Annotated in this window: 51 protein-coding genes, 1 tRNA gene, 1 pseudogene and 4 riboswitches (1 of these 57 running past the window's edge); of the genes and pseudogenes, 36 read left to right on the top strand and 17 right to left on the bottom strand. The window is 67.7% G+C overall.

The features are described 5' to 3' along the window. The first annotated feature begins 211 nt into the window (after positions 1–211). The gene (locus J2W14_RS13810; protein ID WP_307463445.1) at positions 212–712 is read left to right on the top strand and encodes an SRPBCC domain-containing protein; all 501 of its coding nucleotides are present in this window, start codon (positions 212–214) and stop codon (positions 710–712) included. Between the two features lie 423 nt (positions 713–1,135). Here the strand turns inward: J2W14_RS13810 and J2W14_RS13815 are convergent, their stop codons facing one another. Beyond that, entirely contained in the window at positions 1,136–2,167 is a 1,032-nt protein-coding gene (locus J2W14_RS13815; protein WP_307463447.1) for a LacI family DNA-binding transcriptional regulator, read from the bottom strand. Between the two features lie 2 nt (positions 2,168–2,169). Then, on the bottom strand, positions 2,170–3,951 hold the full coding sequence (locus tag J2W14_RS13820; protein ID WP_307463450.1) for a glycoside hydrolase family 13 protein: 1,782 nt from the start codon (positions 3,949–3,951) through the stop codon (positions 2,170–2,172). Positions 3,952–4,548: 597 nt separating this feature from the next. Between J2W14_RS13820 and J2W14_RS13825 the strand changes: the two genes are divergently transcribed. Next, on the top strand, positions 4,549–5,916 hold the full coding sequence (locus J2W14_RS13825; RefSeq protein ID WP_307463452.1) for an FAD-binding oxidoreductase: 1,368 nt from the start codon (positions 4,549–4,551) through the stop codon (positions 5,914–5,916). 95 nt (positions 5,917–6,011) lie between these two features. Here the strand turns inward: J2W14_RS13825 and J2W14_RS13830 are convergent, their stop codons facing one another. From J2W14_RS13830 to J2W14_RS13845, 4 genes are all read right to left on the bottom strand, one after another. Further along, positions 6,012–7,430: a DUF4032 domain-containing protein gene (locus J2W14_RS13830; protein ID WP_307463947.1), complete on the bottom strand. Its 1,419-nt coding sequence runs from the start codon at positions 7,428–7,430 to the stop codon at positions 6,012–6,014. 131 nt (positions 7,431–7,561) lie between these two features. After that, positions 7,562–8,644 carry an ABC transporter ATP-binding protein gene (locus J2W14_RS13835; protein WP_307463453.1) on the bottom strand — a complete coding sequence of 361 codons (1,083 nt, stop codon included), beginning with the start codon at positions 8,642–8,644 and terminating at the stop codon, positions 7,562–7,564. Positions 8,645–8,887: 243 nt separating this feature from the next. After that, the gene (gene otsB, locus J2W14_RS13840) at positions 8,888–9,715 is read right to left on the bottom strand and encodes a trehalose-phosphatase (RefSeq protein WP_307463456.1); all 828 of its coding nucleotides are present in this window, start codon (positions 9,713–9,715) and stop codon (positions 8,888–8,890) included. Beyond that, positions 9,705–11,240, bottom strand: a complete 1,536-nt coding sequence (locus J2W14_RS13845) for an alpha,alpha-trehalose-phosphate synthase (UDP-forming) (RefSeq protein WP_370871299.1) — start codon at positions 11,238–11,240, stop codon at positions 9,705–9,707. Before J2W14_RS13845 ends, otsB begins: the two co-directional genes overlap by 11 nt. A gap of 178 nt (positions 11,241–11,418) precedes the next feature. Here J2W14_RS13845 and J2W14_RS13850 point away from each other — a divergent pair, with 178 nt between their 5' ends. The 6 genes from J2W14_RS13850 (at position 11,419) to J2W14_RS13875 (ending at position 15,263) form a co-directional block, all read left to right on the top strand. Next, positions 11,419–12,309 (top strand): DsbA family protein, encoded by an 891-nt coding sequence (locus J2W14_RS13850; protein ID WP_307463459.1) that lies wholly within the window; start codon positions 11,419–11,421, stop codon positions 12,307–12,309. 151 nt (positions 12,310–12,460) lie between these two features. After that, positions 12,461–12,534 (top strand) — tRNA-Thr (locus tag J2W14_RS13855). Positions 12,535–12,809: 275 nt separating this feature from the next. Continuing rightward, positions 12,810–13,298 carry a GyrI-like domain-containing protein gene (locus J2W14_RS13860; RefSeq protein WP_307463463.1) on the top strand — a complete coding sequence of 163 codons (489 nt, stop codon included), beginning with the start codon at positions 12,810–12,812 and terminating at the stop codon, positions 13,296–13,298. 208 nt (positions 13,299–13,506) lie between these two features. Beyond that, the gene (locus tag J2W14_RS13865) at positions 13,507–13,809 is read left to right on the top strand and encodes a DUF4193 domain-containing protein (RefSeq protein ID WP_307463465.1); all 303 of its coding nucleotides are present in this window, start codon (positions 13,507–13,509) and stop codon (positions 13,807–13,809) included. Positions 13,810–14,057: 248 nt separating this feature from the next. Continuing rightward, positions 14,058–14,603 (top strand): AMIN-like domain-containing (lipo)protein, encoded by a 546-nt coding sequence (locus J2W14_RS13870; RefSeq protein ID WP_307463467.1) that lies wholly within the window; start codon positions 14,058–14,060, stop codon positions 14,601–14,603. 180 nt (positions 14,604–14,783) lie between these two features. Then, positions 14,784–15,263 (top strand): Dps family protein, encoded by a 480-nt coding sequence (locus J2W14_RS13875; protein WP_307463470.1) that lies wholly within the window; start codon positions 14,784–14,786, stop codon positions 15,261–15,263. A 105-nt stretch (positions 15,264–15,368) separates the two neighbouring features. Here the strand turns inward: J2W14_RS13875 and J2W14_RS13880 are convergent, their stop codons facing one another. Further along, positions 15,369–16,922: an MFS transporter gene (locus tag J2W14_RS13880; RefSeq protein ID WP_370871311.1), complete on the bottom strand. Its 1,554-nt coding sequence runs from the start codon at positions 16,920–16,922 to the stop codon at positions 15,369–15,371. 199 nt (positions 16,923–17,121) lie between these two features. Between J2W14_RS13880 and J2W14_RS13885 the strand changes: the two genes are divergently transcribed. From J2W14_RS13885 to J2W14_RS13910, 6 genes are all read left to right on the top strand, one after another. Then, positions 17,122–17,661 (top strand): TetR/AcrR family transcriptional regulator, encoded by a 540-nt coding sequence (locus tag J2W14_RS13885; protein WP_307463474.1) that lies wholly within the window; start codon positions 17,122–17,124, stop codon positions 17,659–17,661. Between the two features lie 109 nt (positions 17,662–17,770). After that, a riboswitch (glycine riboswitch) is annotated at positions 17,771–17,869 on the top strand. Position 17,870: 1 nt separating this feature from the next. After that, positions 17,871–17,987, top strand: a riboswitch (glycine riboswitch). 39 nt (positions 17,988–18,026) lie between these two features. Beyond that, complete coding sequence (gene gcvP / locus J2W14_RS13890; protein WP_370871300.1) at positions 18,027–20,936, top strand: aminomethyl-transferring glycine dehydrogenase; 2,910 nt, start codon at positions 18,027–18,029, stop codon at positions 20,934–20,936. A 12-nt stretch (positions 20,937–20,948) separates the two neighbouring features. After that, the gene (gene gcvT / locus J2W14_RS13895; RefSeq protein ID WP_307463478.1) at positions 20,949–22,097 is read left to right on the top strand and encodes a glycine cleavage system aminomethyltransferase GcvT; all 1,149 of its coding nucleotides are present in this window, start codon (positions 20,949–20,951) and stop codon (positions 22,095–22,097) included. 49 nt (positions 22,098–22,146) lie between these two features. Continuing rightward, positions 22,147–22,542, top strand: a complete 396-nt coding sequence (gcvH, locus tag J2W14_RS13900; RefSeq protein ID WP_307463479.1) for a glycine cleavage system protein GcvH — start codon at positions 22,147–22,149, stop codon at positions 22,540–22,542. Then, complete coding sequence (gene glyA / locus J2W14_RS13905; protein ID WP_307463480.1) at positions 22,539–23,861, top strand: serine hydroxymethyltransferase; 1,323 nt, start codon at positions 22,539–22,541, stop codon at positions 23,859–23,861. The genes gcvH and glyA overlap by 4 nt, the downstream gene beginning before the upstream one ends. Before the next feature lie 165 nt (positions 23,862–24,026). Further along, entirely contained in the window at positions 24,027–25,439 is a 1,413-nt protein-coding gene (locus tag J2W14_RS13910; protein ID WP_307463482.1) for an L-serine ammonia-lyase, read from the top strand. Between the two features lies 1 nt (position 25,440). On the opposite strand, the gene J2W14_RS13915 is transcribed toward J2W14_RS13910, so the two are convergent. Then, complete coding sequence (locus J2W14_RS13915) at positions 25,441–25,995, bottom strand: TspO/MBR family protein (RefSeq protein WP_307463485.1); 555 nt, start codon at positions 25,993–25,995, stop codon at positions 25,441–25,443. 100 nt (positions 25,996–26,095) lie between these two features. Here J2W14_RS13915 and J2W14_RS13920 point away from each other — a divergent pair, with 100 nt between their 5' ends. Next, entirely contained in the window at positions 26,096–27,184 is a 1,089-nt protein-coding gene (locus J2W14_RS13920) for a lipid II:glycine glycyltransferase FemX (protein ID WP_307463489.1), read from the top strand. Positions 27,185–27,215: 31 nt separating this feature from the next. Next, complete coding sequence (locus J2W14_RS13925; protein WP_307463490.1) at positions 27,216–28,712, top strand: threonine/serine ThrE exporter family protein; 1,497 nt, start codon at positions 27,216–27,218, stop codon at positions 28,710–28,712. A gap of 139 nt (positions 28,713–28,851) precedes the next feature. On the opposite strand, the gene J2W14_RS13930 is transcribed toward J2W14_RS13925, so the two are convergent. Both J2W14_RS13930 and J2W14_RS13935 read right to left on the bottom strand, forming a co-directional pair. After that, positions 28,852–29,691, bottom strand: coding sequence for a siderophore-interacting protein (locus J2W14_RS13930; protein WP_307463493.1), 840 nt, complete (start codon positions 29,689–29,691; stop codon positions 28,852–28,854). Between the two features lie 107 nt (positions 29,692–29,798). Continuing rightward, a complete protein-coding gene (locus tag J2W14_RS13935; protein ID WP_307463495.1) occupies positions 29,799–30,584 on the bottom strand; it encodes a uracil-DNA glycosylase in 786 nt (261 codons plus the stop codon). Between the two features lie 104 nt (positions 30,585–30,688). Here J2W14_RS13935 and J2W14_RS13940 point away from each other — a divergent pair, with 104 nt between their 5' ends. The 6 genes from J2W14_RS13940 to J2W14_RS13965 all read left to right on the top strand — a co-directional run bounded on the left by J2W14_RS13940 (position 30,689) and on the right by J2W14_RS13965 (position 36,536). Continuing rightward, complete coding sequence (locus tag J2W14_RS13940) at positions 30,689–31,006, top strand: DUF3263 domain-containing protein (RefSeq protein WP_307463950.1); 318 nt, start codon at positions 30,689–30,691, stop codon at positions 31,004–31,006. A gap of 81 nt (positions 31,007–31,087) precedes the next feature. Beyond that, positions 31,088–31,726 carry a LytR C-terminal domain-containing protein gene (locus tag J2W14_RS13945; RefSeq protein ID WP_307463497.1) on the top strand — a complete coding sequence of 213 codons (639 nt, stop codon included), beginning with the start codon at positions 31,088–31,090 and terminating at the stop codon, positions 31,724–31,726. Between the two features lie 192 nt (positions 31,727–31,918). Further along, positions 31,919–32,125 carry a cold-shock protein gene (locus tag J2W14_RS13950; RefSeq protein ID WP_282382031.1) on the top strand — a complete coding sequence of 69 codons (207 nt, stop codon included), beginning with the start codon at positions 31,919–31,921 and terminating at the stop codon, positions 32,123–32,125. Positions 32,126–32,220: 95 nt separating this feature from the next. Beyond that, a complete protein-coding gene (locus J2W14_RS13955; protein WP_307463952.1) occupies positions 32,221–33,483 on the top strand; it encodes an ABC transporter substrate-binding protein in 1,263 nt (420 codons plus the stop codon). A 319-nt stretch (positions 33,484–33,802) separates the two neighbouring features. Continuing rightward, positions 33,803–35,440: a chaperonin GroEL gene (groL, locus tag J2W14_RS13960; RefSeq protein ID WP_160667642.1), complete on the top strand. Its 1,638-nt coding sequence runs from the start codon at positions 33,803–33,805 to the stop codon at positions 35,438–35,440. A 121-nt stretch (positions 35,441–35,561) separates the two neighbouring features. Next, positions 35,562–36,536, top strand: a complete 975-nt coding sequence (locus J2W14_RS13965; RefSeq protein ID WP_307463500.1) for a ribonuclease HI family protein — start codon at positions 35,562–35,564, stop codon at positions 36,534–36,536. 27 nt (positions 36,537–36,563) lie between these two features. Here the strand turns inward: J2W14_RS13965 and J2W14_RS13970 are convergent, their stop codons facing one another. The 3 genes from J2W14_RS13970 to J2W14_RS13980 all read right to left on the bottom strand — a co-directional run bounded on the left by J2W14_RS13970 (position 36,564) and on the right by J2W14_RS13980 (position 39,175). Continuing rightward, positions 36,564–36,851, bottom strand: coding sequence for a WXG100 family type VII secretion target (locus J2W14_RS13970; protein WP_307463504.1), 288 nt, complete (start codon positions 36,849–36,851; stop codon positions 36,564–36,566). Between the two features lie 123 nt (positions 36,852–36,974). Further along, entirely contained in the window at positions 36,975–38,459 is a 1,485-nt protein-coding gene (locus J2W14_RS13975) for a sensor histidine kinase (RefSeq protein WP_307463954.1), read from the bottom strand. Between the two features lie 5 nt (positions 38,460–38,464). Then, positions 38,465–39,175 (bottom strand): response regulator transcription factor, encoded by a 711-nt coding sequence (locus J2W14_RS13980; protein WP_307463506.1) that lies wholly within the window; start codon positions 39,173–39,175, stop codon positions 38,465–38,467. A gap of 220 nt (positions 39,176–39,395) precedes the next feature. On the opposite strand from J2W14_RS13980, the gene J2W14_RS13985 reads away from it, so the two are divergent. Further along, positions 39,396–39,656: a hypothetical protein gene (locus tag J2W14_RS13985; RefSeq protein WP_307463511.1), complete on the top strand. Its 261-nt coding sequence runs from the start codon at positions 39,396–39,398 to the stop codon at positions 39,654–39,656. Between the two features lie 2 nt (positions 39,657–39,658). After that, a complete protein-coding gene (locus J2W14_RS13990) occupies positions 39,659–40,534 on the top strand; it encodes an FHA domain-containing protein (protein ID WP_307463513.1) in 876 nt (291 codons plus the stop codon). An 89-nt stretch (positions 40,535–40,623) separates the two neighbouring features. Here J2W14_RS13990 and J2W14_RS13995 read toward each other — a convergent pair whose 3' ends face one another. From J2W14_RS13995 to J2W14_RS14005, 3 genes are read right to left on the bottom strand one after another with little or no spacing between them, the layout of a single operon-like run. Next, entirely contained in the window at positions 40,624–42,279 is a 1,656-nt protein-coding gene (locus tag J2W14_RS13995; RefSeq protein WP_307463514.1) for a DNA repair helicase XPB, read from the bottom strand. Further along, positions 42,276–44,771, bottom strand: a complete 2,496-nt coding sequence (locus J2W14_RS14000) for a helicase-associated domain-containing protein (protein WP_307463515.1) — start codon at positions 44,769–44,771, stop codon at positions 42,276–42,278. The genes J2W14_RS13995 and J2W14_RS14000 overlap by 4 nt, the downstream gene beginning before the upstream one ends. A 10-nt stretch (positions 44,772–44,781) precedes the next feature. Next, entirely contained in the window at positions 44,782–45,015 is a 234-nt protein-coding gene (locus J2W14_RS14005; protein ID WP_307463517.1) for a hypothetical protein, read from the bottom strand. 178 nt (positions 45,016–45,193) lie between these two features. Between J2W14_RS14005 and J2W14_RS14010 the strand changes: the two genes are divergently transcribed. The 3 genes and pseudogenes from J2W14_RS14010 to J2W14_RS14020 all read left to right on the top strand — a co-directional run bounded on the left by J2W14_RS14010 (position 45,194) and on the right by J2W14_RS14020 (position 47,699). After that, the gene (locus tag J2W14_RS14010) at positions 45,194–45,577 is read left to right on the top strand and encodes a cold-shock protein (RefSeq protein ID WP_024366560.1); all 384 of its coding nucleotides are present in this window, start codon (positions 45,194–45,196) and stop codon (positions 45,575–45,577) included. Positions 45,578–45,585: 8 nt separating this feature from the next. Then, a pseudogene (locus tag J2W14_RS14015) lies at positions 45,586–46,185 on the top strand (DUF3027 domain-containing protein); the annotation flags it as partial. Positions 46,186–46,373: 188 nt separating this feature from the next. Next, positions 46,374–47,699 (top strand): MFS transporter, encoded by a 1,326-nt coding sequence (locus tag J2W14_RS14020; RefSeq protein WP_307463956.1) that lies wholly within the window; start codon positions 46,374–46,376, stop codon positions 47,697–47,699. 54 nt (positions 47,700–47,753) lie between these two features. On the opposite strand, the gene serC is transcribed toward J2W14_RS14020, so the two are convergent. Beyond that, a complete protein-coding gene (serC, locus tag J2W14_RS14025; protein ID WP_307463520.1) occupies positions 47,754–48,881 on the bottom strand; it encodes a phosphoserine transaminase in 1,128 nt (375 codons plus the stop codon). Between the two features lie 284 nt (positions 48,882–49,165). Between serC and J2W14_RS14030 the strand changes: the two genes are divergently transcribed. From J2W14_RS14030 to J2W14_RS14070, 9 genes are all read left to right on the top strand, one after another. Continuing rightward, the gene (locus J2W14_RS14030) at positions 49,166–49,861 is read left to right on the top strand and encodes a metal-dependent transcriptional regulator (RefSeq protein WP_307463523.1); all 696 of its coding nucleotides are present in this window, start codon (positions 49,166–49,168) and stop codon (positions 49,859–49,861) included. A gap of 151 nt (positions 49,862–50,012) precedes the next feature. After that, positions 50,013–50,220, top strand: a riboswitch (cyclic di-AMP (ydaO/yuaA leader). A gap of 4 nt (positions 50,221–50,224) precedes the next feature. Next, on the top strand, positions 50,225–51,046 hold the full coding sequence (locus J2W14_RS14035) for a M23 family metallopeptidase (protein ID WP_307463525.1): 822 nt from the start codon (positions 50,225–50,227) through the stop codon (positions 51,044–51,046). A gap of 148 nt (positions 51,047–51,194) precedes the next feature. After that, positions 51,195–51,356, top strand: a riboswitch (cyclic di-AMP (ydaO/yuaA leader). Between the two features lie 309 nt (positions 51,357–51,665). Beyond that, positions 51,666–52,433: an NlpC/P60 family protein gene (locus J2W14_RS14040; protein ID WP_307463527.1), complete on the top strand. Its 768-nt coding sequence runs from the start codon at positions 51,666–51,668 to the stop codon at positions 52,431–52,433. 220 nt (positions 52,434–52,653) lie between these two features. Next, complete coding sequence (locus J2W14_RS14045) at positions 52,654–53,154, top strand: HNH endonuclease (RefSeq protein WP_307463529.1); 501 nt, start codon at positions 52,654–52,656, stop codon at positions 53,152–53,154. Between the two features lie 58 nt (positions 53,155–53,212). Beyond that, a complete protein-coding gene (gene mobA, locus J2W14_RS14050; RefSeq protein WP_307463531.1) occupies positions 53,213–53,938 on the top strand; it encodes a molybdenum cofactor guanylyltransferase in 726 nt (241 codons plus the stop codon). After that, complete coding sequence (locus J2W14_RS14055) at positions 53,922–54,209, top strand: DUF6457 domain-containing protein (RefSeq protein WP_307463532.1); 288 nt, start codon at positions 53,922–53,924, stop codon at positions 54,207–54,209. Before mobA ends, J2W14_RS14055 begins: the two co-directional genes overlap by 17 nt. Further along, positions 54,206–55,615 (top strand): molybdopterin molybdotransferase MoeA, encoded by a 1,410-nt coding sequence (locus tag J2W14_RS14060; protein ID WP_307463534.1) that lies wholly within the window; start codon positions 54,206–54,208, stop codon positions 55,613–55,615. Before J2W14_RS14055 ends, J2W14_RS14060 begins: the two co-directional genes overlap by 4 nt. 88 nt (positions 55,616–55,703) lie before the next feature. Further along, entirely contained in the window at positions 55,704–56,585 is an 882-nt protein-coding gene (fdhD, locus tag J2W14_RS14065; RefSeq protein WP_307463537.1) for a formate dehydrogenase accessory sulfurtransferase FdhD, read from the top strand. Between the two features lie 93 nt (positions 56,586–56,678). Continuing rightward, positions 56,679–56,792, top strand: partial view of an alpha-mannosidase gene (locus J2W14_RS14070; RefSeq protein WP_307463539.1) — the start only. 2,910 nt of this gene lie beyond the right edge of the window; the window shows 114 of its 3,024 coding nt (coding positions 1–114); its start codon is at positions 56,679–56,681; its stop codon lies off the right edge, out of view.

The raw sequence follows: 56,792 nt of genomic DNA on the forward strand, positions 1-56,792 counted from the left end.
GCACCCGGGAGGGTGTGGGAGAGTAGGTCACCGCCGGAACATCATTAAACGGTCGAGAGCCCCAACCACACGGTTGGGGCTCTCCCGCATTTAACGCCTCTTTCGCTCCCGGAGCATCGCCGTCATGGTGCTCCAGCCCGGACCCACGCCGGCCAGCCGCTCTCCGGCCAGGACGTGAGGGAGTGACGGGCCGCGGGTAGAGTTGTTGCCCATGGACAACCTCTTCAGCCACGCAGCCCCTGACGCCGCCGAGACACCGGAGCCGGCAGCGGCCGACGGGCTGGAGCCCGTCGTGTACACCGTTATTGTCCCGGGGGCAGTGGCGCGCGCCTTTGTTGGATTCACCGAACACACGCACCTCTGGTGGCCCCTTGAGGAGCACAGCGTCTTCGGTGCCGGGTCCTATGTTGAATTCGAAGAGAATCTGGTCCTGGAAACCGCGGACGACGGCAGGACCGCCATCTGGGGCTCCATTGATGACTGGCAGCCCCCGCTGTCCTTCCACGCCAGCTGGCACCCCGGTACCTCTGCCGTCTGGTCCACGGAGCTGCGCGTCGCGTTCCGGGCTGTGGAGGGCGGGACCGAGCTCCGCCTCGTGCACAGCGGGTGGGAAGGCGCCGAGGGCCCAGCCGCAACTCGGGCCGAGTATTTCGCCGGCTGGCCGGGGGTACTGGACCGCTTCGTGCGGTTCATGGGCGGCGCCGGCGCCTAAGGTTTCAGGCCCGTGAGGTTGCCGCGCCGGCAACGCAGTTCAGCGCCCAGTCTTCGCCGTCATCCGGACGGGACCGGCTACTGCCCTACCTCGCCCGCGGGGATTTCCGTGGCAGTCCGCCAAAGAGCCTAGCCAGTGCGAGGGGGAAGGCGGCGACAGCGGCGAAGTGGCGGAGCAGACTGTAAGGAGCAAACAGTGCGCTGCCACCGACCAGGGCCGCCGGCGCCGCGACGAACGCAGTTACCCGGCGCGGGTCACCTCGCAACGCCGACCGGACAGCCGCGCCCAGAGCACAGTTCCAACCCATCCCTCTCGACGTCCGGTGGTGCGTTCCTGGCTCATTGAATTCCCCCTGATGGTCACCGGACGAACCTGAACATGACCCTGTGTGATGTGCGGTCGTTCAGGGTCATGACGAACGTTCTAATGGAGCGGAGCCGTGTCCACCGGCGGAACGGCCGTGCTGGAGCGGATTACAAAGCGCGTGGGGAACTCGGTGTCGGCCGCCTCGGTGTCCCCGGCGCCGTCGAGCCCGGCCAGCAGGCGGCGGACAGCCAGCGCGCCCTGGCCGCGGGCGTCCTGGTCAATCGTCGTGAGTCCAAACACCCCACCGAGTTCGTGGCCGTCGATGCCGATCACGGACAGGTCGTCCGGTACCCGCAGCCCGAAGTCGCGGGCGGCGAGGATGGTGCCGATCGCCATTTCATCGGACGCCGCGAAGACGGCGGTCGGCCGCTCCACTGAGCCGCCGAGCAGTTGCCGGGCGCTGGCGTAGGCGCCCTGGATGGTGAAGTCGGCGGAGACCTGCCATTCCGGGCGGATCGCCAGCCCGGCGTCTTTCATGGCCTTCTTGAACCCGGCCTGGCGGGTGCCCGGCAGGCGGAAGTCCTGCTCGTAGGCCGCGTCACCGGTCATGTGGGCGATCTTGCTGTGGCCGAGCTGGATCAGATGGCGGGCCGCGGCCCGGGCAATGCCAGAATCGTCGATGCGGATGGTCGAAGCCCCGGGCAGCGGGCCGCCGATCCCGACGATGGGCCGGTGGATCGCGAGCAGCTGCTGGATCTCGGCTTCGCTGAGCTCCAGCGACACGGCAATCACCGCATCCACCCGCTTGCGCAGCAGGAAGTCGTTCAGCACGCTGTGCCGGCGTTCCTGCCCCTCGCTGACGTTGTAGAGCGTGAGGTCATAGCCCGCGTCCAGCAGGGTGGCCGAGACGCCCTCCACAACCGAGGAAAAGAACCAGCGGTGCACGGACGGAACCACAACGCCCACGTTGTGGTTCCGTCCGGAGGCCAGGCTGGACGCATGGTACGAGAGGACGAAGCCGAGTTCGGCTGCGGCATTCTGGGCGCGTTCCCGGCTGCGGGCCGAGACATTTCCCTTGCCGCTCAAGGCCCGCGAAACGGTGGCTATGGAGAGGCCAGCCCGCTCAGCGACGTCCTTGATGCCGGGCATTCTTAGCTCTCCGCGTCCTCGATGTAGATTTCCAGCCAAACAGTTTCCCCTGAGCCTAACCGATGCCCCGGACCGGCCGGATCAGATGACGAGGGACCGTCCCCGGCGGAGGCCTGGGAGCTGCGCAGCAGCACCCGTCCGGCGGGGAGTTCGACAGTCTCATGTCCGACGTTGAGCAGTACCAGGGTGGTGCCGTTCAGGTACGCGAGGCAGCTGTCCGTGCACCACTGCTCCGCCCAGGCCAGGGAACCCTGGCCGAGTCCCAGTTCGCGCCGGGCGGCCAGCATGCGCCGGTAGAGGTTGAGGTGCGACGACGGCGACGCGGCCTGGGCGTCACGCGCCAGATCCGTGAAGCTTGCCGGCTGGGGAAGCCACGGGGCGGCCCCGTCGCCGAATCCTGCGTGGAGTTCGGCGGCGCGCCACGGCAGGGGCACGCGGCAGCCGTCGCGGCCCAGGCGTTCGCCTCCGGTGCGCCCGAACGTGGGGTCCTGCCGCTGGCTGTCCGGGATGTCGATCCCGTCGGGCAGGCCGAGCTCTTCGCCCTGGTAGAGATACGCGCCGCCGGGCAGCCCAAGCATGAACATGGACGCGGCCGCGGCCCGGGAGCGGCCGAGGGCCTCGTCCGGCTGGGGATCGAAGGCGCCGATCCCGTCGCCGTCGCGCGGCGCGCGGCCGTCGTAGCCGAACCGGGTGGCGTGCCGGACGACGTCGTGGTTGGAGAGCACCCAGGTGCTGGGAGCCCCGACGGAGTCGAGCGCGGTCAGGGATTCGGTGATGACACCGCGCATGCGGTGGACGTCCAGGCCGGTGTGCAGGTACGGGAAGTTGAAGGCCTGGTGCATTTCATCCGGCCGGACCCAGTCGGCCAGGCGGGGGAGCGGGTCCACGTTCGCTTCGGCGCACAGGATACGGTCCGGGCCGTACTCGGCGAGGATCCGCCGCCATTTGCGGTAGATGTCGTGCAGCGCGGGCTGACCGAACATCGGAGCGTCATGGCCGGGGTAGCCGTCGCAGCTGTTCCCGTCGGCCCGGCCGCCCCATTCCGGCAGCCCCGGGGCCTTGACCAGGGCATGGGCAACGTCCACCCGGAAGCCCGAAACGCCGCGGTCCAGCCAGAAACGCAGGACCTGCTCGAATTCCTCGTGCACGGCATCGTTGTCCCAGTTGAAGTCCGGCTGGGAAGTGTCAAAGAGGTGCAGATACCACTGGCCCGGGGTGCCGTCCGGATCGGCGATCCGGGTCCAGGCCGGGCCGCCGAAGTGGGACTCCCAGTTGTTCGGCGGCTCCTCGCCGTACTGCCCGCGGCCGTCGCGGAAGATGAACATGTCCCGCTCCGGGCTGCCTGCGGGCGCGGCCAGCGCAGCCTGGAACGCGGCGTGCTGGTCCGAGCAGTGGTTCGGTACCAGGTCCACGATCATTCGCAGGCCCAGCCGCGTGGCCTCGGCCATCATGGCGTCAAAGTCGCCCAGCGTGCCGAACAGGGGATCCACATCGCAGTAATCGCTGACGTCGTAGCCGGCGTCGCGCTGCGGGGAACGGTAGAACGGGGAGAGCCAGACGGCGTCGATGTCCAGTTCCGCCAGCTTCGGCAGCTCGGCGGTGATGCCGGCGAGGTCGCCGACGCCGTCCCCGTTCAGGTCCCTGAACGAGCGCGGGTACACCTGGTAGATGACGGCGGAGCGCCACCAGCCAGGGAGATGATTTGCGGGGTGCACCGGCGTCAGGGGGCCGGTCAGGGCCCCGGCCAGGTCGGCGGGGGCGGCGAGTGCTGAGTCAACGGACATGCGGGTAATCGTAAGGCCGAATCAGGCAGATTGAAAACGCTTCCAGCCAGAATCCTGTTGGGCCTTCTCTGCCAGCGTGTGGACTTTATCCGTTCGGCTTATCCTGCCGGCCCGCTGAAGTGCGGCGATATTGCACCCCACAGTTTTCCCGCCACGAGTGGGACCCCGCCTGTTACCAGTCAGTAATGTGACTTTTCAATGTCACATCACCCTGCACGTTGGAAGCGCTTGCAACTGTGAGCCGCATCACCGACAATGCCGCCGCCCCTCCCCGGAGTTTTGCCCCCCAAATCAGTGCAGGTCACCTGCCGACAGGCAGATCGGGCGCGTGACCTCGCCGATGGGCAGATCGGGCGCGTGACCTCGCCGATGGGCAGATCGGGGCGCGTGAACCTCGCCGATGGGCAGGTCAGGGCGGATGGCGCGGCCCCGGGCGCCCTGATCTGCACCCGCGGCGCCGCGGCCGCTGTCTGAGTGCTGCCCGGCACGGCGCTGCCCGGTGCCGCGCCACTATCAAGGCCACTATCGACACCCCCATCCCGCGCTCCCGGGTCCGCGCCTTAGACTGAAGGCCGGATTCGACGAACTGGAGACCGCATGAGCATCATCGACGAGCTCACCTCTGCCCTGGGACCGGCCAAAGTCGCCCTGGACGCCCCCACCCTGACTGCCTATGCCGTGGACCAGGCGCCGGTGCTGGACTACCAGCTGCCGCAGGCCGTGGTCCGGGCCGAATCCATCGAAGACGTCCAGGCCACCGTCCGCGCCTGCGCCGCCCGCGGCGTTCCGCTGGTGGCCCGCGGCGCCGGGACCGGTGTCTCGGGCGGTGCGCACGCGAGCAAGGACTGCGTCGTGCTGAGCCTGGAACGGATGAACCGCATCCTGGACCTCAACGCCGATGACGAAACGGCCGTCGTCGAACCCGGGGTCATCAACGCGGACCTCAACGCGGCCGCCGCAGTCCACGGACTCATGTACGCCCCCGACCCGGCCAGTTTCAACCAGTCCACGATCGGCGGCAACGTGGCCACGAACGCCGGCGGCCTGCGCTGCGCCAAGTACGGGGTGACCCGCGACTCCGTGCTGGCGCTCGACGTCGTCCTGGCGGACGGCTCGCTCATCCACACCGGCCATCAGACCTTCAAGGGCGTCGCCGGCTACGACCTCACCGGGCTCTTCGTCGGCTCCGAGGGGACCCTGGGGATCGTCGTCGGCATCACCGTCCGGCTCAAGTACCTCCCGCAGGACGTGCACACGATCGCCGCCTTCTACCCGGACTTCCGCAGCGCCGCGGCAGGTGTCCTTGCCGTAGGCAGGGCGCGCGTGCAGCCGGCCATCATGGAACTGCTTGACAGCGGCACCCTGGCCCAGCTCGATGCGCTCCACGGCTCGGACCTCGCCGCCCGGGGACAGTCCCTGCTGCTGATCCAGACCGACGGCTTCGGCGCAGCGGCGGAGGCGGCCGCGATCCGTCCCGTCCTCGCGGCCGGCGGCGCGGTCGTGACCATGGAAGCCAGCGCGGAGGCGGAGCGGCTGGTGGAGCTGCGGCGCAACAGCCGCGGAGTGGAGGTCGACGACGAATACCGGGTGGGCGAGGACGTCGCCGTCCCGCGTTCCCGGCTCGTCGACTACGTCGCCGAGCTGGAGGCCATGGCGGCGGCGTACGGGGTCAGGCTCAAGGTGGTGGCGCACGCCGGCGACGGGAACCTGCACCCGACGTTCTGGGTGGACCGGGTGGACAGCGCTGTCGGAGCCGATGCCATGGGGCGGCTGGGCGGGGCCCTGGACAAATCCATCACCGTGGCGCTGGCGATGGGCGGCACCATCACGGGGGAGCACGGGATCGGCCAGTTCAAGCTGCGCTGGCTCGGGCTGGAACAGAAGGAACCCGTGCGCGAACTGCAGCGCCGGATCAAGGAGCTGTTCGACCCGGCCGGCATCCTGAACCCCGGCAAGGCGATTTAGCGCGGCCGTGCTACGACCGGCCCCCAACTGACTCGCAGCAAAGGCCGTTTTGAGGGCTCAGAACGGCCCCTGCTGCGAGTCATTTGGGTGTGCACTCAGTCGTCGGAGTCCGGGTACTCCTCGATGGACTCGTCGGCGCCGTAGCGGGATTCCTCCGTTTCCACCTCCAGGATCTTCAGGAGCCCGGTGTCAGGGTTCAGCATGATGGCCGCCTCGTCCCGGCGGTGGCGCAGCTCGGAGTCGATGTAGGACTGCACGGCTTCGGCCAGCGGAATGTGCCGGTTCTCCTTCTCGGACATGTACCAGCGGTGCTCCAGGATCTCGTGCACGGCCTCCGCAGGCTCCAGCTTCCCGGACAGGTCGCGGGGGATGGAACGGACAATCGGTTCGAATATCTGGCTGACCCACAGGTGGGCGCTGTATTCCTCGTCCATCCCGGGGTTGTTGTCCGCGCGGAAGGAGTCCATGTCATTCAGGAGCCGGCGGGCCTGGTTTTCCTGGGCGTCCAGGCCGGTCAGGCGCAGCAGCCGGCGCTGGTGGTGGCCGGCGTCGACCACCTTGGGCTGCAGCTGGATCGTCGAACCGTTCTGTGTGGTCTTGATCGCGTATTCCTCGACGTCGAAGCCGAGCTCGTTGAGCTTCCGGATGCGGGCCGCCACCCGCCAGCGCTCACCGATCTCGAAGGATTCCTTCTCCGTCAGCTCGGTCCAGAGGCGCCGGTAGCTGTCCATGATGAGTTCGCTCGTGGCCACGGGGTCCACTTTTTCCTCGATCAGGCCGCCGTCGAGCAGGTCCATGAGTTCACCGGCGATATTGACCCGGGCGATTTCCAGATCGTATTCGCGCTGGCCCGTGGACAGGTCCGGGTACAGCTCGCCGGTCTCCGCGTCCACAAGGTATGCGGCGAACGCGCCGGCGTCGCGGCGGAACAGCGTGTTGGAAAGAGAGACGTCGCCCCAGTAGAACCCGATCAGGTGCAGGCGCACCATGAGCAGGGCCTGCGCGTCGATCAGGCGCGTGAGGGTGTCCTTGCGCAGCATCTGCGAAAAGAGGGCGCGGTACGGCATGGAGAACTTCAGGTGCCGGGTGACCAGCACGGGGTTCAACGGCCGGCCGTCAGGCGTCGTGCGGCCGGTGATCACGGCGACCGGTTCCACGCAGGGCACGTCCAGCCGGGCGAGCTTGCGGAGCATGTGGTACTCGTGGCGGGCCACGTGTTCCGAGGTTTCCTTGATGGCGATGACGGAGCCGCCAAGGTGGGCGAAGCGCACGATGTGGCGGGAGATGCCGCGGGGGAGCGCGGCGAGGTATTCCGCCGGCCAGTCCTCCAGCGCGATGTGCCACGGCAGGTCCAGCAGCTCCGGGTCGGTGGCGGCGGCGGTGATGCTCAGCGAGCTCGAGGCCACGGACCCCTTGCTGTCATTGGCGCTGGCGGCTTCGAACCGGGGCAGCTTGCCGATCTGACCGTAGTCGGTGGGTTCGTCGTGCCACTGGGCACTGTTTTCCTCGGTGATGTGGTTGTCCTCGGTCATGAGCCAATTCTTCCGTACTAAGGGCGCCGGCCCTAACGAAAGGGTGCTGCCTGGCAGTTAAAGCCCGACGGCGGCCCTCCAGTGGGAGGACCGCCGTCAGTCGTGCTGGGGGCTTAAGCGCCCAGGCGCAGGCCGGTCTTGGTGTCGAACAGGTGCACGTGGCCCGACTGCGGGCGGACCCAGATGGATTCACCCTTCATCGGGGGGCGGCGGCCGTCGACGCGGGCCACGATGTCGTGGCTCTGGCCGTCCAGCGTGGTGTGGCCGTAGACGTAGGCGTCGGCGCCGAGTTCCTCGACGACGTCGACCTCAACCTGGAGGCCCTCACCCTGGGCGACCTGCTCGAGGTCCTCCGGGCGGGAGCCGAGCGTGACGGTCTGGCCGTGGGCTTCTTCGAGGACGTTGCGCGGTACCGGGTAAACGGTGCCGCCGAACTGCACGCCGCCGTCGACGACGGGAAGTTCCAGGAGGTTCATCGCGGGGGAGCCGATGAAGCCGGCCACGAAGACGTTCTTGGGCTTGTCGTACAGGTTGCGCGGGGTGTCGACCTGCATCAGCAGGCCGTCCTTCAGCACGGCGACGCGGTCGCCCATGGTCATGGCCTCGACCTGGTCGTGGGTCACGTAGACCGTGGTGACACCCAGGCGGCGGGTCAGGGACGCGATCTGCGTACGGGTCTGCACGCGGAGCTTCGCATCAAGGTTGGACAGCGGCTCATCCATAAGGAAGACCTGCGGGTTACGCACGATCGCGCGGCCCATGGCGACACGCTGGCGCTGGCCGCCGGAGAGTGCCTTCGGCTTGCGGTCCAGGTACGGCTCGAGGTCCAGGAGCTTGGCAGCTTCACGGACGCGCTCGGCGCGCTCTTCCTTGCTGACGCCGGCGATCTTCAGGGCGAAGCCCATGTTGTCCGCGACCGTCATATGCGGGTAGAGGGCGTAGTTCTGGAAGACCATGGCGATGTCGCGGTCCTTCGGGGGGACATCGGTGACATCGCGGTCGCCAATCAGAATCCGGCCGGCGTTGACGTCCTCAAGACCTGCGAGCATGCGCAGGGAGGTCGACTTGCCACAGCCGGAGGGTCCAACGAGGACCAGGAATTCGCCATCGGCGATTTCAATGTTGAGCTTGTCAACAGCGGGCTTATCCGTGCCCGGGTACAGACGTGTTGCGTTATCAAAAGTAACTGTAGCCACAGTTATCAATCCCTTCACCGGCAGGTACGTGCCGGACGATCCGTAGTGAATGGTCTTATTATTCAGTTGTTAATTCAGTTGTCAGCACCTGGTCGTGCGTCTACTCCCCGGCCGAAGCCGAGGAGTATCCAATGACGCCGCACGGTACTTGTGCGCCACATCACAACCAGAGTATGTCATTTTTTTGTTAAAAGGACCAAAATGTTGCGGATGTCACACGTGATCCGGCTTACCCGGGGTCCGCTATGCGGTAGGGTCCGGCAGTCCGAGGGCGCGTCTCCGTTCCCGCAGCAGGGCCTCTAGCAGCTCGGATAGGTGCGCCGGGGCTTCGATCCGGAACTGGGCCTGGGTGAAGTCCAGGCCGACCTTCACTCCGAGATCCCCGGGGAGCAGGCGAGCCAGGGCGTCCTCGTCGGTGGTGTCATCGCCCGCGAAGACCGTGGCCGTAGCGCCACTGGCCTGGCGCAGGAACGCGATGCCTTCCCCCTTGGAGGAGTGGACCACGGAGGTCTCCAGCACCCGGTTGCCGTTCTTCAGGTATACCCCGGGCCGGTCCTGCAGGACGGCGCGGGCAGCGGCGACGGCGTCCTCGGCCACGTCGTCCGCGGCCAGCCGGGTGTGCAGGACGACGCCGGCCGGCTTGTCCTCCAGCAGGGTCCCCGGGGCCACCTCCACGATGCCCTCCAGCTCGCGCCGGACCTCGGCGAGCAGTTCCCGGCGGGCGTCATCGAGTTCCAGTTTCGAGGACCCCGGTCCCATCCAGACTTCGGCGCCGTGGCTGCCGATCAGCAGCGTCTTCTCCGGGGGGAAGGCGACCGCCCGCAGGCTGTCCAGGGCACGACCCGAGATGAGCGCCGTCGTCGTCCGCGGCAGTTCCGTGAGAGCGGCGAAGGCTGCTGCCGAGCGGGGCAGCGCCCGGGCATCTCCGGCATGGTCCACCAGGGGTGCCATCGTGCCGTCGAAATCCATGGCGACCAGCAGATGCTCGGTGGCGGCGATGCGACGCAGGGCCTCCAGCAGGTCCGGGGCGAGCGAGAGCGGGGTCTGTCCCGGGGAAAGCTCAGGAGTCATCGCGGATCACCTTTTCTTCGAGTGTGCTCAGGAAGTCGGAGGACCAGAGATCGACGTCGTGGTCCAGGATCTGCTTGCGCATCGAGCGCATGCGGCGTGCGGCCTCCGCGGGCTGCATGTTGACGGCCTTCATGATGGTGTCCTTCAGGCCGTCGATGTCGTGCGGGTTCATCAGCAGGGCCTGCTTGAGCTGGTCCGCGGCTCCGGCGAACTCGCTCAGCACCAGCGCGCCGTCATTGTTGGTCCGGGCCGTGACATATTCCTTGGCCACGAGATTCATCCCGTCTCGCAAAGCGGTCACGAGCATAACGTCCGCCGCCAGGTAGAGCGCCACCATCTCCTCGATCGGGTAGCTGTGGTGCAGGTAGCGCACCGCTGTGTTCTGCATGGTGTCGTAGGTGCCGTTGATGTGGCCGACCGTGCCCTCTACTTCCTCGCGCAGCAGGCGGTAATGCTCCACCCGTTCCCGGCTGGGACTGGCGACCTGGATCAGGGTTGCGTCCTCGACCGACACTTTGCCGTCCGCCAGGAGTTCTTCGTAGGCCTTGAGTCGATGCCGGATGCCCTTGGTGTAGTCGAGCCGGTCGACGCCGAGCAGGATGGTCTTCGGGCTACCGAGATCCCGGCGGATCTGCCGGGATCGTTCGACGATCTCCGGGTTCCGTGCCAGCTCGCTGATCTGCTTGACGTCGATGGAGATGGGGAAGGCCTGGGCGCGGGCGATATGGGTGGTCTTCCCGTCAGCCCCCTTCACGTGGATCTGCTGCTGCTTGACGCTGGCGCCGAGGAAGCGGCGGGCGGAGCGCATGAAGTTCCCGGCGTCGCTGGGGCGCTGGAAGCCGACCAGATCGGCGCCGAGCAGTCCGTCGATGATGGCGCGGCGCCACGGCAGCTGGGCGAAGATCTCCGGCGGCGGGAAGGGGATGTGGTTGAAGAACCCGATTTTCAGGTCCGGACGCGCCTCGCGCAGCATCTTCGGGACGAGCTGGAGCTGGTAGTCCTGCACCCAGACGGTGGCGCCGGGGTTGGCGTGGTGGATGACGGCGTCCGCGAACCGGCGGTTGACCTTGCGGTAGGAGTCCCACCAGGTCCGGTGGAACTCCGGCGGGGCGATCACGTCGTGGTAAAGCGGCCAGAGGGTGGAGTTGGAGAAACCCTCATAGAAGAATTCGATGTCGTGCGTGCTCAGCTGGACGGGAACGAGGTCGATGCCGCCGTGGCTGAAAGGCTGGACATGCTCATCCGGGGCGCCGTGCCAGCCGACCCAGGCTCCGTCGGTCTTGGTCATCATGGGGGCCAGCGCGGTGACCAGGCCGCCGGGGGAACGGCGCCAGCCGTCCTCGCATCCGGGCTCATCGGGGGAGCAGCGGTCGACCGGCAGGCGGTTGGAAACCACCATGAAGTCATACTGCGCGTCCGAGGCAGTGTCGCTGGTGCCGGGTGCGCTGGTGCCGTGCGCGTCTGTGCCGTGCGCGTCCGCGCCGTTGGATTCTGGATCCGATTCGGCGTGTTTGGTTGCCTGCATTGGTGCTCCCTGGGATTCGCTCGTGGCTCCCATCCACCCTAGCCCGGCGGAATCTTCTGTGCTATTCGTCCGCTGGGAGGCGGGGAGGAAGGTTGAAAGCGCAAGTTCCCAGATTTCTCCCCTAAAATGATGAATTGCCACCCAGTGGATATCACCGGCCGATCGACCCGAGGAACTAATGAGCCCCGCAAACGAACCCCGTCAGTCCAAAACAGAGCGAACTGCCGCGGCCCGCGAGAAAGCCCGTGAAATCCGCGAGGCGCAGGTGAAGAAGGACAAGCGCAACAAGCTGCTCATCGGCTGGGGCATCGTTGCCGCCGTCGTGGCCATCATTGTGGTCGTGGCGCTGGTCGTCACCTCGAACATTCAGAAGAACGCCCCGATTGCGGACGAGGGACCCACCCCGGCCAACGGCAACGTTTACGGCGGCGTCACGCTGCTGGCCAACTCCGAGGTCGCGAAGACCGAGCCTGCGACCGTCCGGGTCGCCGACATTCCCGCTCCGGCGGAAACCCCGCCGGCAGTCGTGACCGCGCCCGGCGCCGAGGCTGAGGCCGGCAAGCCGGTCAAGGTGATCCTCTACATCGACTTCATTTGCCCGGTGTGCAAGAACTTTGAGACCCAGTACAACGAGACCCTCACGAACCTTCGCAACGAAGGCAAGATCACCGTGGAGTACCGCCCGCTGGGCTTCCTGGACACCCGCTCCACGACGAACTACTCCTCCCGCGCGGCCAACGCCGCAGCCTGCGTTGTGAACGAATCGCCGGAGAAGTACGCGGACTTCGTCAATGCGCTGTTTGAGCAGCAGCCCGCTGAAGGCGGCGCCGGCATCTCGGATTCGGATCTGAAGAAGATGGCCACCGACGTCGGGGCCAAGAGCATCGAAACGTGCGTGGACGAGAAAACCTACCGCCCGTGGGTGAAGTACACGACCCAGCAGGCAGCGTCCATCGGTGTCACCGGCACGCCCACCGTGTTCGTTGAGGGCCAGCAGTGGGGCAAGGGCGAGAGCGCCCAGACCCCGTTCGAGGAGTTCCTCCAGGCCGCCATCGACGCCAAGCAGTAGGCGGCAGGACCTGGCAGCAACTGCAGGCCCGGTTCCGGATTCTTCCGGAGCCGGGCCTGTTTTTATCACCGGGCATCCGTGGGCTAACCTTATCTAGCGCCATGGCGCCAGGCCCCCTCATCGCGGCCCGGTGCCCCGGGCGCACAGGAATGCCTCCTTAGCTCAGTTGGCCAGAGCACCGCTCTTGTAAAGCGGGGGTCGTCGGTTCGAATCCGACAGGGGGCCCAAGAAGAACCGCGCCGTTACCGGGAACTGTCCCGGTGGCGGCGCGGTTTTCTTTTGTCCTTAATAAAAGGGCTTCCCTCGTTGCGCCTGCCCACCTTATGTCCAGCTCTTGACCTCTTCACCGGCGGGACTGCCGTGGGAAACAGCGCGCATCACGTCTTGGGTGGTTCCAGCCATCCACCGCACAGGTGGGGTCCACGGACGTGGATCCCCGATGGGGCGCCGGGGGACGTTAGGCCCTAGCCGACGGAAACCGCACGGCGGAGTCTGGGCCTATGACTGAATCAAACCCGGACAAGACGCCGGACATCAAGGCCACCCAGCTACAGGAACAGCCGACGGCGGTGCTGCGCGAAACCGTCCCGATGAAGGGGCTGCGCGAGTTCTTCGGCCGCGCGTACAGCTCGGTGATGAGTGCGGCGGAACAACAGCACGTCCAGCTGGCCGGACCGCCGTTCGCGTTGTACCGCGGGATGCCGACCGACGTCGTCGACGTCGAAGCCGGGTTTCCGGTCGCGGCGCCGTTTCCCGGCGGCGGCGACAGCGGTGTGACCGCGGGTTCCCTGCCCGCCGGCCGGGCCTTTGAAGCGATGCACATCGGCCCTTACGAGACCCTCCCCGAAACGTACGGGGCGATCATGGAAAAGATGCAGGCCGAAGGCCTGACGCCGGGCACCGCGATGTGGGAGTACTACCTCAGCGACCCGGCGGCGGAGCCGGACCCGGCAACCTGGAAGACGCTCATCATCTGGCCCATCGCCTGAGCGCACAGCCAGTCGTGCAGGCTGCCGGCGCCGGCCCTTGGGGGCAGCCGAGGCGCGCGTCGTTGTGCCCCGCCCGTCCCAATCGGAAGGCGGGCGACGCAAAGTGTCTGATTCGGCACACTATTCTTCAACTGCGTGCATAATGTCCTAAACTGCTTCACTGAAGTGCCTGAAATGGCGCGGCGCAGCAACGAAAGTGAACCCCCAAATGGCTACCGATTACGACGCACCACGCAAGACAGAAGAAGAGTCTCCCGCGGAGTCGCTGGAGGCACTTCAGGCGTCCCGCAGTGGGGGCGCCCAGACTGCCGTCATCGACGTCGACGAGAACGACACGGCTGAAGGCATCGACCTTCCCGGCGCTGATCTTTCCGGCGAAGAACTGACCGTCGTTGTTGTTCCCGAGCAGTCCGATGAATTCACCTGCTCCTCCTGCTTCCTGGTCCGTCACCGGTCCCAGGTGGCCAAGGAAAAGAACGGCCTGAAGTACTGCCGCGACTGCGAAGGCTAGGGGACCTTCCACCGCGCACCACCACTTCACAACGTTCCAGCAAGGCACCGCGAAGCGCCGGATTCCGAAAGGGACCGGCGCTTCGCCGTTGCCAGGAATTTCCCGGGCACAGGACGACGGCGGCGCAACCGTCCCGTAACCCGGCGCGGCGCAGCCTAACGGTTCGACGCAGATCCGGCCGGCCCCTCGATTCGGCCCGGAAACGCTCCTATTCTGGAGCTATCTCATCATTCGAGGAGGCGGCCCAAATGAAGAAGTTCCGGGTGTGGCTGGTAGCGATCCTGATGGCTGTTGGTTCGGGGCTCGTGGCCCCCGGCCCCGCGGCGGCGACACCCTACTGCGGACTGGTGTGGGGGTCGCTGATGAAGACCGACGCGGCGATGAGCCAGGCCCAGGTGACGAATGTCCGCACGGGGCAGCACTACTGTTTCGACCGGCTGGTCCTCGACCTCAACGGCCCCGTCGCCGGCTACACAGTCCGCTACGTTCCGCAGGTAACACAGGACGGTTCGGGATTCCCTGTCCCGCTGCGCGGCCAGGCGTTCCTCCAGGTCACGGCCAACGCCCCGGCCTATGACGAGAACGGTAACGCCACCTACAAGCCGGCCGAACCGAAAGAACTGAGCAACGTCAGCGGTTACCAGACCTTCCGGCAGGTGGCATGGGCCGGCAGCTATGAGGGCTATTCAAGCCTCGGCCTCGGAGTCCGGGCCCGGCTGCCGTTCCGCGTGTTTACCCTGGACGGACCGGCCGCGGGCTCACGGCTCGTGGTCGACGTCGCGCATTTCTGGTGAGTCCGTCCGGGCAGCCGCCGTCGTCCAGGGGTGCCCGCCGTGGTTAGTAAGCCAACTTAGTAAGCTGACCGAGAAATTCCTCCGGGACCGTCGCGGTCCCGTTGCGCCCTGCGGTAGCGTCGAAGGTATCGGACCTAGCGATACCGGACGCAACGGTATCGCACCTACTCAGGAGGACGCATGAAAGCTTCACCGACCCTCACGACGAACCTGCAGGCGGTGCTTGTTGACCTGATAGAACTTCACGTTCAGGGCAAGCAGGCGCACTGGAACATCGTCGGAACGAACTTCCGGGACCTCCACCTGCAGCTGGACGAGATCATCGACGCTGCCCGTGAGTTCGCGGATGACCTGGCGGAGCGCATGCGCGCTCTTCACGCCCTTCCGGACGGCCGCAGTTCCACGGTGTCCAAGTCCACCGCGCTCGCCGAGTTCCCCAGCGGCCTGATCAACACCAAGGACGCCATTGAGCGGATCGTCGCAGCCCTTGAGGCCGCCGTCGGCACCATGCGTAAAGTCCACGACGAAGTCGACGAAGAGGACCCCACCACGGCGGACCTGCTGCACGGGTTCATCGCCAAGTTCGAGCAGTATGCCTGGATGGTCAATGCGGAGACGATGCGGGCCAACTCCAGCGTCACCACGGCGGACAGCAAGTAGCGTTCCCCGGCAGATCCCAGCGCCCGGCCCCGGTTCCCACCGGCGCCGGGCGCTGGGCGTTTAAGCGGCGCCGCCTGCCGGCCAAGGAGCGTTCCGGTCCGCTGGCTATTTGGCGGTCGGCACCTTCCTGAGGACGACGGCGGCGAGCACCGATGCCCCGGCCATGAGCACGAGCGCAATCGTGGCCGTGATGTGGACGCCTGAATCGAACGCGGTCCGGGCGGCGGTCATCACGGCCTCCGCCAGCGGTCCCGGGAGGGCCTGCGCCAGTTCCACGGCCCCGGCGAGCGTCTCGCCCGCCTGGGCTGACGCCTCAGCCGGTGCGGCGTCCTCGACGCCGGCGGGAAGCAGCAGATTGCCCTGGTAGGAAGCCGTCAGGATGGAGCCGAGGATGGCCGTGCCCAGCAGGGAACCGATTTCGTAGCCGGTCTCGGAAATTGCGGCCGCCGCCCCGGACTTCTCCGCCGGGGCGGCACCGAGGATCAGGTCGTTGGAGATGGTCTCCGCGGCGCCGACGCCGAGGCACAGCACCAGCAGGGCCGCCAGCAGCAGCGCCGGGCCGTTGCCGTGGTCGCCGAAGGCCACAAGGAAGTAGCCGCCGGCGCTCAGGAGCAGCCCGCCCGCGACCACAAAACCAGGGCGGACCTTCTTCACCAGCGGCACCACCAGCAGGCCGGCCAGGACGGTCGCGATCAGTGCGGGGACCATGGCGATGCCGGATTCCGAGGGGGACTGCCCCTCGATCAGCTGCAGGTGCTGGGCCAGGAACAGGATGAAGCCGTTGAAGGAGAACAGTGCCAGCACGTTGGCGATGATGGCGGTGCTGAAGACCCGGTTGCCGAAGAGGCTGAGGTCCAGCAGGGGAGCGGTCCGGTTTGCTGCCCGCGCGCTGTCCGGTGCCGCGGAGTCCTGCAGGCGGCTGCCCGGGGAGCGGACTGCCTGCGAGAGGCCGGATGCCAGGAGCCGCTGCCGCCTGATGAAGACGTACCCCATCAGCAGGCCGAAGCCGATGGCGGCCAGCGGTTCCAGTGCCGGGCCGTGTGTGGCCAGGATCTTGATGCCGTAGACGACCGGCACCATGACCAGTAGGGACAAGACGATGCTGGGTACGTCCACCCGGCCCGGGTTCGGGTCGCGGGATTCCGGGATCAGGGCCGGGCCCAGGACCAGCAGCGGCAGGATGATCGGCACGGCCACCAGAAGCACCGCGCCCCACCAGAAGTGCTCCACCAGCCAGCCGCCGAAGATCGGGCCCAGCGCGGCACCGCCGGAGAAACCGGCGGCCCAGATGGCCACGGCCAGCCGGCGCCGGTTGGGCTCGGGGAAGATGTTGCGGATCAGGGACAGCGTGGAGGGCATCAGCATGGCGCCGAAGAACCCCAGCCCGGCACGGCCGGCGATCAGCCACTCGGCGCTGGGGGCAAAGGCCGTGACCGCCGAGACGGCGGCGAAGCCGGTGCTGCCGATGAAAAGCAGCCGGCGGCGGCCGATCCTGTCGCCGAGGCTGCCCATCGCCACGAGGAGACCGGCGAGGACCAGGGGATAGGCATCGACAATCCAGAGCAGTTCCACGCCCGAGGCATCGAGGCTGCGCGCGATGGCCGGCAGCGCGAACGTCAGGGCCGTGTTGTCGACGGCCACGAGCAGCACGGGAAACATCAGCAGTGCCAGCGCCAGCCAGTCGCGCCACGGCGCGCGGGGCGCTGTGTTCGACGTTCCGGCGGCGAGGTTGCCGCCGGTTCCGGTGCTGCTGCGGGTGATCGATGTGTTGCTCATGATGATAACTATACCGTCTGGACGGTACAGTTAAGAAACCGACCGTTAAGACCCGTCCTCGCCGCGGGGCATGATTGGAACCATGGCAAGAAAACCCGTCGCCCGCGAAGCCGTCCTTGACGCCTTCGAATCCCTGCTCATCGAAGAGGGTGAACGTGCCGCGACGCTGGATGCCGTCGCCCGGCTGGCCGGCGTCTCCAAGGGCGGGCTGCTCTACCACTTCCCCAATAAGGAGTCGATGATTGCCGTCCTGCTGGAGCGGCTGGACCGGCTGCTCGCCGAGGACCTCGCCGCCATGGCCGCTGCGCCGGAAGGCGCCGCGGCGTTTTTCATCAAGTCCTCGGTGTGGGCGGACACACCGCTGGACCGGGTCTTCGTGGCCGCCACGCGGCTGGCTGAAGTGGCCCACCAGGAAACCCTGCGCCGGATGGCCGCGGTCCAGGCCAGCTGGCTGGAACTGCTGGCGGCCGACGTCGGGCCCGCCATGGCCAAGCCGGTCCTGTACATGGGCGACGGGCTGTACTTCAACGCCATGCTGGCCCGCGGCCCGGGCGGGTCGCTCCCGGAGGTCGGCCCCGACGTCGAAAGCCTGCTCACTGCCCTCGAGCGGCTCCGCGGGTAAGCCGGCTGAACCCGAGGCGGCGGTGCTGGCGCGTCACTAGTTTGCGGACGCGGGCCGGGCATAGGACAATAGGGGCTGTGACTGTTGTCACGCAAATTTAATATGCCTTTGATCTGCGGCGGGAGAGTTCTGCAAGTAGGTACAAGCAGGCGCCGTAGGAGCAAACCCTCCCCAGGAATCTCTCAGGCCCACGTACCGCCGCGGCAAGGCAACTCTGGAAAGTAGCAGGCTGTCTTTTGACATGCTGTGCTCACCGACGGTGCAAGCGGAGCCATGCGAGAGCACGGCTGCGCGGAAACTCTCAGGTCCAATACAGAGCGGGGAGGAACCCGAATCAATGTGGCGTACCCTGCGCCGCCTTAGTTATGGAGTTCCTTGTGACTGTTACCTCAGCCTCCACGTCCTTCGTTGACCGGCATATCGGCGCCCGCCGCCAGGCCGACGTCGACGCCATGCTGAAGGCTGTCGGCTACGACACCGTCGATGCGCTGGTGGACACGGCCGTCCCGAAGGACATCCGGCAGGACTCCGCGCTGGCCCTCGGCCAGGCGCTCAGCGAAGTAGAGGTCCTCACCGAGCTGCGCAAGCTCGCCGCGAAGAACAAAACCGCCGTCCAGATGATCGGGCAGGGCTACTACGACACCCTCACTCCGCCCGTCATCCGCCGCAACATCCTCGAAGCCCCGGCCTGGTACACGGCCTACACCCCGTACCAGCCGGAAATCTCCCAGGGCCGGCTCGAGGCGCTGCTGAACTTCCAGACCATGGTCCAGGACCTCGTCGGCCTGCCCATCGCCAACGCCTCGCTGCTGGACGAAGCCACTGCCGTCGCCGAGGCCGTGCTGATGATGCGCCGGGCCAACAAGAACAAGACGGCGCACGACGGCAAGACCGTCCTCGACGCCGACTGCCTGCCGCAGACCATCGCGATCGTCAGGGGCCGCGCCGAGGCGCTCGGCTTCGAGGTCGAGGTCGCCGATCTTTCCAAGGGACTGCCCGAGGGCGTCATCAACGGCGTTGTCCTGCAGCAGCCCGGCGCCTCCGGCCGCGTGTTTGACCACACGGCCGTGATCGCCGACGCCAAGGAACGCGGCGCCCTCGTCACGGTCGCCGCGGACCTCCTGTCACTGACCCTCATCACCCCTCCCGGTGAGCAGGGCGCCGACATCGCCGTCGGCTCCGCGCAGCGTTTCGGCGTCCCGCTGTTCTTCGGCGGCCCGCACGCCGCCTACATGGCGGTCCAGAAGGGCCTCGAGCGGTCCATGCCCGGCCGTCTCGTCGGCGTCTCCAAGGACAACGCCGGCGTCCCGGCCTACCGCCTGGCCCTCCAGACCCGCGAGCAGCACATCCGCCGCGAGAAGGCCACCTCCAACATCTGCACCGCGCAGGCCCTGCTGGCGATCGTGTCCTCCTTCTACGCCGTCTACCACGGCCCGGACGGCCTGAAGGCCATCGCCGAGACCACGCACGGCCACGCCAGGACCATCGCCGCCTCGCTGAAGGCCGCCGGCCTGGACGTGCTGCACACCAGTTTCTTCGACACCGTGACCGTCTCGGTCCCCGGCAAGGCCGCGGAGTTCATCGCCGCCGCCGAGGCCAAGGGCATCAACCTGCGCGGCATCGACGCTGACACCGTCGGCATCTCCGCCGATGAGGCGACGACGGCGGCCATCGTCGCCGACGTCGTCGCCGCGTTCGGCGCCGCTGTGGTGGATTCAGTGGATGCCTTCGCGCTGGATGCCGCCGTCGAGCGCACCTCGGACTTCCTGCAGCACCCGGTGTTCAACACGCACCGCTCCGAGACCCAGCTGCTGCGCTACATCCGCCGCCTCTCGGACCGCGACCTGGCCCTGGACCGCACCATGATCCCGCTGGGTTCGTGCACGATGAAGCTGAACGCCACGGCCGAAATGGAAGCCATCTCCTGGCCGGAGTTCGCCTCCATCCACCCCTTCGCCCCGGAATCCCAGACCGCCGGCTGGCGCGAACTGATTGAGGACCTCGAGTCCCAGCTGACCGAGATCACCGGCTACGACCAGGTCTCCATCCAGCCCAATGCCGGGTCGCAGGGCGAGCTCGCCGGCCTGCTGGCCATCCGCGGCTACCACCGTTCCCGCGGTGATGCCCAGCGCAATGTCTGCCTGATCCCGGCCTCCGCGCACGGCACCAACGCCGCCTCGGCGGTGCTGGCCGGGATGAAAGTTGTCGTTGTGGCCACCGCCGCCAACGGCACGATCGACCACGCCGACCTGCAGGCCAAGATCGAGATGCACAAGGACGCGCTGTCCGCGATCATGATCACCTACCCCTCCACCCACGGGGTGTTCGACGCCGACGTCCGCGAGGTCTGCGACGCCATCCACGCCGCCGGCGGCCAGGTCTACATCGACGGCGCCAACCTCAACGCCCTCGTCGGGCTGGCCCAGCCGGGCCTGTTCGGCGGCGACGTCTCGCACCTGAACCTGCACAAGACCTTCTGCATCCCGCACGGCGGCGGCGGCCCCGGCGTCGGCCCGGTCGCGGCCAAGGCGCACCTGGCACCGTTCATGCCGGGGAACGCCGCCGATCCGGCCAACGGCGAAAGCGGGACCCCGATCTCCGCATCGCGCTACGGCTCGGCCGGCGTGCTGCCGATCTCCTGGGCCTACGTGAAGCTCATGGGCGGCCAGGGCCTCACCGAGGCCACCAAGTCAGCCCTGCTCGCCGCCAACTACATCGCGGCCCGCCTGAACGACTTCTTCCCGGTGCTCTACACCGGCGAAGGCGGACTCGTGGCCCACGAGTGCATCCTGGACCTGCGCGAACTCACGGCCAAGACCGGCGTGACCGCCGAGGACGTCGCCAAGCGCCTGATCGACTACGGCTTCCACGCCCCCACCCTGGCGTTCCCGGTGGCCGGCACCCTGATGGTCGAGCCCACCGAGTCCGAGGACATCGGCGAGATTGACCGCTTCATCACGGCCATGATCTCCATCCGCGCCGAGATCGACCAGGTGGCGCACGGCGACTTCACCGTCGAGCACAGCCCGCTGCGCAACTCCCCGCACACCGCCGCAGCCGTCATCAGCAGCGACTGGGCCCGCGAGTACCCGCGTGAGCAGGCCGTTTTTCCGGTCCACACGCTCAAGCAGGACAAGTACTTCCCGCCGGTCGGCCGGATCGACGGCGCCGCCGGGGACCGCAACCTGATCTGTTCCTGCCCACCCCTCGAAGCCTTCGAAGAAGACACAGCAGTCCACTCCGATGACTCCGCCAACTCCGACTCTCACAACTAGGGACAGCCACCGATGACTGAGAACTACACGGCACTTTACGAAGAGCACAAGAAGCTCGGCGCCTCCTTCACCGATTTCGGCGGCTGGCAGATGCCGCTCAAGTACAGCTCCGAACTGGCCGAGCACCACGCCGTCCGCAAGTCCGCGGGCCTCTACGACCTCTCCCACATGGGCGAAGTCTGGGTCACCGGCCCCGAGTCCGCGGCCTTCCTGGACTACGCCCTGGTCGGCAAGATCTCCGCGATGGCGGTCGGCAAGGCCAAATACTCGCTGATCTGCAACGAGGACGGCGGCATCATCGACGACCTCATCACCTACCGCCGCGGCGACCAGAAATTCCTGGTGGTCCCCAACGCCGGCAACGCCAAGGTCGTGGCCGCGGCGCTCGCCGAGCGGGCCAGTTCCGGCAAGGCGGGCGGCTTCGACGTCACCGTTGAGGACGCCTCCGCCGGAACCTCGCTGATCGCCGTGCAGGGCCCCAAAGCCCAGGAGATCCTGCTGCGCCTCGTTCCGGCCGCGCAGCACGACCTCGTCACCGGTCTGAAGTACTACGCCGCCGTCGACGTCCCCTTTATGTTCGGCGGCACCAGCCAGGAGCTCCTGCTCGCCCGCACCGGCTACACCGGTGAGGACGGCTTCGAGATCTTCGTCGCGAACGACGACGCCGCCGCCCTCTGGCAGGCGCTCGTGGCCATCGCCGAGGACGGCGAACTGACCCCCGCCGGACTCGCGTCCCGCGACTCGCTCCGGCTCGAGGCCGGGATGCCGCTCTACGGCAACGAGCTCTCCCTCGACGGCGACCCCTTCGCCGCCGGGCTGGGCCCGGTCGTGGCGCTCTCCAAGGAAGGCGACTTCGTCGGCAAGGCTGCCCTCGCCGCCATGAAGGAAGCCGGCGCAGGCACCACCGCGGGCCGCAAGCTGGTCGGGCTCAAGGGCCTCGGCCGCCGGGCCGGCCGCGGCCACTACCCGGTCCTGAAGGACGGCAACACCGTCGGTGAAGTCACCTCCGGCCAGCCCAGCCCGACGCTGGGCTACCCGGTCGCAATGGCCTACGTCGACGTCGAGTTAACAGAACCCGGCACAGCCCTGGACATCGATCTCCGCGGCAAGGCCGAACCCTTCGAAGTGGTCGCCCTGCCGTTCTACAAGCGCCAAAAGTAGCCCCTAGATTTAGCTCCAACGACCACTCCAAGACTTAGGACAAAAACACATGGCAAGAGTTGCCCCTGAACTGCAGTACTCCGACGAGCACGAGTGGGTTGCACGGGACTCCGGCGACGCCGGATCCAACATCGTGTCCATCGGCATCTCGGCGGTCGCCACGGACGCCCTCGGCGACATCGTCTACGTGGACCTGCCCGAGGTCGGCGCCATGGTGACCGCGGGCGAGACCTGCGGCGAGGTCGAGTCCACCAAGTCCGTCTCGGACCTGTATGCCCCCGTCACCGGCGAGGTCACCGAAACCAACCCGGCCGTCGTCGAGGACCCCGCGCTGATCAACAGCGACCCCTACGGTGCCGGCTGGCTCTTCAAGGTCGCCGCCGAATCAGAGGGCCCGCTGCTCTCCGCCCAGGAATACGCGTCCAAGAACGGCGGCGAGCTGTGAGCGCGGCCGCAGGCACCGCCGTGTTTGAGCAGGTAATTTCCCCGAGCCTGGACGCCGAACTGTCCGCCCTGGACCCGGAGATCGCCGCGAAGATCGACGCCGAGCTGACCCGCCAGCGGGACGGCCTGGAAATGATCGCCTCGGAGAACCACACCGCCAAGGCCGTCATGCAGGCGCAGGGTTCCGTGCTCACCAACAAGTACGCCGAGGGTTACCCGGGCAAGCGCTACTACGGCGGCTGCGAGCACGTTGACGTGGTCGAACAGCTCGCGATCGACCGCGTCAAGGCCCTGTTCGGCGCCGAGTACGCCAACGTCCAGCCGCACTCCGGAGCGCAGGCCAACGCCTCCGTCATGCACGCCCTGATCCGTCCGGGCGACACCATCATGGGCCTGAACCTGGCGCACGGCGGTCACCTCACGCACGGCATGAAGATCAACTTCTCCGGCCGCCTGTACAACGTGATCCCGTACCAGGTCCGCGAGGACGACCACCGGATCGACATGGCCGAGGTGGAGCGCCTGGCCCAGGAGCACAAGCCGCAGCTGATCGTCGCCGGCTGGTCGGCCTACGCCCGGCAGCTGGACTTCGCCGAGTTCCGCCGGATCGCCGATTCCGTGGGCGCCTACCTGATGGTGGACATGGCCCACTTCGCCGGGCTCGTCGCCGCCGGGCTGCACCCCTCCCCGGTGCCGCACGCCCACGTCACCACCTCCACCACGCACAAGACCCTCGCCGGTCCGCGCGGCGGCATCATCCTCTCCAACGACGCCGACATCGCCAAGAAGATCAACTCGGCAGTGTTCCCCGGCCAGCAGGGCGGCCCGCTGGAACACGTGATCGCGGGCAAGGCCGTGGCCTTCAAAATCGCCGCGTCCCCTGAGTTCAAGGAACGCCAGGAGCGTGTCCTGGCCGGAGCGCGGATCCTCGCCGAACGGCTCGTCCAGCCCGACGTCACCGCCAAGGGCATCAACGTCATCTCCGGCGGCACCGACGTGCACCTGGTCCTCGTGGACCTGCGCAACTGCGAGCTGAACGGCCAGCAGGCCGAGGACCGCCTCGCGGAAATCGACATCACCGTCAACCGCAACGCCGTGCCGTTCGACCCCCGCCCGCCGATGGTCACCTCGGGGCTGCGCATCGGCACCCCCGCGCTGGCCACCCGCGGGTTCGGCGAGGCGGCGTTCGCTGAAGTCGCCGACATCATCGCGGAGGCACTGATCGCCGACGCCGGCACGGACCTGTCCGGTCTGCGCTCCCGGGTGGAGGCCCTCGCCGCCGCCCACCCGCTCTACCCCTCGGTTGCCAACCTCGCCTAAGGGCCGTAATACAGATAGTAGAAGCAGCACAGATCACGACGCCGGGCCGCCGCCACAAGCTGCCGCCCGGCGTCGTGCATCCGGGGGAACCGCCGCCACGCGGCGGCCGCACCGCCTTCCGGCAGGACCATCTGCCGGGCCACAGTTAGCTAGTTAGGAACAACAATGGCCGTTGGAGTCTTCGACCTTTTTTCCATCGGAATAGGGCCCTCCAGTTCACACACGGTGGGCCCCATGCGGGCCGCGGCGGTGTTCGCCGGGGAACTCAAGGCCTCCGGTGTGCTGGAGCGGGTGGCCTCGCTGCGGGTTGACCTCTACGGCTCCCTCGCCGCCACCGGGCACGGACACGGCACCATGACCGCCATCCTGCTCGGCCTGGAAGGCTTCCACCCCGAGCTGATCCTCCCCGAGGAAGTGGAGGAACGGCTCGCCACGATTGCCGAGACCGGGAAACTGCAGCTGGCAGGCTCCGTCCCGCTGCCCTACGGCGTGAAGGACATGATCCTGCGCCCCCTGACCATCCTCCCGCGGCACACCAACGGCATGACGTTCACCGTCTCCGGTGCCGACGGCGAAGTCCTGCACGCCGCCACTTTCTTCTCCGTCGGCGGCGGCTTCATCGTCCGCGAGGGCGAGGAGGACGCGGCGCTCAAGGAGCTCGACGAATCCAAGAAGGAACTGCCGCTGCCTTTCCGCACCGCCGCGGAACTGCTGGGCCGCTGCCAGTCCAAAGGCCTCTCGATCGGCGAGATCATGTTCGTCAACGAGCGCGCCTCCCGGACCGAGGCGGAGATCCGCGAAGGCCTGCTGCATATCTACTCCGTGATGGAAAGCTGCGTCGAGGTCAGCCTCAAGCGCGAGGGACTGCTGCCCGGCGGGCTCAAGGTCCGCCGCCGTGCGCCCGACTGGCACGAGCGCCTCATGAAGGAAACCCGCGGCCAGGCCCCGGACTTCCGGGACCCGAAATACTGGCAGGAATGGGTGAACCTGATCGCCCTGGCCGTGAACGAGGAAAACGCCTCGGGCGGCCGCGTGGTCACCGCCCCGACGAACGGCGCAGCCGGCATCATCCCCGCGGTGCTCTACTACGCCCTGCACTTCGCGCCGGGCATGGACAAGGCCACCCAGCAGGACCGCGACGACGTTGTGGTCAAGTTCCTGCTGACCGCCGCCGCCATCGGGGTGCTGTACAAGGAACAGGCCTCGATCTCCGGCGCGGAGGTCGGCTGCCAGGGCGAGGTGGGCTCGGCGTCGTCGATGGCGGCCGCGGGCCTGGCCGAAGTCATGGGCGGTACGCCCCAGCAGGTGGAGAACGCCGCGGAAATCGCGATGGAGCACAACCTCGGCCTGACCTGCGACCCGATCGGCGGGCTCGTGCAGATCCCCTGCATCGAACGCAACGCCATCGCGGCGGCCAAGGCCATCAACGCCGCCAAGATGGCGCTGTGGGGCGACGGCTCGCACCGGGTGTCCCTCGACGAGGTCATCGTCACCATGCGGGAAACCGGCCGTGACATGAGCTCCAAGTACAAGGAGACCGCGATGGGCGGGCTCGCCGTGAACGTGGTGGAATGCTGAATCAGTTGTAGACCGCAGCCCAGAAGTTCAGCGACGAGGCGAACACAATCCAGGCGAGGTAGGGCAGCAGCAGGAGCCCCGCCGCGCGGCTGATCGGTCCGAAGTACAGGACGGTGACGGACACGGCCACCGCCAGGGCCACAATGATGACAAAGGCGATCCACAGGGCCGGGGTGCCGAGCACCGGGTACAGGCCGAAGAAGACCGGCGTCCACAGCAGGTTCAGCACGAGCTGGACGGCGTAGGCGGTGAGGGCGGGTCTGGTCCCTTCCGCCCGGCTCCTCCAGACCAGCCAGGCCGCGACGGCCATCGCGGTGTAGAGGACCGTCCAGACCGGCCCGAACACCCAGTTCGGCGGCGACCACGGCGCCTTGTCGGCGGTGGCATACCAGCCGTCGACGTTGTTGGCCGTGGCCAGTCCGCCCAGTCCCGCCACTACGGCGGAGGCCGCGAGGAAGGCGAGCAGTCCCAGCAACTGGGGTCCCAGCGCGAGCTTTGAGGGCGCGTGTTCCTGGCTTCCGGATCCTGCGGCTAACGATTGCTGATCAGGCGGCATGCTTCCAGCGTAGCGGCTGCGTCCGGGGCGGGAACAGGGGCCCGGGCGGATAGACTTGACCCTGCATGTCTGCATGCCGCCGACGCTCGTACCGTAATGATTGGACGCCGCACCCTTGCGTGAATTCACCGCCCGCTTCGCCTCTGCCGAAGAGATCGCTAATTGGGACGCCCACGTCACCGCGAACCCCAATGGCGGCAATCTCCTGCAATCGGAAGCCTTCGCCGAGGTCAAGCAGCACTTCGGCTGGAAGCCCCTTCACCTCGTGTACGAGACGGCCGACTACTCGAGCTACAACCTGATCCTGGAGAAGTCCTTCCCGCTCCTGGGCAAGCTCTGGTACCTGATCAAGGGCCCGGATGTCGCTTCGGTCGAGGACATCCCCGGCATCGCCGCGGCCAACGCCGAGTTCGTCAAGCGCGCCCGGCTGGGCGTCTTCGCCATCAAGATCGAACCGGACATCGTGCTCTCCGCGGAGGCCAGGCGAGTGATCGAAGGCGCCGGGCTGGTCAAGACCCACAACCTGCAGCCCAACGACTCCACGGCCCTGCTCGACATCTCCCCGGACCAGAACCAGCTGCTGCGCAACCTGCACTCGCGCGGCCGCAATGCCGTCCGGCGCGCCATCCGCGAGGACGTAGCGGTCCACAACGTGGAACCTACCGAGGAAAACTTCCGCGCGATGTACGCGCTGATGACCACCACCGTGGAAGCCAAGTCCCAGGTCCGGGTCCGCGAGTACGAGTACTACCGCCAGTTCTGGACCAATTTCATCAGCCGCGGCCAGGGTAGGCTGCTCTTCGTTTACGAGGACGGTGTGCCCTCCGTCGGAGCCTTCGTCATCAACTACGGCCGCAAGGGCACGTATAAGGACGGCGGCTCGCTGCAGAAACGCGGCCAGTACGGCGACTCCCACCTGGTGCAGTGGACAGCCATCAACCAGCTCAAGGACCTCGGCTGCACCGAATACGACTTCTGCGGCACGCCCCCCAGCGACCAGCTCAAGGACACGTCCAACCCGTTCCACGGACTGGGTCTGTTCAAGACCAGCTTCAGCAAGACCGTGACCGACTTTGTCGGCTGCTATGACCAGGTGCTGAACCCGCTGAAGTACAAGGTCTGGATGGCCGCGGGGGAACGCGTTGCCCGCCAGCTCTACACCCGCCGCACGGGCCAGCAGTTCTACTAGACCGGCAGCCACGGAAATTAAGGACGCCGGAATGACCAAGGAACCCGACGGCCGCCTCAGGCCGCACACAGACCCACTGCCCAGGACCGAGCCGATGTCGGCCACCCAGGTGCGCCAGAACGCCGCTGCCAAGCGGATGCTGCGCCGGCTGGTCCAGGGCGAGAACCCGCCGACCGCCCCGATGAGCATCGTGGACCGTCTGGCCGGCAGCCCCTACGCCAACCCGATGATCCAGGTGGGCGGGGTGGACACCTCTGCCCGCAAGACGATCGACTTCGCGCTGCACCTGGCCGAGTCGATGTTTCGGTACGGCGCCGGCGCCCTCGAAGTGGAAACCAGCATCATCGCCATCACGGCCGCGCTGGGACTCAAACACATCGAAGTGGACATCACCAACCAGTCCGTGGCCATCAACTACGCCCCCAAGGACCAGACGCCCATCACCCTGCTCCGGGTCGTGCGGTCCTGGACCAACAACTACGCGGGCCTGGCCAAGGTGCACCAGCTGGTCACGGACATCGTCGCCGGCGGGGTCGGACGCGAGGAGGCTGTGCGCCGGCTCGAGGAAATCACGCACAGTTCCAAGCCTTTCCCGCGCTGGATGGTCACGGCGGCCTTCGGGGTGTTCTCCGCCGTCTTCGTCGGGGTGCTCGGTGGCGGCCCGGGCGCCTCAGCCGTCGCCTTCCTGTCCAACCTCCTGGTCAGCCTGCTGGCCCGAAAACTGTCGCGCTGGCGCACCCCGGACTTCTTCGTCACCGCCGCGTGTTCCTTCCTGGTCACCTTCATCGCCCTGCTGTTATGGCGTTTCGGCGGCCTGGTAGGAATCCAGATACCTCCCGCCATCGTGGTGGTCGGCGGCATCCTGCTGCTCCTGCCCACCGGACGGCTCGTCTCCTCGGTGCAGGATGCGATCAACGGCTTCCCGGTCACGGCGGCCGGCCGGTTCGTCTCCACCATGCTGACCTTCGGCGCGCTCGTGGCCGGCATCGCCGTCGGCTTCGTGGTCGGGGACATGACCGGGATGGAGTCGATCGACGTTACGGAAACATTCCCTCCGGCGTATCCATGGTGGGCCGTGGGCATCATGATTGCCATCGCGGTCGTCGCGATCGGAATCACCGAACAGACGAGCTGGGCGCTGCTGCTTCCCACCGCGGCCGTGGGCGTCATCGGCTACCTGGTCCTCATCGGCGGTGAAGCCGCGGGCATCGGGCCGCGGTTCGCACCCGCCCTGGCTGCCGTCGCCATCGGCCTGCTGGCCCGCGTGCTCGCCCTGCGGATGGGCGCCCCGCAGCTGGTGGTGGCCGTTCCGGCAGCGCTGATCCTGCTGCCCGGACTTACCATATTCCGGTCCATGTATGTATTGACGATTGAGGAATCGGATGTCCTGCTGGGAGCCGGGGGCATGCTCAATGCCGGGGCCATCGTGATGGGGGTCGCGGCCGGCATCGTCCTCGGTGACACCCTCGCCCGGCCCCTGACGCGCGGCCTGGCCAGCAACGAACGACGGCGGGCCCGGCGCCGCTAGGTCTCCTTTGCACCCTGCGCCGCCGGGTTTCCCCACCTTTGCCGGGTCCCGACGGCGTGGCGGACCGCCGGGCCGGCGAGCCCCGCCGTTGTGATGGCAAAGGTGGGGAAACCCCGCGGCACCTGGCCAGATCGTGCTGTTAGATCTCCCCGATGGGCAGCTTTTTCTCGGCCTGGAAGTCGTCCTCCACCCGGCCCATCGCCCAGTAGCCGGAGAGCGAAACCTGGGAGCGCTGCAGCCCGCGCTGCGCGTAGAGCACCTCCCGCAGGCTCTTCATGTAGCCGCGCTCGCCGTGCGCAAAGACCTGCACGCGGCCCTCCGGCCAGATGGCGTCGCGCACCGCGCTGACCAGCAGTCCACTGGCCCCCGCAGGCACACCGCCGCGCAGGAGCCAGCGCAGTTCCACACCTGCCGGCGCGGAGATGGCCTGGACGTCCGCGTCGCCGTCCACCTCGAGGAAGGCGAGACCGCGGGCATCCTCCGGCAGTGATTCGATCGAGGCGCCGATGGCCGGCAGGGCGGACTCGTCGCCCGCGAAGAGGTACCAGTCCGCGGCCGGATCCGGGTTGTATCCGCCGCCGGGACCGGTGAAGGTCAGGGCGTCGCCGGGCCGCGCGGACGCGGCCCACGGTCCCGCGAGGCCCTCATCGCCGTGGATCACGAAGTCGATGGCGACTTCGCCGGCCGCCTCGTCGACCCAGCGGACGGTGTAGGTCCGGGTGTGCGGCCACTGATCCCGCGGCATGGACTCCCGGACTTCCCAGAGGTCCAGCGGTTCCGGGTAGTCGATCCCGGGCTGCGGGAACACGATCTTGACGTAACGGTCCACGAAGGAGTTGTTCACGTAGTCTGCGAAGCCCGGCCCGCCGGCAATGATCCGGACCATGTGCGGAGAGAGCTGTTCGCGGCGCAGGACGGTGAGGTTGGTCTGCGGGCGGGATTTCCGGGTGGCCGAGGTGGCTGCGGGGACTGAGGTCATGAAGCCAAGCCTAGCCAACAACCGCCAACAACCCTGGGCGGAACCCTGACTGTGAAGCCCGACTGCCAACCCCGACTGCCAACCCCGAACCCCGACCGTGAAGCCTGCTAGGGGAGCGGAGGAAGTTCCCAGTCCACCGTGCCGTCGCCTTGCTCCTGAAGCAGCGTGTTGGCACGGCTGAACGGACGGGAGCCGAAGAATCCCCGCGAGGCCGAGAGCGGACTCGGATGGGCGCTGGAGATCACGGGTGTGGAGCCCAGCAGCGGCCGGACGGTCCCGGCGTCGCGGCCCCACAGGATCGCCACGAGCGGCGCGGGGGAGCCGTCGGCGCTGACGCGGTCCGCCACCGCGCTGATGGCCGCCGCCGTGATGGCTTCCCACCCTTTGTTCCGGTGCGATCCGGCCTCCCCGGCCCGGACGCTGAGGACCCTGTTCAGCAGCAGCACCCCCTGGTCCGCCCAGCCGCTGAGGTCGCCGTGGATCCGCGGCGGCAGTCCCAGATCGGCCTCGAGTTCCTTGTAGATATTCGCGAGGCTGCGCGGGATGGGCCGGGTGGCGCCGTCGACGGCGAACGACAGCCCGACGGCATGGCCGGGCGTCGGATACGGATCCTGGCCCACGATCAGAACCCGGACGTCCGCCAGCGGCCGCCGGAACGCCCGCAGCACGTTCGACGGCGACGGCAGCACCTCGCGGCCCTCGGCGACTTCCTGGCCCAGGAACGACAGGACCTCGCGCAACTTCCCCTCGACCGGGGCCAGCGCCCCGGCCCAGCCGGCAGCCAAGAGCTCAGGCAACGGCAGGCCGGCAAGTTCGGCGAAGCCCACGGACGGGGTTGCGGCGGGCTCCAGCTCGAACAGGGCATCGGAGTCAAGGGAGTCGGAGGTAGGCACAGGGCTCATTCTCGCAGGGTGGCGAATGACAACACTGTTATTCGCCCGTAACATGGGTGAAGAATTTTCACCGGATCCAGCCGTACCGCAAGCAGGAGTGTGTCGTGGCCGAACAAGCGCAGGAGCACCTTTCGACGGCGGATTCTGTCGCCGCCGGGACGAGGCCAGAGTCGCCGTTGGGCAGCCGGGACCAGCAGATGCTGGCGCTGGAACGGCAGTGGTGGAAATACGCCGGCGCCAAGGAACAAGCCATCCGCGAGCTCTTCGACCTCTCCGCGACGCACTACTACCAACTCCTGAACGCCCTCATCGACACCGAGGATGCGCTGGCCCACGATCCCATGCTCGTGAAGAGATTGCGTAGACTACGTACGTCACGCCAACGTGCGCGCACTGCTCGCCGCTTGGGCTCAGACGCGTAAAGCACAGCCGGAAGCGCGGATTCCCGCGCGGACGCCGGCGTGGGCACATCGTCAGAAATCAGCAAGGACGTCGTTTTTACCATGACCAAATACGCTCGGGATGAATTTGATCGGGTCCCGGAGACCTCCACACGCCAGGGTGTCCACCGGGCCGTCGCCGAAACCCGCCGACGCCGCCGCCTGGGGTCCATCCTGGCCGTCGGCGCCGCGGCATTGGCCGTCGGCCTCGTGGCTTTCCTGATTCTGCCGAAGCTGGGATTCTCCTCCGCCGGCGAGACGATGGCCGTCTCGGCCGAGCAGGTCGGCAGCAGCGCCTCCGCGTCACCCGCACCCACGACCTCCACCCCGGAGCCGACCAGCCCCCAGCCGACCAGCCCGGCCCCGGTGAGCCCGGAGGCAAGCGCAGCGCCCTCCGTGTCCGCCACCCCCTCCGCGGCTGCCGTCGTCGACAAGACCCAGCCCGTAGCGGTCTTCAACGGCACCTCCACCGCGGGACTGGCCAACCGCGTGGGCGGAACCGTCTCCACCGCCGGCTGGACGATCGGCGCACTCGGAAACTGGGGTGGTGCGCCCCAGCAGCGTTCCGTCATTTTCTACAGCGGTGCCGCGCAGAAGAGCAATGCCGAAGCCCTTGGCAAACTCCTGGGCATCCCGACCGTCGTGGACTCGGCCGAATTCCAGCTCCCGCTCGTTGTTGTCCTGGCGCCAGGTTTCCAGTAGTCCGTTCCGGTTACGCCTGAATAACTATTGACCGCCTGACCCGACCCCGCCCTGCGCTCCGGCACGGGGCTGTGGGTACAGTAATTGCGGACTGTGTTGCATCCTGCGTTTGCATCCTTGCATTCTGCGTCACGCAGTCCGCGGCCCACATTGTGGTGGGCAGCCCGCCAGTCAACTGAAAGTGTGGACACCATGGCATTGGGAACCGTCAAATGGTTCAACGCCGAGAAAGGCTACGGGTTCATCACCGTGGACAGCTCCGGGGCCGATGTCTTTGTGCACTGGTCTGCCATCGCGGGGGAGGGCTACCGTGCCCTGGATGAGGGGCAGCGTGTGGAACTTGAGGTCGGCGAGGGCGAAAAAGGCCCGCAGGCCGAAAGCGTCCGGCCCGTCCAGTGACTTTCGCCGCCGCAGCGCACGCGCCGCAGGAAGCTGCCGACAAGGCCGCCGCTCGAAGGGCTCCCGGCAGCACTCTCCAGCGCCGGGCTGCGGCCCTGCGGATCGGCCGCGCCGTCGCCGTGGCCGCAGCTGCTGCCCTGGCCACAACCGCGTGCCTGGCCCCTACGGGCGGCGCCCGCGTGGGGCAGGCGGACGCGAGCGGTGACGGCACCCTGCGCATCGGGCTGATCCTTGACAACACCGGTCCGCAGAGCTTCCTCAACGCCCCCCAGCTGGCCGCCGCAAAGCTTGCCGTGAAGGAAATAAACGCCGCCGGCGGCCACAAAGGAAAACCGGTGGAGCTGCTCCCGGAGACCGTCAGCACGGACACCGCAACGCAGGCCAAAGCGCTGGTGGCCGCCAAAGCCGACGTCGTCATTGGCCCGACGGACTCGAGCCGGGCGCCCGCCGCCATCGATGTCCTCGCCAACGCCAGGATCGCCATCATTTCCCCCGCGAACGCCGCCCGCGGGCTCAGCAGCTATGAGAGCGGCGGCTTCTATTTCCGGACCTCGGCAGCCGACATTGCGCAGGCCCCCGTGCTGGTCAAGCTCGCCAAGGACAGCGGTGCCTCCACCCTCGCCGTGGTGTACGAGGAAGGCAGCTACGGCAAGGACGTGTCCACCGCGGTCGCCGCCGCCGCCCAGCAGTCCGGCCTCGGATCCGTCGCTGTCGTGGGGTTCGTCCCGGGCCAGGCCCAGCAGGCGGCCGCTGCCGTGAAGGCGGCGGCTCCCGACGCCGTCGTGCTGGTCTCACGGACCGGGGCGCAGGGCGCCATTGCCGAGCTGAACAACGCCGGCGTTGCTGGAACGAAGCTCATCCTCAGCGACGGTGCGGTCAACCAGTACGGCTCAGGCCTCGGCTCCAGCGCCCTCAGCGGTGCCCGGGGAATCCTGCCCGGGACCTTTGCCTCCGCGCACTTCCAGGGCGAACTGGTGTCCGTGGATCCCGCGCTGGCGGACATGACCTTTGCCGCTGAGACGTACGACGCCGTCAACCTCGCCGCCGTTGCGGCCGCTGCGGCGGAGGACGACGCCGGAGCCTCCGTTGCGGCCAGCCTGATCGCCGTCTCCGGCGGCAAGGTCCAGGCGTCCGGCGGCTCCGGGCCCTCCGGCGAAGCCGCGGTCTGCAAGAGCTACCAGGAGTGCCTCGACGTCCTCCGGGCCGGAAAGCAGCCCGACTACGACGGCGAATCCGGGCGGATCGGCTTCGATGCCAACGGTGATATCAGCTCCGCCAACTACGTCGTCTACACGTACGGGGCGGACAACACGGCAACCATGAGCGGCAGCGAGACGGCCAGCAGCAACGGGAGTTAATCGCCCGTAGCGTATTGCGTCGTGCCGGAGCACCGCCAGCGGGCCGATGCAGGGCGTTCCGTCGAGCGCACTGCTTGCACTCTCCCCGGGGGAGTGCTAATTATTGAGTTAGCACTCCCGCGTATTGACTGCTAAAACGACGCCCGGTTCGCCCGGCCGCGAAGTTGCAGCAGCCGCCTCCGGGAGCGAAAGAAACACCTGGCTGGGGTGAGATCCCTGGCCCGGCGGCATACAGAGGCCGCAGGGCAAGGATCGTCCGTCGCGGGCACCGCAGCAAAGGTTCATTCTTAACGACTGTCCCGAAAGGACTACTGCCGTTATGGCCAAGATCATTGCATTTGATGAAGAGGCACGCCGCGGTCTTGAGCGGGGCCTGAACATCCTCGCCGACGCCGTCAAGGTCACCCTCGGCCCGCGTGGACGCAACGTCGTCCTCGAAAAGAAGTGGGGCGCCCCCACGATCACCAACGATGGTGTTTCCATCGCCAAGGAGATCGAGCTGGACGATCCTTACGAGAAGATCGGCGCCGAGCTGGTCAAGGAAGTTGCCAAGAAGACGGATGACGTCGCCGGCGACGGTACCACCACTGCCACCGTGCTGGCTCAGGCCCTGGTCAAGGAAGGCCTGCGCAACGTCGCGGCCGGCGCTGATCCCCTGTCCCTCAAGCGCGGTATCGAGAAGGCTGTCGAAGCTGTCACCCGCGAGCTCCTGGCCTCCGCCAAGGAAATCGAAACCAAGGAAGAGATTGCCGCCACCGCGTCGATCTCTGCCGGTGACAACGAGATTGGCGCCCTGATTGCCGAAGCCCTGGATAAGGTCGGCAAGGAAGGCGTCATCACCGTCGAGGAGTCGAACACGTTCGGCCTCGAGCTGGAACTCACCGAGGGCATGCGCTTCGACAAGGGCTACATCTCCGCTTACTTCGTCACCGACGCTGAGCGCCAGGAAACGGTCCTCGAGGATCCGTACATCCTGATCGTCAACTCGAAGATCTCCAACGTCAAGGAACTGGTTGCTGTCCTCGAGAAGGTCATGCAGTCCTCCAAGCCGCTGCTGATCATCGCCGAAGACATCGAGGGCGAGGCCCTGGCCACCCTGATCGTCAACAAGATCCGTGGCACCTTCAAGTCCGTCGCCGTCAAGGCTCCGGGCTTCGGCGACCGCCGCAAGGCGCAGCTCGCCGACATCGCCATCCTCACCGGTGGCCAGGTCATCTCCGAGGAAGTCGGCCTCAAGCTTGAGACCGCCGGACTCGAACTCCTGGGCCGCGCCCGCAAGGTCGTCGTGACCAAGGACGAGACCACCATCGTCGAGGGTGCAGGCGACGCTGACCAGATTGCCGGCCGCGTTTCCCAGATCCGCGCCGAAATCGAGAACTCCGATTCGGATTACGACCGCGAGAAGCTGCAGGAACGCCTGGCCAAGCTGGCCGGCGGCGTTGCAGTCATCAAGGCCGGTGCCGCAACCGAGGTCGAGCTCAAGGAACGCAAGCACCGCATTGAGGACGCTGTCCGCAACGCCAAGGCTGCTGTTGAAGAGGGCATCGTCGCCGGCGGTGGCGTTGCCCTGATCCAGGCCGGTGCCAAGGCATTCGCCAACCTGCAGCTCGAAGGCGACGAGGCAACCGGTGCGAACATCGTGCGCGTTGCCATCGACGCCCCGCTGAAGCAGATCGCCTTCAACGCCGGCCTCGAGCCCGGCGTTGTCGTCGACAAGGTCCGCGGCCTGCCTGCAGGCCACGGCCTGAACGCAGCAACCGGCGAATACGTCGACCTGCTGGCTGCCGGGATCAACGACCCGGTCAAGGTCACCCGCTCTGCCCTGCAGAACGCGGCTTCCATTGCCGGCCTGTTCCTCACCACCGAGGCCGTTGTGGCCGACAAGCCGGAGAAGAACTCCCCGGCCATGGGCGGCGGCGACGACATGGGCGGCATGGGAGGCATGGGCGGTTTCTAACCACCCGGCTTCCGGCGCCGGCTAGTCCAGCGCTGAACGTCCAGTTCAACGACGGCGGTCCCACCTTCGGGTGGGGCCGCCGTCGGCGTTCGAGGCCGTCCCGGTCTGGCAGGATAGTGCAGTGACGATTACAGCAGCAGCCGACGGTTCGGCTTTAGGAAATCCCGGCCCGGCCGGATGGGCCTGGTACGTGAGCGACGACTGCTGGCGGGCCGGGGGATGGCCGCACGGCACCAACAACATGGGCGAGCTCATGGCCGTGCTGGACTTGTTCCGCTCCACCGCGCACCTGCCGGGCGAGCACCTGCACATCCTCTGCGACAGCCAGTACGTCATCAACTCCGTCACCAAGTGGATGCCGGGCTGGAAACGCAAGGGCTGGCGCAAGTCCGACGGCAAGCCCGTCATGAACGTCGAGCTGCTCAAAGACATTGACCAGGCGCTGGCCGGCCGCAAATACACATTCGAATGGGTGCGCGGCCACGCCGGGCACGACCTGAACGAGGCCGCGGATGACCGCGCGCGTGCCGCCGCGACGGCGTACCAGCAGGGCGTCGCCGTCCGGCAGGGGCCCGGCTTCGGCGCCGCGGCCGAGGCGCCGGCACCGTCCGCCGGGACCGCTCCCGCCGCCGCTCAGGTCCCGCCGCCCGCCCTGGCCGGCCAGCAGCAGCTGTTCGGCGAACCGTCGCTCTTCGATGAACCCGACCTCTTCAGCGAGCTCGACGACGACACCATACCGGCCCCGGGCACCGACGCGAGCCCGGAAGCCATCGTCGAGGCACTGGAGCGCGAACTCCTCCGGCCCGAAACCCGCGCGGACCTCGGACGCACCGGTGTGCTGCTGCACCCGGACTTCACCGAAATCGGCAGCTCGGGCCGGATCTGGACCCGGGACGCGGTGCTGATGTCGCTCGAAGATCACCCGGGAGCCCCTATTGAGCTGGAGCTGCTGGGCGCGGACCGGCTGGGAGAGCAGACGGTCCTCCTGACCTACCGCAGCCACGCCCGGTCGGGGACGGCACTGCGCAGCTCCCTGTGGGTGCACGACGGCGCTCAGTGGCGTCTCCGCTTCCACCAGGGCACCCCCGAAGCCTGAGCCCTTCTCAGGCGGTGTGGCGGCCGCTCAGCTGAAACGCTGGGTATTGTGCAGTTCGGCCTGGGCGTAACTGGCCGCTGCGGAGTTCAGCGCCAGGTTGATCGACGCCAGGGATGCCTCAACCTTTCCCTGGGTCAGGGTCCACTCGGCCACGAGGGCCTGGAAGTTGGTGGCTGCCGGGCCGCGCCACGTGGCCTGTAATTCGTCGAGGCCGTGTTTCATGGCCTGGACGTCAGCGCTGATCCGGTCGACCGTCGCCTTGACGTTTGCCGATTTGAGCTGGAGGAGTTCCGTGTCGACGGAAATGATGCTCATGGGATGCCCTCTCTGCGGTGCCTGATCCGGAATCTCCGGACCCTTCGAGCCTAGGCAGGCCACCGGGACCCGGGGACCGCGCGGTCCGGCTATGTGGACAAGCTTGCAGGGATCCCGGCCGGGCTACTGCCCGTCATCGTCACCGGAACGAGTGCCGGCATCCGGACCGTCATCCTCCGCCTCGTCCAGGAACGGAAGGCTGACCACCAGGGTGGCCCCGCCGCCGTCGGTCTTCGCGACCCGGACGGTGCCGGCATGCGAGCCGACGATGGCCGCGACGATCGCCAGCCCCAGCCCGCTGCCGCCGGTTTCCCGGGTGCGGGAGGTGTCCGCGCGGTAGAACCGCTCGAAGATCCGCGCGGCTTCCTCGTCCGGGACGCCGGGGCCGTGGTCGCGGACCTCGATGACGGACTGCCGGGCTCCGTCCTCGGCGGTCCGGACGCCGACGGCGAGTTCGATGGGGGTGCCCTCGGGGGTGTAGCGCAGGGCGTTGCCCACGAGGTTCCCGACCACCTGGCGCAGCTTGGCCTCGTCGCCCAGCACCGGCGCCGGACCGGGGGGACCGCCGTCGAGCCCGGTGAGGGTGATGACGCGGCCGCGGTCGCTGGCCTGGGTGTCCACCACGGCGTCGTTGGCAAGCAGCAGCAGATCGGCGGGCTTTTGCTGCAGCGGCCGCTGCTCATCGATCCTGGCCAGCAGCAGCAGGTCCTCCACCATGGTTCCCATCCGTTTGGCTTCGCTTTCGATCCGCCCCATGGCGGTCGCCACGTCCTCCGGGGTGGACAAGGCGCCGTGCCGGTACAGCTCGGAGAAGCCGCGGATCGTCACGAGCGGGGTGCGCAGTTCGTGGGAGGCATCGGCGGCGAAGCGGCGCATCCGCGCCTCGGAGGCCATCCGGGCGGCAAAAGCGGTCTCGATATGGGCGAGCATGGCATTGAGCGAGCTGCCCAGCCGGCCCACCTCGGTGTTGGGGTTTTCGATTTCGACGCGCCGGGAGAGATCGCCGGCGGCAATCGCCGCGGCGGTCTTTTCGACCCGGGCCAGCGGCCGGAAGGACCGCGAGATGCTCCACGTGGCGATGAAAAACGCCAGGACCAGGGTCAGCAGCCCGACCCCGACGACCACCAGGACGGCGTGTTCCATCACGGAATCGACCGGCCCCAGCGGGAGACCGATGACCACCACGGAGCTGCGCTGGTTGCTGTCGACGACGTTGAGTGCGACCACCCGCCAGTTGCGTCCATCCGTGCCGCGGACCTGGAACGGGTTCTGCGCGCGGTCCGCGACGTCGGCGGCGCTGATGGTGGTGATGTCCGGGTGGAGTTTCTTGTCGCCGCCGAACGGTACGGGGGGCTGTCCCGGGGTGAAGACCATCAGCGAATAGTCGGTGGGGATGCTCTGGTTCTGGTCCTGGAGCTGGCTGAAGGACTGCTGCTGGCGCACCGAGGAGACCGCGGCCCGGAGCTTGTCATCGACCTGCCCCTGCAGATAGCTGTGCAGCAGGGTCAGGGTCCCTGCGCCCGTGACGGTGAGGGCCACCAGCATCAGCGCGGTCATGATGGCGACAAGCTGCGACCGCAGCGACGCCGACTTCCAACGGTGCAGCAGCAAGGTCAGCGCTTCTCGGCCGTCCGCAGGACGTAGCCGACGCCCCGTTTGGTCTGGATCAGGGCCGGGGCGTCCGGATCAATATCCACCTTGCGGCGCAGATAGGAAATGTAGGACTCGACGATCGAGGCATCCCCGTTGAAGTCGTATTCCCAGACGTGGTCCAGGATCTGGGCCTTGGACAGCACCCGGTTGGGGTTCAGCATGAGGTAGCGCAGGAGCTTGAATTCGGTGGGGGACAGCTCGACCACAGTGCCGCCGCGGCGCACCTCGTGGGCGTCGTCGTCGAGCTCCAGGTCATCGACGCGGATGACAGCGTCGTCATCCTGCAGCGGCTGGGTGCGGCGCAGCACGGCGCGAATGCGGGCCACCACTTCGTCGAGGCTGAACGGCTTGGTGACGTAGTCGTCGCCGCCCACGGTCAGGCCCATGACCTTATCCTCGGTGTCATCCTTGGCGGTCAGGAAGAGAACGGGGAAGTGCTTGCCCGCGGCGCGCAGCCGGCGGGTGACGGTGAAGCCGTCCATATCCGGCAGCATGACATCCAGCACGGCCAGATCGGGGGAATGCAGGTCGGCCGCCGCCAGCGCCTCGCGCCCGTTGGACGCCGAGACGACCTCGAAGCCGGCAAAGCGCAGGGACGTGGACAGCAGTTCGCGGATGTTCGGTTCATCATCGACGACGAGCAGCTTGGCTTCAGGTCCGTTCTTTTTCATGTTCCCATGATGCTCCCAGAATCTGGGAGTTTTCTGAATGGCAGATGTGTGTTTTGTGGGCCAGGACCGCCACCGGGCAGCCCCGGCCCGGCCACCGGGGTGGACGGAGGTGGTTCCTTTGCAGGCATTCCCCTGCGCCGACGGCGACATTAGAGTGGCCGTATCGAAATCACTCCGCCGCCGCGGCTTGCACGCGGGTACCCAATGAAGGGGACACAAAGTGACGACTGAGAGCAACGCAGGGGACAATTCAGGCGCCGTTGACCGGAGCATCCGCGACTGGGCGGATCTTGCCGAAGAGATGTGGTCGTATTTGACCGGCAAAGGCGCCGCTATCAACTACAACTTCGTCGACATGACCATCGAGGTTCCCCGCGACATCGGCCCGGACGCGCCGCGGGCCACATGGAAGCTGAACGGGAGCCTGCGCGTGACCACCAGCGACAAGGACGCGGTGGGTTCCGACGAGAACAGGGGCTGACCATGGCCCCGCGGTTCAGGGCTGATATCAACCTGGACTTTTCCCTCCAGGAGGCGTCCGGGGAGGAGGCCCGCGGGTCGGTGAAGGCGTCCGGGAGTGAAGTGGTTGTCGCGCTGGAGCGCATCGACGCCCTGCTCTCGCGGCGGCTGCCGTCCCTGGGCGATCTGAGGCCCTTGGCCAAGACGCTCTCGGACCAGGGGCTGACGGTGGTCGTGGACGGACCGGACGGCAGGATCATCAGTCTCGGCGCCGTCGGGGCTCCGGCCTCGCAGCGGGTGATTACCAGGTCACCCCACATCAAGCTGGGAAAGCTGGGAGCGCTGGCACCCATGCTGAAACGGGGCCGGCGTTCCCCTGCCCGGGAATTTTCCCTGCTGCCGCCGGGCACCCTTCTGCCGTTGCTGCCGACGGTGAAGCGCCGGATTCCCCGCCGCATCACGACGACCCACTACACGCGGGGCGGCGGACGGCCGCGGCTGATTTTCGTGCAGGACTCGAAGTCGTGGGACGGTCAGATCCCGCGCGAGTTCAGCCTCACCGCGGAACGGGTGCGCATCGGCAGTGATGAGTCCGCCGAACTGCAGCTTCCGGGTCTTGACGGGGTGCACGCCGAAATAGTCCACAATGACCGGGACGAATACGTCCTGGTCCGGCACGGCAAGGTCACCGGCAGCTTCGGTCCGGGGTCGGCGTCGGTCTTGCGGACCGGCTCCCGCCTCCAGATGGGACCGTGGTGCCTGGCGTTCTTCCGCGAAGAATTTGCCGACCACGGACGCCCCTTCGGCGGCCGCAGCGGCGGCGAATTCGCCTACCAGCGCCCGCAGCGCGACCCGCGCACCGGAGCCCTGGAGCAAGACGGCTCGACGTACATCCGCTAGTTCGGGTCAAAGGACGGTGCAGCCCGGAAGGCCAGGACCTGGACGGTGCAACCCGGAATGCGGTGCCGGTCGGAAGCCGGTGCGCCGGGTCAGTCGGTGGGGGAGCTGGTGCCGACGTCCCGGGCATCCATGATCCGGTAGGCGTAACCCTGCTCGGCCAGGAAGCGTTGGCGTTTGGCCGCGAAGTCCTGGTCCAGCGTGTCCCGGGCCACGAGGGAGTAGAAGCGGGCGGCGCGGCCGTCCTTCTTGGGACGCAGCAGACGGCCAAGCCGCTGGGCCTCCTCCTGCCGGGAGCCGAAGGACCCGGACACCTGGATCGCGACCGAGGCCTCGGGCAGGTCGATGGAGAAGTTGGCGACCTTGGACACCACGAGCGTCTGCACCTCGCCGGCGCGGAAGGCATCAAAGAGCCTCTGGCGTTCCTTGACCGGGGTGTCGCCCTTGATCACCGGAGCGTTCAGGCGCTCGCCGATCTCATCCAGCTGGTCGATGTACTGGCCGATCACCAGCAGCTGCTCGCCGGTGTGCCCGGCCACGAGCTGTTCGACCACCAGGGTCTTGGACTCGGACGTGGCGCACAGCCGGTACTTGTCCGCGTCCTCGGCCATCGCGTAGGCCACACGTTCGTCGCGGGGCAGGTCGATCCGGACCTCGACGCAGTCGGCCGGCGCGATATAGCCCTGCGCCTCGATGTCCTTCCACGGCGCGTCATAGCGCTTCGGGCCGATCAGGCTGAAGACTTCGCCCTCGCGGCCGTCCTCGCGGACCAGCGTGGCGGTGAGGCCGAGCCTGCGGCGGGCCTGCAGGTCCGCCGTCATCCGGAAGATCGGTGCCGGCAGGAGGTGGACCTCGTCGTAGATGATGAGCCCCCAGTCGTTGCCGTCCACCAGCTCCAGATGGGGGTAGAGCCCGCCGCGCTTGGTGGTCAGGACCTGGTACGTGGCGATCGTCACGGGCCGGACTTCCTTGACGGAGCCGGAGTATTCGCCGATCTCCTCCTCGGTGAGGGAGGTCCGCTTGAGCAGCTCGTCCTTCCACTGCCGGGCGGACACGGTGTTGGTGACCAGGATCAGCGTGGTGGTGGAGCTGGTGGCCATCGCGGCGGCACCCACCAGCGTTTTGCCGGCCCCGCAGGGGAGCACGACGACGCCGCTGCCGCCGGCCCAGAAGTTCTCCATCGCCAGCTGCTGGTACGGGCGGAGCTTCCAGCCGGACTCGTCGAGCAGGATGGGGTGCGGGGTGCCGTCGACGTAGCCGGCCAGGTCCTCGGCCGGCCAGCCGATCTTGAGCAGCAGCTGCTTGAGCTGTCCGCGCTGGGAGGAGTGCACCACCACGGTCTCGCCGTCGATCCTTGGGCCCAGCAGCGGGGCGATCTTCTTGGCGCGGCTGACTTCCTCCAGCACCGGGTAGTCCGAGGTGCGCATGACGAGGCCGTGCTGGGGATCCTTCTCGAGCCGCAGCCGGCCGTACCGGGACATCGTCTCCTCGACGTCGATCAGCAGGGAATGCGGGACCGGGAAGCGGGAGTACTTCAGCAGCGTGTCCAGCACCTTTTCGGCGTCCAGGCCGGCAGCCCGGGCGTTCCAGAGGCCCAGCGGCGTCAGCCGGTAGCTGTGGATGTGCTCGGGGGCGCGTTCCAGTTCGGCGAACGCGGCGATGGCGTGGCGGGCCTCGGTGGCGAGTTCGTGGTCCACTTCGAGCAGGATGGTTTTGTCACTCTGGACGATCAGCGGTCCATCGTTCACTGGAGCAATTCCTCTGCGGCTTCTACGTCGATAATCCGGTGGATGGACAGGACGCGTTCGGTTTCCTTGTCCGGGTCGAAGACCCGGACCCGTCCGCCGTTCACAGCTACCGGAACAACGGTTTCCCGCACGGCATTCCCCATGCCGTCGACGACGTTCATCACCACACGCTGTTTGAGCCGGATCGCCTTTTGCAGGGTTTCCAGCCCCAGCTGCGTCGCTTCCTCACTGCCCGGCGCCGCGGGGGGAAGCGCGGATGCGCCGCCGGCGGCGGTGCGTTCGCTGCGCAGGACTGCCAGCTGGGCGTCGACGTCGGCTTCCGGCGGGGCGGTGCGCGGGGCGCTGTAGACCGGCCGGACACTGCCGGGCACCGCCGTGGTGCGGCGCAGCCGGATGCCGCCGGACTCGGATTCGTCCACCGCCGGGGACAGCCCCAAGCTCCGGAGCAGCTGGGCTGTTTCCCGCGGTGCGGCATGCGAGACCAGCACGGTGGGGGCGATCCGGACCAGGCCGAGGCCGGCGGCGCCGGGCGAGTTGAGCAGTTCCAGGAGGGCCATTTCGTCGTCGCTCTGGATGAAGCTCGCGGCGGACCCCACCCGCAGCCTGGCGTGGCGGGCGGCGGTATCCTCGATCAGGTACTTCAGCGGCTGCGGGATCGCCGTGGCCGAGTGCAGGCCGAGGAAGTCCAGCATCGCCTGGGCGTCCTGGCCGGCGTCGAGCGCGCGCCGGACCGAGGCGACCGAGAAGCGGTAGATCGTGGCGGGCCCCTGGCCTTCGGCGTCGGCCATGGTGAGGAGTTTCTCGGTCAGGTCCGGGGCGAGATAGCCGGGCGCCACCGCCGTCAGGTCGGCCTGGAGCAGGACGTGGTTCAAGGCGGCCGGCAGGTGCTCGCCGAGGATGCCCATCGCCTCATCGGGCTGTTCGGCGGCGATGGCCGCGCCGATCTGGGTGAGCGCGCCCGAGCCGATGAGGCCGAGCAGTTCGGCCTCGGCCAGGATCCCGCGGACCAGCGAGCTGAACCGACGCGCCATCCGGGGCTGGGTCCAGTCGGCGCGTTCCAGCACGGCCGCGGCGTCCAGGACCGGGGCCTGTCCGTCGTGGGCCGCGGCCTCCTCGGTCAGTTCGGCCAGGATTTCCAGGATCCGTTTCCGGACGATGGGGGCGTCCGGGCGCTGGGCTTCGGCCGAGAGCGCGTTGATGGTGCTGCCGGCCGCGCCGCGGTGCAGGGCTGGGACCGCGGCCTGGCCGTTGACGGGCTGTCCCACCAGGGACGGCGCGCGTTCGCTGGCGAGCCAGGCATTGACCAGCCAGAGCCACTGTTCCTGGCGCGGAAGCGTCAGCCACTCCAGCTGCGCGGGCTGGACCCAGGCGGAACTGTCCACGTCCAGGCGGATAAGGCCGGACAGGGCGCACAACTCGGCCAGTACCCCGGCGTCGTGCATCTCGATCCGCAGCCCGTCCGCCAGTCGTTTGAGCTCCCGGACACCCACGCCGCCGCTGCGCAGGGTGACGAGGGGCTGTTCGCGGACGCTGTACAGGAGTTCACCCACCAGCCGCAGGGTCTCGGCGATCGCGCCCAGGGCGGCGTTGCGGCGCAGCGCTGCCGAGGTGGAGCCCAGTCGCGGCACCGGGGGAGTCAGTGCGAACTTCTCGATGACAAAGCCGCCGCGCAGGGAGACCCCGACGCTGTGCGGAAGTTCCACATGGGCGGCGTCCAGCGGCACCAGCAGCCCGCGGGCCAGGAGCCAGTCCACCGGCCCGACGTCGGCGGCCTCGTGCAGCACGGAGGCGCGCCGTTGCGCCTGGGGAACGGCGCCCATGGCCCAGTTCCCGAAGCGTGCGAGCAGCGCGGGGGTGCGTTCCGGGGCGGTGGCGAGGATCTGCCGCAGGGAATCCGGCGTGGCCGTCCAGTGCTGCAGCGACAGTGCGGCCTCCATCGGCGTGGCCGCGGGGGAGATGGCCGCGCCGCTGCGGTGCAGCTCCCCGACGAGCTGGACCACACGCTGCGCGAAAGCCGGCTGGAGCCGGACCAGCTCGGTGTAGCTGCGCCCGAGTCCGGCCGGGTAGATCCCGATGACGTCCTTGAGGCTGCCGACCGGCAGGTAGTAGCGCTGCTTTGATCCCGCGGGCGGCGCTGCGCCCGGCGGAGGTTCCGCCCGGTGGACAAGGGCCAGTTCCTGGAGCGAATGCAGCATCTTTTCGATGGCGGTCAGGGTCGCGCCGTTGATCAGCTTCTTCAGCATCGGGGCCGAGGCGCTGTGCCCGGTGTCCGTGTTCGTGCACAGGTGCAGGGTTTCCAGGACCTGCATTTCCGGGCGGTTCAGCCGCTCCAGGGCCCGCTGCACGCTGACGCGGCCGCTTGCGCGGGCGGCGAGGGCGGCGAAGTCCGGCACACCCGGGGAGATGAGGTCCGGCCGCGCGGAGAACAAGGCACGCAGCGAGTCATCGCTGCGTGCCTGCAGTTCCTTGCTCAGCGCGCGGATAAGAGACATCAGTGCAAGGCTACCTTTCGTCCGGCTCTCGCGGGCGTCTTCGGGCTGCGACGCCGTCGATCACGAGCAAGAGCATAAGCAGGAAAGCCACGGGAAGCCCATAGAGGGCGGTGGAGGTGATCCAGGCGGGCGACACGGCGTTATTGAAGGCCATCGCCATCACGACGCCGACGGCCGTGAGCGACAGCACGGCGGCGGCAGCCGCAACAATCAACAGTGGCCGCCGGAAACGCAGTGGAGTCATGGAGCTAACGCTAACAGTCCGGCCTGTCCCGCGCCCCAAACCGTCAAAATAGGCCGGGCAGGATAACCTTGAAGGAACAGACCAACACGGTCCTGGCAGTCATACCCTGAACCCGCATATCAATGCGGATGCGGTGACCGCCGGCCGTGTCACCAGCAGAACGAAGAAGGTTGATTACGTGCCTACCGGCAAGGTCAAGTGGTATGACAAGGAAAAGGGCTTCGGATTCCTCGCGGGCGAGGACGGCCAGGAAGTCTTCCTGCCGAAGTCCGCGCTGCCCGAGGGCGTAACCGAGCTGAAGGCCGGCACGCGGGTTGAATTCGGTGTGGCCGACGGCCGCAAGGGTGCCCAGGCCCTGGGCCTGCGCGTGCTGGACAAGACACCGTCCATCGCCAAGGCCAAGCGACCCAGCGCGAAGGATCTCGCCCCGCTGGTTCAGGATCTCGTCTCCGTGCTGGACAACCTGTCCGGAACCCTGTCCGCGGGCAAGTACCCGGAAGGCAACAAGGGCAAGGCGATCGCCGTCGCCCTGCGTAAGGTTGCCGACGAGCTGGACGCGTAGGCTCCGCGATGACTCCGGAAACTAATCAGACCGCCTCCGCCGCCGGGGACAAAATTGCCGCCGCGGACGGGAACGCCGGGGACAAAAAGGCCGGAACCAAGGAAGGCAACAAGCCGCGCGCCGGGGTTCCCGTCTGGCGCACCGGTAAGCCCGACGCCTTCCTGGCCGCCGCCGTCGACGTCGCCCGTGCCGCCATCGAGGGCATCGCCCCCGCCGAACAGATCGGCCGGCACCTCGCGGCCAAGAGTGAGGGCGACCGTCTGGTCACGCACCTGTTCGAGTCAAAGCTGGCCGGCTACGGTGGCTGGCAGTGGTACGCCGTGCTCACCAGGAACTCCCGGTCCAAGGTGGTGACGGTCGACGAGCTGGGGCTTTTGCCCTCCGAAGACTCGATCCTGGCGCCCGAATGGATCCCGTGGGCCGAACGTGTCCGCCCCGGCGACGAACAGGGCGAGGACGAACTCGCGGCACCCGCAGGCACCGCACCGCCGGAGGACGCCGCGCCCCTGGACGCGCTCGACGCCGCTGAGTCCGACGACGACACCGACGAGGATTCCGACGAGGATTCCGACGACGACGCGCCCGAAGACGACTCCGACGATGCAGACGGCAATGCGGACGGTGCCGGCGACGAGTACGACGCCGACGACGTTGACGACGATGACTCCGACGACGCCGACAACGACGACGTCCCGGGCGCGGCCACCGAAGGCGCCCCGGACGACGAGTTGCCCGCAGAGCAGGCTGACTAACGGTTGGAACCATCCGGGATGCTGCACAGTGAGGGCTGGACATGATGTCCACCTTCAAGTCCCTGCACATCCTGAACTACCGGATCTGGTTCATCGGTGCGGTGATCTCCAACATCGGGACCTGGATGCAGCGCACGGCCCAGGACTGGCTGGTCTTTGACCACCTGACCGATCACGACGCCAGCGCCATGGGCGTCACGATGGCCCTGCAGCTCGGACCCCAGCTCTTCCTGGCCCCCGTGGCCGGGCTGCTGGCCGACCGCTTCAACCGCAAACAGCTGCTCATTATGACCCAGTCCGCGATGGCCGTGCTGAGTGCCGGGCTGGGCATCCTGGTGGTGTCCGGGGCCGCGCAGCTCTGGCATGTCTACGGTTTCGCGCTGCTGCTCGGCGTGGTGTCCGCCTTCGATGCCCCGGTGCGGCAGACCTTCGTCTCGGAACTGGTCCGCGACGATTACCTGCCCAACGCGGTGGCCCTTAACAGCGCCTCCTTCAACGTGGCCCGCATGATCGGGCCCGCGGTGGCCGGCATCCTCACGGTCGCCGTCGGCCCCGGCTGGGTCTTCCTGATCAACACCCTGACCTTCGTGGCGCTGCTGCTGAGCCTGTGGAAGATTCCCACCGCCTCGCTGCGCCAGCTGCCCCGGGCCGCGGCCGGCAAGGGCCGGATCCGCGAGGGGCTGCGCTATGTGCAGTTCCGGCCGGACATCGTGGTGGTGCTGGTCGCCGTCTTTATCGTCGGGACCCTGGGGCTGAACTTTGTGCTGTTCATCGCGGCCATGGTCGGCACGGAATTCGGCCTCGATGCCAGCGCCTTCGGGCTGATGAATTCCATCATGGCCATCGGCTCCGTCGCCGGAGCCCTGCTGTCCGCCGGCCGCAAGAAGCCCCGGCTGCGGATCATTTTCGGTGCGGCCGGAGCTTTCGGCGTCGCCTCCGGCATCGCGGCGCTGGCCCCCAGCTACTTCTGGTTCGGCGTGGCGCTGGTCCCGGTGGGGCTCTTCGCCATCACCATGATGACGAGCGCCAACGGCTACGTGCAGACCACCACGGACCCCGTGATGCGCGGCCGGGTGATGGCGCTGTACATGGCGATCTTTATGGGCGGCACCCCCATCGGGGCCCCGTTCGTCGGGTGGGTCGCCAACGTCGCCGGTCCCCGCTGGTCCCTGAGCGTCGCCGCCGCCTCCGGCCTGATCGCGGCCCTGATCGGGCTGGTGTGGATTGTCCGGGCCCGGCAGCTGCGGATCCGGTTCGACCGGCGCGCCCGGGGGCTGCGCTACTTCCGCGTCGTGTCCGCCGGCCCGGGGACCCCCGGGGGCACCGGGACCCCCAGCGGCCCCGACGCCGACGGCGCCGCCCGGGACTAACACCGGACGACGCCGCCGAACGCTGACGCCTGGGCGCCGCGCCGGCGCGGAGAGCTACTTCTTCAGCTCGCCGACCACAAAGTCGATGCACTCCAGCAGCGCCGACACATCGTCCGGCTCGATCGCCACGAAGGTCGCGATGCGGAGCTGGTTGCGTCCCAGTTTGCGGTAGGGCTCCGTGTCGACGATGCCGTTGGCGCGGAGCACCTTCGCGATCGCCGCGGCGTCGATGGAGTCATCGAAGTCGATCGTCGCGATGACGTTGGAGCGTTCCTCAGCCTTCGCCACGAACGGGGTGGCGTACTCCGAGGCTTCGGCCCAGCGGTAAATGCGGCCGGCGGAATCCGCCGTCCGCGCCGAGGCGAAGTCCAGTCCGCCGTTCGCGTTCAGCCACTGCACCTGGGCATCGAGGGTGACGAGCGTGGCCAGGGCCGGAGTGTTGTAGGTCTGGTTCAGCCGCGAGTTGTCAATCGCCGTCTGGAGGTCCAGGAAGTCCGGGATCCAGCGGCCGCCGGCCTTGATCCGCGCCGCACGGTCCAGCGCCGCCGGGGAGAACAGGCCGAGCCACAGGCCGCCGTCGGAGGCAAAGTTCTTCTGCGGGGCGAAGTAGTAGACGTCCGCTTCGGCGACGTCGACATCCAGCCCGCCGGCAGCCGAGGTGGCGTCAACCAGGACGAGGGAGCCTGCGTCGGCGCCGGCCACACGCTGGACCGGAGCGGCAACGCCGGTGGACGTCTCGTTCTGCGGCCAGGCGTAAACATCGACGCCGGCTTCGGCCTTGGCCGCCGGGCGGGTGCCCGGTTCGGACTTGATGATGGTGGAGTCCGCCAGGAAGGGTGCCTTGTTGGTGGCGGAGGCGAACTTCGAGCCAAACTCGCCAAAGGACAGGTGCTGGGCCTTGTTCTCAACCAGGCCGAAGCTGGCGATATCCCAGAACGCCGTCGATCCGCCGACGCCCAGGATGACTTCATACCCCTCGGGGGCGCGGAAGAACTGGCTGAGCCCGTTCCGGACCGATCCCACCAGGTTCTTGACCGGCGCCTGGCGGTGGGAGGTACCCAGCAGCTGCGACGCCGCGGCCAAGGCTTCCATCTGCTCCGGACGGACCTTGGACGGTCCGGCGCCGAACCGGCCGTCCTTGGGCAGGAGGTTTGCGGGAATCGTGATGCTGGTGTCGCTCACAGTGGCTCCAATTTTCGGCTGGTACAAAATCTTCGGCTGTTACAAAAAGTGTGGCTCGAGAGGTGGCCCGGCAGCGTCGCTGCAGCGGAGCCTTGCGTTTCATTCTGCCTGACTGCCCGGCGGGGGCGGCAAAAAAGCCCGTCACAGTCCGGTCACTGAGATTATCCGGAGTAATTCAAAATAGGCTAAGCTTGCCTGCGAACGTACGGCGGACCCCGCCAGGGCGCCTGCATCACGCGGTACGGTGGGAAGACGCAAGGACGGCGCTCGAGGAGCTGAGCTGAATGACGGATCTGATCGATACAACCGAGATGTATCTTCGGACCATTCTGGAACTAGAAGAAGAAAACATCGTCGCCCTCCGCGCCCGCATCGCCGAACGGCTGCGCCACTCCGGCCCCACCGTTTCCCAGACCATCGGCCGGATGGAACGCGACGGGCTGGTGGTTGTTTCCGGCGACCGCCACCTGGAACTGACGGAAACAGGCCGGAAACGTGCCATCGAAGTTATGCGCAAGCACCGGCTGGCCGAGCGGCTGCTGGCCGACGTGATCGGGCTCGACTGGGCCTACGTGCATGAGGAAGCCTGCCGCTGGGAACACGTCATGAGTGAGCGGGTGGAGCGGCGGATCTTCGAACTGCTGAATCATCCCACCGTTTCGCCCTATGGCAACCCGATTCCGGGCCTCGCGGAGCTGGGCGGCCTGCCTTCCCAGCCCTATGCCGACGGCGTCGTGAACCTGCTGGAGGCCATGGCCGGCTACGGACCGGATTCCCGGATCAGGGTCAATCGGCTCGCCGAACCCATCCAGGTTGAACCGGAACTGCTCGTCCAGCTTGATGAGGGCGGCATCCGCCCCGGCGCACTGGTGTCGCTGGAGCGCGTGGGGGAGTACATCTCCGTGCGGGTGCCCGACATCGAGGGCGCTTTGGAGCTCCCACCCGAGGTGGCGGCCCACGTTTTTGTTACCGTCGGCTAACAGGCCCACACCGGGGCAACTCGTGGGACCTCCCATGAGATACGCACAGGTCGATAACGGATTTATCACTGGACGGCTTAATCGCCTATAGTTGAACACTAGTACCGATACCAAAGCGTTATCTGATCCGAAGCCGAACTCTGCCAGCGGATCAGTCGCAGAACCACTTTCTGGCAGGGGCGGGGGAACCACTTCCGGCTGTTCAACAGCCTTGGGGTGAAGTCCGTCAGCGGCAAGCACACTCCACCGAGGACCTCCTTTATGCCTCTGTGCCTGGATGCTTGCTACGGCGGACCGGGTCTTTGATCTCTCAGACCCGAATCCGACAGCTAACTCCGCAGGCTCTCCAGAGAGGAACCGTTTTTGACCACCCAGATCGTCAGGGGCCGCCGCCGTGCGACCGGTCCCGCTCCGGAGCCGCGTCCGGCCGTCGCCGTCCAGGCCGACCGCCCACGTGACGCGCACCGCGATGAGCGGCGGGGCCGCCGAAGTCCGTTCCGCCAGGTAACGGACTTCGCCGCCGCCAGTGGCGTGGGGCAAAAGGCCGGTATCGCACTAGCCGCCACGGGACTGGTCCTCACCGTCACCGTCCCGGCCACGGGCCCCGTTATGGCCATGGACGCCGGCTCAACCGCCGGAGCCCTCTCTGCCACGGTCCAGCCGGATGTCACCGCTGCCGAGGCCAAAATTGACTTCAACCGCACCGCCGTCACCACCCAGAGTGACCCGGACGGCAAGCTCAAGCAGCTGCTGAGCGCCCAGTCGGCCGGCTCCATCACCCGCGCGGCCTCCTCGGGCAGCCTCGGGGCGCCCCTGGGCCAGCTGAAGACGGCGTCGCCCTTCGGATACCGCGTTAGTCCCATCACCGGCGGCTCGGGGGAGTTCCACCGCGGCCAGGACTACGCCGCCCAGTGCGGCACGGCCGTCCTGGCGGCCGCCAGCGGCACGGTGACCTTCACGGGATGGCACCCCTACGGCGGCGGAAACCGTGTGGTGATCGACCACGGCAACGGCCTGGAAACCACCTACAACCACTTGTCCTCCGCCAGCGTCAAGGTGGGCCAGCAGGTCTCCCGCGGCGCTGCCGTGGCGATGAGCGGCACCACCGGCGCCTCCACGGGCTGCCACCTTCACTTCGAGGTCATGGTCAACGGCGAAGTCGTCGACCCGACCGGCTGGCTCTAACAGAGCTGATGGGGCACTCTCGCATTCTTATGACACGCCGTGATCTGAATGTGACATTGAGCCCCAACTGCTGTACCGTATGACCTACGCCAACTTTTCCGAAGTTGGCGCTCTTGAGTGGATTGCCTAGCTCTGCCACCGCTCAAGGTCCGTTCGCATGACATCGTCTGGCAGGGGCGGGGGAACCAATTTTGGCCTTCGAAATTGAAGGCCTTGGGGTTAAGTCGCAAAAGCTTCCCAGGAAGCAGCGCGGCCGGGTGACTCCCATCCGAATCCGACAGCTCACCTCGTAGGCATTGGGAGAGGCTACTTTCGTGTCTTCACGCCACAATGCTGCGCGTCACCGCGCTTGCGCGGCTCTTACGAGCCCGCTGAAATCCAACCTCGGCAGTGCCCTTTGTGGCGCCCGAAATGGATCTCACACCGCCGTCTCAATCTCTGCTGAGTCCGGCCCGCAGGCCATGCACCTGCAAGCAGTTCCCGCTTTTGGCGCGTCTTCGCAGTACACCCTTCGCTAAGTAACCCATTTCGGGGCGATCCGGCGTACCCCCAAGATGCCGGAGCGTCCTCAGCCCGCGCCCAAAAAGCGTGGACCCAGGATCACGAAAGAGAGAACTTAATGACTACTCGTGCAAACGCACGGCACCGCGCCGAGGTCACCAAGACCAACTCGCTGGCCGTCATTGCCAAGGCCGTCGGCGACAACGCCGGTGGCGTGGGTCGCCAGGCCGCAGTTATCGCTGCTGCCTCCGGCCTCGTTCTGACCAGCGGTATCGCAGCCAACGCTGCTGAGGCCAACGTTCAGCGCGAGTCCACCTCCGCTTCCACCCTCGAAGTCCAGTCGGCCGCCCCGGCGACCATCTCGGCCGCTTCGACGATCGCCATCTCCTTCGAGAAGCCGGCCGTCACGACCACGCCGGCTCCCGTCGTCGAGGCCCCGAAGCCTGTTGTGAAGGTCCAGGAGACTCCCACAGCAAACACGGCCAAGACCGCCAGCACCAAGGTCGGCGCCACCGCAGCCCCGGCCGCCGGCACCGCGGCTCCGACCGTCGCCAGCGGCATGGGCGCCACGATCGCCGCTGCCGCCTACGCCCAGCTCGGCGTTGGCCAGGACTGCACCGCACTCGCCACGAACTCACTGGCTGCTGCGGGCATCAACTACCACGGCTGGCCGGCAGGTTACCTGTCCCTCGGCCGCACCGTGAGCGCCTCCGCTGCCCTGCCGGGCGACCTCGCCTACTACGCGAACGGCGGATCGGGCCTGGCCCACATCGCTGTTTACGTCGGCGGCGGCAAGGCCGTCCACGGCGGCTGGAACGGTGGAACCACCTCCCTGCAGAGCGTCAACGTCGGCTCCGGCCCGGTCTTCATCCGCGTCGGCGGCTAAGACAACAACTGCTAGCAGCACCAAGGACCCCTGCCATTCGGCAGGGGTCCTTTGCGTTGCCGGGACGTGAACTTCAGCGGATTCGGGCGGGGCCGGCAAAAAAGATTCGGTGAATTGGCATGTCCATGTTTACTCTTGTTTTGTCGATCCATAGCCCGACCATGCAGAGGGCAGCCGGCCCTCGTGCCCCTGGCGGGTGCGGCCGTGAAGAGGTATGCGGATGCGCACTCTCGTTCTGAATGCTGGATATGAACCGCTGGCGGTTGTGACCTTCCGCCGGGCGCTCGTCCTTGTGCTGACCGGAAAGGCCAGCGTCGTGGCGGAAGGCGACGATCCCGTCGTCGGGCCGCAGGACGTCCTGGGCCGGCCCTCGGTGATTCTCTTGAATCGCTACATCAGGCCCCGGTACAACACCGTGACGGCCGTGAGCCGCCGCGGGGTGCTCCGCCGTGACGGACACCGCTGCGCCTACTGTGGCAAGGCCGCCCACACCATCGATCATGTCCAGCCCAAATCCAGGGGCGGTGCGGATTCCTGGGAAAACCTCGTCGCTGCCTGCCTGCGGTGCAACAACGCCAAAGGCGACCACACCCCGGGGGAAATGGGGTGGAAGCTCGGCTTCAGCCCCGCGCCGCCGAAGGGCACAACCTGGCAGATCAAGGAACTGGAGAAGCCGACGCCGGCCTGGGACCCTTTCCTCCTGCCGGAATCCGCTGCCTGACACGGCGTGCCCCGGCCGCTGCGCCAAGGCAGGACCTAATGCCAGTTAGGCTGGGCCGGTGGAATTCGACGCTGTCATTCTGACCGGGGGCCGGTCGTCCCGGCTGGGAGGTGTGCCCAAGTCCGGTCTGATGCACGACGGCGCCACCCTCCTGGAGCTCGCCCTGCAGGCCGCGCGCGGGGCGGTGGCCGTCGCCGTCGTCGGGCCCGACCCGGGAACCCTGCCCGAGGGAGTGCTGAGCTGCCGGGAGGAGCCGGCCTTCGCCGGCCCCGCCGCCGCCGTCGCCGCCGGGATCTCCGCCCTGGAACGGCACCGCAGCCGCGACCCCCGCCACCCTGCCGCGGCACCCCTGACCCTGGTCCTCGCCGTCGACATGCCCCGGGCGGACGCCGCCGTCGGAAGACTGCTGGCAGCCGCCGCGGAAGCCCCTCCGGGCGACGGGCTGATGGCAGTATCTGCTGACGGCCGCCGGCAGCCCCTGGTCGGCCTATATAGCACGGCTGCGCTACAACGGTGCGTGGCCGACGCCAGGCAGCGCGGCGAGCTCGACAACGCCTCGATATTCGCCCTTCTTGCTAGGCTGGAGGTGCGGGAAGTCAGCGTCCCCAAGGGATCCACGGATGATGTGGATACTTGGGACGATGCTTCCGCGTTGGGGGTGACTGGCCCGGTTAACGGCCATGGCTTCGACGGCCATCACCGCGACAGCCATAACCCAGGCCTCCGGCCCGGGGTTCCCCCGCTGAACTCGACTTTGGAGGCAAACGGTGAAAAGCCAGGATGAAACACTCGAAGACTGGTGCCGTGCCCTGCTTCAGGCCTTGGAACTGGAAGACGTCGAGATTGACGTGAACGAGATCCTGGCCCTGGCCGGGGTGGCGGCGCACTCGGTGGTGCGCCCTGCGGCGCCGTTGACAACGTTTATTGCCGGTTTTGCGGCAGGGCTGGCCTCGGGCTCCGGCCAGGCCACGGATGCCGTCTCGATGCAGGCCGCGATGGGCGTCGCCCGGAAACTGGCCAAGGACTACGCGGCCGACGAAGCCCCCGGAGCATGACACCTGCACCCCCTCACGGCAGTCCAGCTGCCGCGGGGGATGAGCCTGCGCCCCATCGGCACCTCGCGCACACCTGGCAGGAAGCCCGGCAGCTTGCCTTCGACTGCGCGACGCCCATCCCCGCCGCACCCGTGGCCCTTCGCGACGCGCTGGGACGGAAACTCGCCGCCGATGTGGCGGCGCTGGTGGACATGCCGCACTACGCCTCCTCCGCCATGGACGGCTGGGCCGTCAACGGCAGCGGGCCGTGGATCCTGGCCGAACCCGGCCAGCGGCTGGCACCGCACCAGGCCAGCCCGATCGTCACGGGCGGGCTGATCCCTCCCGGAGCGAAGGCCGTGCTGCGCAGCGAAAGCGGCACTATTGCAGCCGACGAGGACGGGCTGCCGCTCCTGCAGCTCGGCGGCGGAGCGAAGCCCGGCGAGCCCCGAAACGGCGAGCACATCCGGAAAGCCGCGGAGGAAGCCGCCGCCGGAGAAGTGCTGATCAAGGGCGGCACCGTGCTCAACCCCGCCCATCTGGCCCTCGCGGCCCTCGCCGGCCACGACACTCTGCCGGTCCTGGGCAAGCCCGTCGTCCGGCTGGTGTTCACCGGCTCGGAAGTGGTCACGGCCGGGATCCCCCGGCCGGGGGAGGTGCGCGACACCTTCGGTCCCCAGCTCGCCGGCGTCGTGGAAATGCTCGGCGGGATCTGTGCCGGCGAAACGAAAATCGGCGACAGCTACGCTGAATGGCTCACCGCGCTCGAGGACACCGACCCGGCGGCCGAACCCGCGGCTGCCGATGGGCCGCAGCCGCCCGTCCGGTCCCGCGCCGAACCGTTGCCCGCCGACGTCGTCATCACCACCGGCGGCACCGGCCGGTCCGGGACCGACCACCTGCGCCGTTCCGTGGCCGAACTCGGCGGGCGGCTGCTGATCGACGGCATCGCGATGCGTCCCGGCCATCCGGCCGTGCTCGCCGAACTGCCGGACGGCAGGTTCATCATCGGGCTGCCGGGCAACCCGCTCGCGGCCATGATGGCACTGTCCACCCTCGGCGCCCCGCTCCTGGCGGCGCTGGGGCACCGGGCCCCGCCGCCGGTCACCGAGGTGCCCTGCGGCTCCATGATCGACCCTGACCCCGGCCGGACCCGGCTGATGCCCTTCCGGCTCCTCTACGGCATGGCGTCTCCGGCGCAGCATACCGGGCCGGGAATGATGCGCGGGCTGGCCGCGGCCGACGGCGTCCTGGTGGTCCCGCCGCACGGAGTCCAGCTGGGGGAATCCGTCCCGGCCTTCACCCTTCCCTGGGGCACGCCCCTGCCGGAGCCGGCGGCACCCAAAGACAAGCCCGCCCCCAAACGGCCCGCCCGGAAGCCCTCCGGGACCGGCGGGCCCGTGGACTGGAGCGAACTGCTGGGGTAGCACCCGGTCTTGAACCCGGTTTTGAACCCGCGCTGGCCACCCGGCCCAGCGCTTGCCATGATGGAGTTATGTTGGTTAGGAGTACCTGATGGGTCGCGTCACGCAGCGCCGCAAGGTGCACAAATATGTCCTGGACGGGTCCCCCCAGGCCCTCGAATTCCCGGTCCGGCACCGGGAGGACGTGCTCGCCGTGGAGGAGCCGCTGGAGATCCGGATCGGGAGCCTGTCGTTTTCCGTCACCATGCGGACACCGGGGAACGACTTTGACCTCGTGGCGGGCTTCCTCGTCTCCGAGGGCGTCATCTGGAGCCCCGACCAGCTCGTCTCGCTGCGGTTCTGCGCCGGGGAAGACGAGGACGGCGTCCAGACGTTCAACGTGGTGGAAGCCCAGCTGAGGCCCGACGTCGTCCGCCCGGACACCGGCCGGAACGTGTACACCTCCAGCTCGTGCGGCATCTGCGGCACGGATTCCATCGAGGCCGTGCACAAGTCCTCGCATTTCAGCCCCGCCGATGACCCGCTGACGGTGCCCGTGGCCACGCTCGCGGCTCTGCCGGACCGGCTGCGGGAAGCCCAGGCCGTCTTCGACGTCACCGGCGGCGTGCACGCCGCCGGCCTGTTCCGGATAGCCGAGGACGGCTCCGTGGAACTGCTGTGCCTGCGCGAGGACGTGGGGCGCCACAACGCCGTGGACAAGGTGGTCGGCTGGGCCCTCCGCGAGGGCATGCTCCCGCTGCGCGGAACCGTGCTCCAGGTCTCCGGCCGGGCATCGTTCGAACTGGTGCAGAAGGCCGCCCTGGCCGGCATTCCCGTCCTCGCCGCGGTCAGCGCGCCGTCGAGCCTGGCAGTCGAGCTGGCCGAGGCCAGCGGCATGACGCTGGCCGGATTCAGCCGCGGCACGTCGCTGAACGTCTATGCCGGAGCCCGCCGTGTGAGCGTGCCCGTGGGCTTGGCGGATAGCGTCCGCTGACAGCCACTTGGCTCGGGGGCCAGCGGCGCAGTAAGTTTTATCCATCGACTGGATGCAATTCAGCGTCATCCACGCAGCGCTAAGAGGATCACATTGCACGACGACCGCCGTCTCACGGAAGTCCGGCTGGACCGCTTTGTTCGCGAACGCATCGTGCCCGCAGTCTATCCGCGCAGCGTTCCGCTGACCCTGAGCAGCTGGGACGTC

Origin of the sequence: Pseudarthrobacter oxydans, from assembly GCF_030812335.1 — a bacterium.
Lineage (GTDB): Bacteria > Actinomycetota > Actinomycetes > Actinomycetales > Micrococcaceae > Arthrobacter > Arthrobacter oxydans_B.

What these genes read in the sequence shown, in the direction of transcription:
- J2W14_RS13885 (WP_307463474.1), top strand. Translation starts at nt 17,122, where the DNA reads ATGGCAAGAAAACCCGTCGCCCGCGAAGCCGTCCTTGACGCCTTCGAA.
- J2W14_RS14040 (WP_307463527.1), top strand. Translation starts at nt 51,666, where the DNA reads ATGACTACTCGTGCAAACGCACGGCACCGCGCCGAGGTCACCAAGACC.
- J2W14_RS13875 (WP_307463470.1), top strand. Translation starts at nt 14,784, where the DNA reads ATGAAAGCTTCACCGACCCTCACGACGAACCTGCAGGCGGTGCTTGTT.
- J2W14_RS13880 (WP_370871311.1), bottom strand. Translation starts at nt 16,922, where the DNA reads ATGTTTCCCGTGCTGCTCGTGGCCGTCGACAACACGGCCCTGACGTTC.
- J2W14_RS13930 (WP_307463493.1), bottom strand. Translation starts at nt 29,691, where the DNA reads ATGACCTCAGTCCCCGCAGCCACCTCGGCCACCCGGAAATCCCGCCCG.
- J2W14_RS13825 (WP_307463452.1), top strand. Translation starts at nt 4,549, where the DNA reads ATGAGCATCATCGACGAGCTCACCTCTGCCCTGGGACCGGCCAAAGTC.
- fdhD (WP_307463537.1), top strand. Translation starts at nt 55,704, where the DNA reads ATGGGTCGCGTCACGCAGCGCCGCAAGGTGCACAAATATGTCCTGGAC.
- gcvT (WP_307463478.1), top strand. Translation starts at nt 20,949, where the DNA reads ATGACTGAGAACTACACGGCACTTTACGAAGAGCACAAGAAGCTCGGC.
- J2W14_RS14060 (WP_307463534.1), top strand. Translation starts at nt 54,206, where the DNA reads ATGACACCTGCACCCCCTCACGGCAGTCCAGCTGCCGCGGGGGATGAG.
- otsB (WP_307463456.1), bottom strand. Translation starts at nt 9,715, where the DNA reads ATGACTCCTGAGCTTTCCCCGGGACAGACCCCGCTCTCGCTCGCCCCG.
- gcvP (WP_370871300.1), top strand. Translation starts at nt 18,027, where the DNA reads ATGGAGTTCCTTGTGACTGTTACCTCAGCCTCCACGTCCTTCGTTGAC.
- gcvH (WP_307463479.1), top strand. Translation starts at nt 22,147, where the DNA reads ATGGCAAGAGTTGCCCCTGAACTGCAGTACTCCGACGAGCACGAGTGG.
- J2W14_RS13815 (WP_307463447.1), bottom strand. Translation starts at nt 2,167, where the DNA reads ATGCCCGGCATCAAGGACGTCGCTGAGCGGGCTGGCCTCTCCATAGCC.
- J2W14_RS14045 (WP_307463529.1), top strand. Translation starts at nt 52,654, where the DNA reads ATGCGCACTCTCGTTCTGAATGCTGGATATGAACCGCTGGCGGTTGTG.
- J2W14_RS14000 (WP_307463515.1), bottom strand. Translation starts at nt 44,771, where the DNA reads ATGTCTCTTATCCGCGCGCTGAGCAAGGAACTGCAGGCACGCAGCGAT.
- J2W14_RS13810 (WP_307463445.1), top strand. Translation starts at nt 212, where the DNA reads ATGGACAACCTCTTCAGCCACGCAGCCCCTGACGCCGCCGAGACACCG.
- J2W14_RS13865 (WP_307463465.1), top strand. Translation starts at nt 13,507, where the DNA reads ATGGCTACCGATTACGACGCACCACGCAAGACAGAAGAAGAGTCTCCC.
- J2W14_RS13915 (WP_307463485.1), bottom strand. Translation starts at nt 25,995, where the DNA reads ATGCCGCCTGATCAGCAATCGTTAGCCGCAGGATCCGGAAGCCAGGAA.
- groL (WP_160667642.1), top strand. Translation starts at nt 33,803, where the DNA reads ATGGCCAAGATCATTGCATTTGATGAAGAGGCACGCCGCGGTCTTGAG.
- J2W14_RS13845 (WP_370871299.1), bottom strand. Translation starts at nt 11,240, where the DNA reads ATGCAGGCAACCAAACACGCCGAATCGGATCCAGAATCCAACGGCGCG.
- J2W14_RS14020 (WP_307463956.1), top strand. Translation starts at nt 46,374, where the DNA reads ATGTCCACCTTCAAGTCCCTGCACATCCTGAACTACCGGATCTGGTTC.
- J2W14_RS13970 (WP_307463504.1), bottom strand. Translation starts at nt 36,851, where the DNA reads ATGAGCATCATTTCCGTCGACACGGAACTCCTCCAGCTCAAATCGGCA.
- J2W14_RS13980 (WP_307463506.1), bottom strand. Translation starts at nt 39,175, where the DNA reads ATGAAAAAGAACGGACCTGAAGCCAAGCTGCTCGTCGTCGATGATGAA.
- J2W14_RS13860 (WP_307463463.1), top strand. Translation starts at nt 12,810, where the DNA reads ATGACTGAATCAAACCCGGACAAGACGCCGGACATCAAGGCCACCCAG.
- J2W14_RS13910 (WP_307463482.1), top strand. Translation starts at nt 24,027, where the DNA reads ATGGCCGTTGGAGTCTTCGACCTTTTTTCCATCGGAATAGGGCCCTCC.
- J2W14_RS13870 (WP_307463467.1), top strand. Translation starts at nt 14,058, where the DNA reads ATGAAGAAGTTCCGGGTGTGGCTGGTAGCGATCCTGATGGCTGTTGGT.
- J2W14_RS13990 (WP_307463513.1), top strand. Translation starts at nt 39,659, where the DNA reads ATGGCCCCGCGGTTCAGGGCTGATATCAACCTGGACTTTTCCCTCCAG.
- J2W14_RS14005 (WP_307463517.1), bottom strand. Translation starts at nt 45,015, where the DNA reads ATGACTCCACTGCGTTTCCGGCGGCCACTGTTGATTGTTGCGGCTGCC.
- J2W14_RS13950 (WP_282382031.1), top strand. Translation starts at nt 31,919, where the DNA reads ATGGCATTGGGAACCGTCAAATGGTTCAACGCCGAGAAAGGCTACGGG.
- J2W14_RS13850 (WP_307463459.1), top strand. Translation starts at nt 11,419, where the DNA reads ATGAGCCCCGCAAACGAACCCCGTCAGTCCAAAACAGAGCGAACTGCC.
- J2W14_RS14030 (WP_307463523.1), top strand. Translation starts at nt 49,166, where the DNA reads ATGACGGATCTGATCGATACAACCGAGATGTATCTTCGGACCATTCTG.
- J2W14_RS13820 (WP_307463450.1), bottom strand. Translation starts at nt 3,951, where the DNA reads ATGTCCGTTGACTCAGCACTCGCCGCCCCCGCCGACCTGGCCGGGGCC.
- J2W14_RS13945 (WP_307463497.1), top strand. Translation starts at nt 31,088, where the DNA reads ATGACCAAATACGCTCGGGATGAATTTGATCGGGTCCCGGAGACCTCC.
- J2W14_RS13925 (WP_307463490.1), top strand. Translation starts at nt 27,216, where the DNA reads ATGACCAAGGAACCCGACGGCCGCCTCAGGCCGCACACAGACCCACTG.